Consider the following 53,383-nt stretch of genomic DNA (forward strand, 5'->3'; position numbering starts at 1 on the left):
CTCTCCCCGGGGTTGGGTGCGGTGCCTCCCAGACACCACCCCACCCCACCCGCGGGCGGGTCGGGGGGTCGGCCGTCCGGCGGGGGGGCCCCCGCCCCCCCCCCACGGCCGGCCGGGCCGCTAGACCCCGAAGGGTGCCGCGTAGCGGACGGTGCCGCTCGGCAGCGGGTGGGTGGCCTCGTCCAGGGTGAGGGCCATCATGGCCTCGTCCGGGACGTCGAGGGTCACGTCGATGCCGTGGGCCGAGGCGCGGGTGAAGCCGAACCGCGGGTAGTACGCCGGGTGTCCGAGGACGGTGACGTAGTACTCGCCCAGGCCCTTGGCCGCGCTGAGCGCGGCCCGGATGGCCGCGGAGCCGGCGCCGGTCTTCTGGTGCTTGGGCAGCACGGAGACCGGGGCCAGGCACAGGGCCGGGGTGTCGCCGATGTGGCAGCGCGTCAGCAGCGCGTGGCCGACGGGCTTGCCGTCCGCGTCGGCGCTGACGACGGACAGGCCCTCGATCCACGACGCGTCGGCGCGCAGGGCGTCGACGAGATCGGCCTCGTACGGGGTGTCGAAGGCGGCCAGAACGATGCCGCGGACGGCCGGGATGTCGGCCTCGGTCTCGGCGCGAGTGATCCACTGGTTGTGGGTACGCATGACGGGATGAAGATCCGTTTCATGGTGAGGTTCGTGTGGGACTGCCCCGCGAGCTCACGCTCCCAGCGAGGCGGGTGACTGGATCAGGCCGTCGCCAGGGACGTGAGGACGGTCCGGGCGCTGCGCGGCGCAGTGGCCTTCGGCGCGGCCATCAACTCGCCCTCCTTGTCATCCTCAACCTTGATCGACACGAACCGCCGAAACGTACCACACGCCTTGACGTGGTTGGACTTTCGGCAGTGTTGGGCGGCTACCGCCTTCCGTATCGTCGCGCTCGTGAGGCAATTGATCAACATGCGTGTCCTTGGATCAGGGGTTCCGCTGCTGGTGGCCGCGGCAGGCACCGCGGGGGTGAGCGTGTTGAGCCCGGGGTGGATCCCGGCGACGGTGCTCTTGTCGTGTGCGGCGGGGCGGTGGCCGGGCCGGGCGCGCGTGGCGGCTCTGGTGCTGTTGGCGGTGGTGGCGGCGGGCGTGGTCCCGTCGTGGCTCGTGCTGGGCGATCGGTTTGTGGTGGTGCTGGTGGGTGCCGCGGTACTGCCGTGGTTCGCGGGCCGGTTCTGGCGTCAGTACCGCGCACTGGTGCGGGCCGGGTGGGAGCGGGCCGAGCACCTGGAGCGCGAGCGGCAGCTGATCGCCGAGCAGGCCCGGCTGCGGGAGCGGTCCCGCATCGCCCAGGACATGCACGACCTGCTCGGCCACGACCTCAGCCTCATCGCCCTGTCGGCGGGCGCGCTGAAGCTCGCGCCCGGTCTGCCCGCCGAGCATCGGGAGACCGCCGGGGAGATCAGGGCCAGGTCCGCCGCCGCGGTGGAGCGCCTCGGTGAAGTGATCGGCCTCCTCCGGGAGGACGACGCGGCCACGCGCCCGGCCGGCATCGAGGGCATGGTCGAGGGGGCGTCCGCGGCCGGGCTCTCGGTCGCGCTGCACACCGAGGGCGAGCCCGGCGCGCTGTCCCCGGTGGTCGAGCGCGCGGTGCACCGGGTCGTGCAGGAGTCGCTGACCAACGTCGCCAAGCACGCGCCCGGCGCGGCGGTGACGGTGCGGATCCGGCACACCGCCGCCGAGACCGAGGTCCGGGTGGAGAACGGCCCCGCGCCCGCTGCCACCGATGCGGCACCGGGCGGCGGGCGTGGGCTGATCGGCCTGGATGAACGGGTCAGGCTCGCCGGGGGCTTGATCGAGTACGGCCCGCACGCGGGCGGTTTCGCGGTCACCGCCCGGATTCCCCACGCCGCCTCCGGGACCTCGCGGCCACCGGCCGACGCGACGTGCGAGGGGCAGGAGGTGGAGCGGGAGCGCAAGCGCGCGCGGCGGCGCGTGAGCCGCACTGCGCTCGCCGCCGTCTGGGTGCCCCTGACCGCCGTCGTCCTGCTCGGCGCGGGGCTGCGGGGGTGGGACCTGCTCCTGGCGCGCGCGTCGGTGCTGGCGCCCGACGCCTACGCAGGCATGCGCGTCGGACAGGACCGCGCCGAACTGGCCCCTGACCTCCCGGACCGGCAGATGCCCCACCACCCGGTGGACGACGACCCGCCCGCACCCGGAACCCGATGCGAGTATTACGCGATGACGGCGAACCTCTTCGACGACCACTCAGGCGACGCCTATCGCCTGTGCTTCCAGGCGAACCGGCTGGTGTCCAAGCAGGTGATCACCCAGTGATCCGGGTCCTGGTCGCCGACGACGAGCCCATGGTCCGCAAGGGCGTACGGGCCGTGCTGTCCACCGCGCCCGACATCGGCGTCGTCGCCGAGGCCGTCGACGGCCACCAGGCGGTGGAACTGGCCCAGCTCCACCGCCCCGACGTGGCGGTCCTGGACATTCGCATGCCGAGGGTCGACGGCCTGCGCGCCGCGGCGGAGATCCGCCGGACGGTGGCCACGACCGGTGTCGTCATGCTGACGACGTTCGGCGAGGACGAGTACATCCTGCGGGCCCTCGGCGACGGCGCCGCGGGCTTCCTGATCAAGTCCGGCGAACCCGAAGAACTGATCGCGGGCGTCCGCGCGGTGGCGGACGGCGCGGCCTACTTGTCACCCAAGGTCGCGGCCCGGGTGGTCGCACACCTGGCCGCCGGAGGTGCGGGCGCGCGGGCCGAGCGACGCGCCGCCGCCCGCCGCCGCGTCGAGGCGCTCACCCCCCGGGAACGCCAAGTGCTGGCCTTGCTCGGGGCCGGGCTGACCAACGGCCGGATCGCCCGGCGCCTGCACGTGGTGGAGGGAACGGTCAAGGCGCACGTCAGCTCGATCCTCACGCGCCTGGCCGTCGACAACCGAGCGGCCGCGGCCGTGGTGGCCCACGAGGCCGGAATCGTCCCGGCCGCCGAACCGTCCCCGCCGGTCGAGTAGTACCTCCACAACCCGGGCGGCGGGCGGGGTGGCCGACCACACCGCCGCGGTGACCACGGCGGCCCCGAGCGCCGCGCCGGCCAGCACGTCGTGGGGGTAGTGGACGCCCGCCGCCACGCGCGCCACCACCACCACGGCCCCCAGCGGCAACGCGACGGCGGCCAGGCGGGGGAGCACCACGGCCAGGCCGACGGCGAGCCCGGCCGCGAGGGTGGCGTGGTTGCTCGGGAAGGACCAGTCACCCGCCACCGGGCAGTCGGCCACCACCTCGACCCCGCGCACCGCGCGACACGGCCGCTCCTCGTCCACCACCAGCTTCAGCGCCTCGCTGACCGCGTACGCGACGACGGTCCCGACGCCGACCAGCACCACCCCGGCGACCCACCGGGCACTGCGGCGCCGCACGGCCGCCCACCCCACCCACGCCAGCAGCACCCCGAGGACGACCAAGAGCCCGTCAGCGACGAGGTCCATCGACGTCCCCGCCCACGAGGGCGCATCGGCCATCACACCGTTGACTGCCCGGTACACGGCCACCGAGGCGCCGCCGGTCACCTCCACCGGCCCGGCCTTCCCCAGCCCGCCCGGATAGAGCAGGGCGAGAGCCACCGCTCCCGCGCCCAGCGCTGCCGGTGAACCGAGCGCCCGGCGGCGCATGTCGTACAGAGATCTGGATTCCATGCACCCGACGCTAGGGACAACGGTCCACGGACACCCATCCCGAAGGACACCCCCGACCCCTGACGATCGTCGGGCTTGACGCGCCACGTCAGGCGCCGTCGTCGTACGCGAGCAGCCGCTCGCCCCTGCTCTCTGCGACCCGCAACACGTCCGTCAGCGCCTCGGTCAGCCGGTCGGCCAGAAAGCGGAGTTCGCGGTTGCTCGCCTTGTTGTCGGCAAGCAGTGCGGTGGCGTGGCTGAGCAGTTGGGTGCCCATGTCGAGTTGCAGTGCTTCGATCTCGTCCGCCCTCCGGCTCAACGGGCTGTCGCCGCTGTCGGCTGCCAGATAGCACGGTTTGCCGTCCGGGTCGGACCACGGCAGCAGGCGCAGGCCCTTCATGGCTTCACCTCTTCCTCATCCCGGCGCCCGGGTAGGTGTAGGCACCGTATGTAGTCAATTGGTCACCGAGGCAACGCGGTTTCCAATAGAATGAGGTGGCTTGAAGGGCAGCCTGCAAGTCGGCGACCTGCTGCGATGCGCGCTGCGATCACATGGCGAGAGGTCACGGCAGTGGACGAGACGACCCCATCCGCGCACTTGAACCCCCTCCAACGCTTCGGGCGCGACGTCAAGCAGGTCCGTCTCGCCCGCAAGCTCACACAGAAGAACCTGGGCAGGGCCGCTGGCTACTCGGAGGCGTACGTCAGCAGGGTCGAGGCCGGGAAGCTCCTGCCCAGGCCGAGTGACAAGTTCGCGAAGGGCTGCGACATCGCCTTCGGCACGGGTGAGTTGTTCTCGGACATGCTGCGGAGGATCGACGAGGGCGACCACCCTTCGTGGTTTGTGCCGTACCTCAACCTGGAGCGGAAGGCGTCGCGCGTACTGGACTATTCGACGAGCCTCGTGAGCGGCATTCTCCAGACGGAGGAGTACGCACGGGCCATCTTCCGCTCGTCGCATCCACGAGAAGAAGGCGAGGTGATCGAGGGCAAGGTCGCAGCGCGTCTGCGTCGGCGTGAGGTATTCGAGCTGGAGGCGCCGCCGCTCTTGTGGGTCATTCTGAATGAGGCCTGCCTGCGTACGGTCGTGGGCAGCGCTGATGTCATGGCCGGGCAGCTTGAGTACCTGCTGACAGCGGCCGCGTCACCGCACGTCAAGCTTCAGGTCATGCCGTTCTCGGCAGGCGCTCCGGCCGCACACGCGAAGCCCTTCACTGTGTTGCGCTTCACGGACTCCGCCACGGTGCTTTACACCGAGACCAGGGTAGGAGGCAGGATGCACGACTCCGCTCGGACGGTCGCCTCCGCCCTGGATGATTACGATCTGCTCAGGGCACACGCGCTGTCTCCGGACCGCTCACTGACCCTGATTAAGACTCTGGCGAAGGAGTACCGCCCATGATGAGTGCCGACTTGGATCTCACGGCCGCCGAATGGGTCAGGTCCTCTTACAGCGACGGCAGTGGCGGCCAATGTGTCGAGTTCTCCCGCACCTTCACCCAGACCCACGGCGCCGTCCCGGTCCGTGACTCCAAGAACCCCCACCGCCCGGCGCTGATCTTCTCGGCAGAGGGCTGGTCGTCGTTCGTCTCCGCCGTCATACGCGGCGAGTTCCCCGCCGCCTGACCCTGGCGGCCTTACCCGAACCAGTCCTCCGCCTCGTGGCGGGGCCTTGGTCGTGGTGGGCCGCTCAGCAAGCCACCTCCGGGCCGAACCGGCGCCGGTACGCCGACGGAGTGAGACCGATCTCGCGACGCATGAGCGCGCGCAGATTGGCGGCGGTGCCGAGCCCGCTGTGCCGTGCGACCACCTCGAAGCGCGACTCGCCCCGCTCGATCAGCCGGCACGCCAGGGTGAGCCGTTCCCCCGTGAGCCAGGCCAGCGGCGTCGTGCCCAGCTGTGCCCGGAAGCGCCGGTGCAACGTCGCCGGGCTGACCGCGGCGCACGCCGCGAGGTCGGACACCGTGAGCGGTGCGTCCAGCCGCTCCTGGGCCCAGGCCAGGACGGGCGCCAGGGACTCGTCCGGAACATCGGGCACCGGGCGCTCGATGAACTGCCGCTGTCCACCGTCCCGGTGCGCCGCGAAGACCAGCCGCCGACTGACCGAATTGGCCACTTCCGCACCATGGTCGCGGCGGACGATGTGCAGCCCGAGATCCAGCGCGGCCGCGCTCCCCGCAGCGGTGAGGATGTCGCCGTCGTCCACGAACAGCACGTCCTCCTCGAGCCGGACGGAAGGGAAGCGGGCCCGGAAGGAGTCCGCCCACTGCCAGTGCGCGGTGGCCCGGCGCCCGTCGAGAACTCCGGCCTCGGCGAGCGTGAAGGCGCCGCTGCAGAAACCGACCAGCCGCGCCCCGCGTCGGTGCGCCCGCCGCACGGTGGCCAGCACGGCCGGGCGGCGCGGCACGTCGACATCGGGCCGGTTGGGGACGATCAAGGTGTCAGCCGCGTCGGCCGCTTCCAGCCCGGCGACCCCCGTGAGCGTGAAGAAGGCGTCCCGCATCAGCGTGCGGGGCTCGGGCGAGCACAGGCGGAAGTCGTAGAGGTCACGGCCGATCTCGGGGCGATGCAGTCCGAAGACCTCGGTCGCGCAGCCGAGCTCAAAGGGGTTCGAGTTCTCGTCCACGATCACGACGACCCGGTGCAGGGCCGCTGCCCCACGAGCATCATGCGAGGATTCTTTCGGCATATGCGATTCCTAGCACTCACGTCGGCCGTGCTCAACGGACGAGGATTCCCCTCGTGAGCAACGAACCCATCGCCCTCAGTGCGGCCCTCGCGTCCTTCGACGCGCTCTGGAGCCCCCGTATCGTCACGCGCGTCAACGACTACGACGTACGCATCGCCAAGGTCGAAGGCGAGCACATCTGGCACGTCCACGACGACACCGACGAGTTCTTCCTGGTGCTCGACGGCGAGCTGTACATCTCCCTGCGCGAGGCCGCCGGGGAACGCACGGTCCGGCTTGCCCAGGGCGCGGTCTTCACCGTGCCGCGTGGCACAGAGCACAGGCCGTACGCCCCGACCGGCGCCGCGATCCTCCTCTTCGAGCCCACCGGAACACCGACGGTCGGCGACCGCCACGAGGAGATCCCCGACCATGTCGACGCGACGACGGGGCACGTGCTCGAGGTCTGAGGCATCCAGCCGGCCGCGTCGATGTCGTGGCTGGAGGCGCGGGTGAAACCGAAGCGCGATCAGACCTTGATGACTGCGGTTCGGGGGCGCCGCAGAGCGGCGAAACGTTTGTATTACGCATTCAGCAGCGCCAGCTCCGTCGCGAGATTCCGGCGCGCTGCCTCCTCCCAGCGGTCGCGGGCCTCTGGCGTACGGAACAGCCTTGGCATGGTGAGCAGTTCGCGCAGCACGCCCGCCCGGCCGTCGCGGAAGGCGTCGTCGGGGACGAAGCCGTACTCCTCGCGGACGGCGGCGGCGTACGCGGCGTAGTGCTCGGGGGAGCTGGCCAGGATCGACAGGTCGGCGTCGCACAGCACTTCGCCGTTGGTGTCGCCGGGGGCGGGGTCGTGGGTGCGGGTGAGGCGGACCAGGCGGGCGACTTCGGCCGTACGTTCCTGGGGGACGCCTGCCTCGGGGAGGGCGCGTTCGGCGAGGCGGGCGCTGCGCTCCTCGTTGGTGGAGCGGTCGGGCAGGTAGACGGCGTCGTGGAACCAGGCGGCGAGGCGGACGGCGGCGGGGTCGGTGGCGTGGGTGATCAGCTCGTCGACCCGGTCGAGGATGGCGAGGAGGTGGTCGGTGGTGTGGTAGCGGCGCTGGGGTTCGGCCCAGCGGGCGAGGAGGTCCTGGCCGTACGGGGCGGGGGAGGGGGCGCGTACGGGCTCGCGGGCGCTGTCGAGGTGGATCGCCCAGCGGGTGAGGAGCGCGTCGTGGGCTGGGTGGCGGGGCGCGGGGTCGACCATGGGCCAATTGTGCGGGGTGAGGGTGTGGGAGCGCGTGGGGTGTGGCAAGCTGTCCAACATGTCTAGACCAATTCTCGAGGTGATCGCCCTCGACGTGACGGACGCGGTCGCGGCGCAGGCCGGAGGGGCGGACCGGCTCGAGCTGGTCGCCGATATCGCCGCCGACGGGCTCAGTCCCTCCCGCGAGACCTTCGCCGAGATCCGCTCGGCCGTGGACCTCCCGCTGCGGGTGATGCTGCGCGCGTCCGACGGCTTCGCGTCCGGCGGCGCAGCCGCGCTCGACGCGCTGTGCGCGCGGGCGGAGGCGCTGCGGGCCGAGGGGGCGGACGAGTTCGTCCTCGGCTTCCTGGCCCCCGACGGGCTGGCCGACCTGGCCGCCATCGGTGCGCTCATGGACGTCATCAGCGCGGGTCCCGGGCTCGACGAGAGCCGGTGGACCTTCCACCGGGCCATCGACCACGCCGCCGACCGCGATGCGCTCCGTAAGCAGCTCGTGGGCCTTCCGGGGCTGGATACGTATCTCACCGCCGGGTCGGCCGCCGGGGTAGATGATGGGCTTTTGGTTTTGGCGGCCGAGGCGGCGCGCGGGGCGGCCGGGCCCCGGACCATGGTGGGCGGCGGGCTGGGGCTTGACCACCTGCCCGCGCTGCGCGCCGCGGGGATCGACGCCTTCCACATCGGCGGCGCGGCGCGGCTCTCGGGGTGGGACGGGCCCGTGGACACCGCCGCAGTCCACCAGTGGCGGGCCGCGCTGGACGAAGTGGTGCCGGTGGGCTGACCCGCCCGGGCCTGCGCCCGGCCCCGGCTCTGCGACAAGGCCGGGGCCGGGGCCGTTCGGTCGACGGCGGCGAGGTCGGTGGCGGAGGGACCGATGGGGGTCCAGGAGAAGGCCTCATCGCCGGACCGGCGGGATCATCTTGGCGCCGGACCGGTACTCACCCCAGATGGTCTTGCTGGTGCGGTAGCGCTCCGCAAGTTCCCGCACGGTCATTCCGGCGGTGAGCTCCCGCAGGAACCCCGCCAGGGCGTTCGCCTCTTCCGCGCTTCCCTTCGACGGTCCCTGCGGCCGCCCGGCTCTGCCCACACGCCCCCTTGTCCACGGACAACCACCGTTGTCCACCTCGTCCTACCCGCCTGCCCTGCGGCGATGCGATCCGCCGTGGCGGTCAACTCCCCGTGGTCCGCAGCGTGGTGTCACCACCCGATGAACACCACCCCGGGAGACCCCGGTGACACCCGGAACCACGAAACGCCCCGCGTTCCGCTTCGTGCGGGCTTTGGGGAAACGGGCACTGGTGGAGCTGTGGTAAGCGGCCCGGAAGCGCAACAAGTCCCGATCACCCCTCCATGGCCGTTAGGCGCTAAAAGTGTTCAGTGCCGGGAAAGTATCCGCGAATTGTCACACCTTCTCGTTAAGTTCGCCTTACAAGCGATCCGGCCGGTAAGGACCCCGCCGTCTGCTGTTAGCGTCATGCGGCTGTAACCGCAAAACCAGGGGAGGATGCATTGCGCATCAAGAAAATCGTTCAGGGCGGAATATCCGCACTGGCCATGGCGGCGTTCGCAGTGGCCATGGCGCCGGGCTCTGCTCAGGCGATTGACTGGAACCACGGGCCGATGTATGACGGCGCCAAGGCTGCGGCGGCCTACTTCGCGTATGACGGCGACCATGTGAAGGTCTGCGACACCAAGTCCGACGGCAAGAAGGCGCAGGTGAAAGTCTACAACCAGCGGACCAAGAATTTCTTGTACAGTCTCACCGATGCCACGAACGACGGGAAGTGCAGTTACCGGGACGCGTCGTACGGCGGCGTGTACAACCTTCCGGAAAACGAAGACATTGGCTTCGAGGTCCAGAGGGTGCCCGACTCCGCGACAGATCGCTCGTATTTTGTGTACCTCAACGGAACCCACTACTGATCGTTCAGTTGAGTGACACCGAGCGGGAACGGCGGCGGCCGTTCCCGCTCGGCCGTTCCGCTCCCTTCTCAAGCCATGCGGATGATGTTCCAGGAGAGAGGCTTCAGGGCGGTGCGGAGGGTGCCGGTGGAGTTGAGGGTGGTCTGCGTCGACGGGTGTGGAGTGACGGGGTCCGGGGTCGTGAGGAGGGAGCCGACGACCACGGCGTCGGTCGTGCGCTGGACATGTTGAAGGATGTTGACGGAGCCCGCGAGCGACGGCATGATGACCGACTGCGTGGCCTACGCCGAACCTCCCGCGACCGTCCCCAGCGCGGTCTCCCATCGGAGGCAAAGGGACCAGCGTCTCAGGTCGTTGTCGCAGCCCGATCGCCTCGGGCGAGGCTGCTGGGGAGCCGTCGCTCAAGGCGTGGAAGGCCGCGATGACAGCCCGTAGGAACTTCAAGCACCAGGTGCGTGCCCGCGCCGCCAAGACCGGTGAGTCCTACACGTCCGCCCTCCGGCACTTCCGTCCGACTCCATCAGGAGACGTCATGTCGGAAGCAAGGATTCCCAAGAACGTGCGGCTCGCCGTAGCGCAGACCCCCGTACGCGAGGACCCCCGAGACGTTGAAGCGCTGCGCGAAAGTGGGCGTGAGGTCCGTGCTCTGATGCGCGAGGCCAGTGCTCAGGGAGCGAGGATCGTGCATTTCCCGGAAGGCGCGATCTGCTTTCCCAGCAAGCTTGTCATGTCCGTCGACGGCCCGGACGCGGTCGGCCCGGCGGACTGGGATCGGTGCCAGTGGCCGGTGCTCCAATCGGAGTTGGCTGCGATCGCCGAGCTGGCCCGCGAGTTGCGGTTGTGGACAGCGATCCCATCGGTGCACCGCTTGACCGGCCCGAACCGTCCACACAACAGCCTCTACGTCATCTCCGATCGCGGCGAGGTCGTCACGCGTTATGACGAGCGCCTGCTGTCGAAGACGAAGGTCTCTTACATGTACTCGCCGGGCGTCTCACCGGTGACCTTCGAGGTCGACGGTGTGCGCTTCGGCTGCCTGCTCGGTATGGAGATCCACTACCCGGAGTTGTTCGCAGAGTACGAGAAGCTGGATGTCGACTGCGTCCTGTTCTCCACCAGCGGCACCCCGGGTAACACCGCCGCCCAAGCCCAGGTCCAAGGCCACGCCGCTTTCAACAGCTACTGGGTCAGCTTGTCAGGGCCGACGCAGGACAGCGTCACCGCACCGACCGGAATCGTCGCGCCCAACGGCGACTGGCTTGCGCGGTGCCCCGCGGACGGCTCGCCGTCGGTGGCCGTCGTGAACCTCGACGACAGTTCCGAGGCCGCCATAGGGGCACTGACCTATGCACGTCCCTGGCGTCGTGAGGCGCGCTCGGGTCTCTACACCGAGCACCAGGTGAGCGACCCGCGCAGCGAAGACCGGACAGCGGCCTTCTAGTTCAGAAGCGGAATCCGAGGTGTTCGCGGGTACGGGATGGCTCCCGGCGCCGCGAACACCTCGGATTCAGTCTGTCGCTCACCTTGGTGAAACGGCTGACGAGCGGAAGGCGCCCGGTGTACCGGCTTACACCTGGCCGCTACTGGGGGGGAAGGACGCTGCTCGCGCCCGCACCGATCCAGGCCGACAAGTGGTGGGTGGTCGAGCGTTCCCCCCCTCGTGGATGAACGGCTACGGCAAGCTGCGACGCTGAGGTCGAGGGCGGAGCCCGGGTCGCCACCTGTACCCGGCTCGGCGAGGCGTCACAGTTACCGGCCGCCCGCCTCTGTCGAGGTCTTCCCGCGGGCCGGGGCCGACGGCGCCGGGGTTCCGGGGCGCGGGGTGCGGGGTGTGCGCGTCGTGGTGAGGACCGTGGCCGTGGCGAGCAGGGCCAGCAGCGTCGCCGTCAGCGGGAACCACCGGTCGCCGAGGAGCGCGACGGACGCGCTGCCCGCGCCGCCGCCCGCCGCCATGCCCAGATAGAGGGCGCTGCTGTTGAGGGAGATCAGCAGGGGCGCGTTCGGCGGGTCGAGGGAGGCCAGCCGGTGGGGGAGCGCGACCGAGACGGACCAGCCGGCGACCGGGGTGACCAGGGCGTAGAGCAGCGCGCCCGGCATGGTCCGGCCGAGCCAGGGGAGGGCCAGGAACGCGAGGGCCGTGACCACGCTCCCGGTGAGCATGACGCTGCGTACGCCCCAGTGGTCCACCGCCCGGCCGCCCAGCCAGCTGCCCGCCACTGACGCGACGCCCATCACCAGCATCACCAGGCTCAGCCGTCCGGCCTCGCCGCCCGTGGCGGGGTGCACGGCCGTGGCGATGTAGACGTACACGGAGTTGAAGGCCAGGAAGAAGAGGAAGGTGGTGGCCGTGGCCGCGACGACCCGCCGGTCGCGCAGCGGCGTCAGCCGCTCCCGCAGCCCGGGCGGGGCGGGTGAGGTGAGCGCCTCGGCCGGGGCGGTCTGGGCGCCGGCCGAGCCACCGGCACCAGCCGCAACCCCGGCGCCAGCCGCGGCACCGGCACTCGGCGCGCCACCAGCCCCGGCGCCGGCACCGGCCGAGCCGCCGGCACCGGCGGGCTGGCCGGGCAGGCGGGACAGGCTCGCCGGGCCGGGCAGCTCGCGCAGCAGCAGCGCCTGGCCCGCCAGGGCCGCCGTGCCGAGGGCGACGACCAGCCACATCGTCAGGCGCCAGTCCGTACGCCCGATCCAGGTGCCCAGCGGTACGCCGAGCGCGGTCGCCACCGTCATACCGCCGAGCACGGTGGCCAGCGCCCGGCCGCGCCGTTCGGGTGGGACGAGCGAGGTGGCGACGGCGTTGGCGGTCGGGGTGTAGAGCGCGGCTCCGGCGGCGGCCAGTACGCGGGTGGCGAGCAGCAGGGGGTACGTGGGGGCGAGGGCGCTCAGCGCGTTGGCCGCGGTGAAGACGGTGAGCGCGGTGAGCAGCAGTTGGCGGCGTGGCCAGCGGGCGGTGAGGGTGGCGAGGACGGGCGCGAGCAGGGCGTACGCGAGCGCGAAGACGGTGACCATCTGCCCGGCGGCGGGGACCGATACGTCCAGGTCGCGGGAGATCAGGCCGAGGATTCCGGCCATCACCATGGAGTCGGTGCCCACCGCGAAGGTGCCGAGGGCGAGCAGGAGCAGGCGTAGCCGCACGGGTGTCCTCCCCGAAAGACGGTTGGATATGCGTCCAACAATAGGGATGGTTGGACGGGTGTCAAACTGTTTCGGGTTGATGAATGTCAAACTGTTCTGGGAGGACGGGACAGGACGGGGCGAGCGAGAGTGAGGAGGGAGGGCGAGGTGGACGAGCGGCTGCCCCAGCCCGATGCCGAGGACATCGAGCTGGTGAAGGTCATGCACGCCCTCGGTGATCCGGTGCGCCTGTGGCTGCTGTGCGTCTACGGCGACGGCGAGGAGCACAGCTGCGCGCCCGAGGCGGTGAGCCTCGACCACCTTCACAAGTCGACCGTCTCGCACCACATGCGGGTGATGCGCGAGGCCGGGCTCACCACCACGCGAGTCGCCGGGCGCAACCGCTATGTGCGGCTGCGCCGCGACGAGCTCGACGCCAGGTTCCCCGGCCTCCTCGACGCGCTGCTCACGTCCATGCCCTGGAGCAGGGACGCGTCGTAAACGGGCCCGCTCAGACCAACTGCTCCGGGAGCGGCGCCGCGTGGACCACCGTCAGCCCCGACACCGCCCGGGTCAGCGCCACATACAGGCGGCGCAGTCCGGTGCGCTCGTCCGGCTCGCCGTCGACCACCGCGGCCGGCTCGTCCAGCACCACGTAGTCGTACTCCAGACCCTTGGCCAGCGTCGCCGGGACGAGGGTGAGCCGGGCGGCGGCGCTGGTCTCCTCGCCGGGGGCGAGATACGCCAGGCCCGCCGCGTCGAGGGCGCCCGCCAGCACCGGGATCCGCGCGTCGGCGGCGATCAGGCCGATCGAGCCCTCGTGGCCCAGCGCCTCCTGGCAGGCGGCGATCACGGCGGAGTCGAGCGCGGCGGAGTCCACCGCCCGTACGGAGAAGTCGCCCGCCGCCTCGCGGATCGAGGTGGCCTCCGACAGCCCGGGGGCGATGGCGGGCAGCAGCCGCGAGGCGTACGCGATGACCTCGCGCGGCACGCGGAAGCCCTGGGTCAGCTCCTCCACCGCCGCCCCGGACTTGCCGAGGTGGACGAGGGCGTCCTCCCAGGTCGCCGTCGCCCAGGGGGTGGTGCCCTGCGCGATGTCGCCGAGGATGGTCGCCGAACCGGTGGTGCAGCGGCGGCCCACCGCCCGGTACTGCATGGGGGACAGGTCCTGCGCCTCGTCCAGGACCACATGGCCGAGCGAGTGCGTGCGCTCGACGAGGTCGGTGGCCTCGTCGATGAGCACCGCGTCCGCCGAGGACCACTGCGCGGACTTCACACCGCGCGGCGGCTTCGCCCACAGGATGGTCTTCTGCTCGTCGGCGTCGAGGATCCCGTCCGCCTGTTCGGCGAGGAAGTCGGGGTCGGAGAGCAGCCGCAGCACGAGCTTGGCCGGGTCGACGGGCGGCCAGATCTCCTTGACGGCCGCCTTCACGGCGGGGTTGCGGGCCACCGCGTTCTGCACCCGGTCGTCGGGCGCCTCGCCGGCCTGTTCCATCCGTACGAGCACGGCGTGCGCGATCCGCTGCGGCAGCGCCTCGCGGGCCGCGCCGTACCGGATGTCGCGGTCCAGCAACTCGCGGACCATCTCCTCCAGTTCGTACGCCGGGACCCGCCAGCGCCGTGAGCCGCGCACCACCACGCACGGCTCGGTCGGCAGCGTGACGTGCGAACGTACGGCGCGGCGCAGCACCTCGGCCATCCGCGCGTCGCCCTTGAGGCCCGCCGCGTCGGCGCCGTCCGTGCCCCGCACCTCCACATGCGCGACGAGGTCGTCCACCGTGGCCTGCCCGACCTGCAACTCGCCGAGCGCGGGCAGGACCTGCTCGATGTAGTGGAGGAAGGAGCGGTTCGGGCCGATGACGAGGGTGCCGGAGCGGGCGAGCCGGTCCCGGTGCGCGTACAGCAGATACGCCACCCGGTGCAGGCCGACCGCCGTCTTCCCGGTGCCCGGCGCCCCCTGGACGCAGACCGTGCCGCCGATTCCGGCGCGTACGATCTCGTCCTGCTCGGGCTGGATCGTGGCGACGATGTCCCGCATCGGGCCCACGCGAGGCCGCTCGATCTCGGCCTGGAGCAGCTTGCTCGCGTGTTCGGTCTCGGTCGGGTCGGTCAGGTGCTCGTCCTCGTACGCGGTCAGCTCGCCGCCGGTGTAGCCGAAGCGGCGGCGCAGCCCGATGTCCATCGGCGCCTTCTTCGACGCCTGGTAGAAGGGCTGGGAGACCGGCGCGCGCCAGTCGATGACCATCGGGTCGCCGTCGGCGTCGTGGACATGCCGCCGCCCGATATAGAACTGTTCCCCTTCCGCGCCCTCCGCCGACTCCGCGCCCGGCGCGTGCAGATAGTTCAGGCGGCCGAAGAACAGCGGGGTGTCGGCCAGGTCGGCGAGGGCCTTGATGCGCTCGTCGATCTGGCGCTGGAGGACTTCGGCGTTGACCCAGTTGGCGGTGACGTCCTTGATGTCGAGGGCTTCGACATCGGCGCGCATGGCGCGCAGGGCGGCACGGGACGCGGCGAGATGGGTGCGCTCCCGCTCGAGCGGGTCCGTGAGCGGGTCGGGGTGGTCAAGGGCGTGCGAGGGCACGGCGTAGCCTCCGGCGTGTACGCGAAGCAGACAGACAAAGTGCGGGGCGTGAATGGCTCACGTCAGAAGCCGGCCGGTTTCCGTCCGGGCGGCGGCTCTCCCCGGTAGTCGGGAGGCGGCAAGACGGGCGATTGTAGCCAGTGCTCCGCGGGGCCGCGAATGATTTTCCCCGCGGCTTTCCCTCGCGGCTTTCCCCCGGTGGTTTTCCCTTGTGGCTTTCCCTGTGGGCTTCCCCGCGGACCGGCCTGGTTGGATGGGCCAGGTGTTGAGGGAGACGAGGGAGAGGGAGGTGGCGCATGGCCCGTGCGGGTCTGACGCCTGAACGGGTGGCGGAGGCGGCGGCGGATATGGCGGACTCCGTCGGCCTGGAGAACGTCACGATCTCCGCGCTGGCGCGCAGCTTCGGAGTGGCCGACGCGAGCCTGTACTCGCACGTCAAGAACCTCAGGGACCTGCGCGTACGGGTCGCCTTCCGCGCCGCGAGCGACTTCGCCGACCGCCTCACCGCGGCCGTGGCCGGGCGCGCCGGGCGCGACGCGCTGATCGCCTTCGCCAACGCCTACCGGGCCTTCGCGCTGGAGCACCCCGGCCGGTACGCGGCGACGAACATCGAGATCGACCCCGAAGTTTCCGCCCGGTCCACGGGCGGCGCCCGCATCATCGAGGCCACGACCGCCGTGTTCCGCGCGTACGGGCTCGGTGACCCGGATCTGACCGACGCCATTCGGCTGGTGCGCAGCACCTTCCACGGCTACGCCAGCCTGGAGGCGATCGGCGCCTTCCGGGACCCGCGCGACGTCCAGGCGTCATGGGAGCGCGGCGTCAACGCCCTGGCCACGCTCCTGGAGAACTGGCCGTCGTACGCCGCCGACCAGCGGGCGTGACAGCCGGGCGTGACAGCCGGGCGTCACACGTCCTCGCCGGGCGTCATACGTCCTCGACGTCCTCGCCCGCCAGCAGCGCGTTCGAGTCCACGATCCGGTAGGCGTATCCCTGCTCGGCGAGGAACCGCTGGCGGTGGGCGGCGAAGTCCTGGTCGATGGTGTCGCGCGCGACGACCGAGTAGAAGACCGCCTGGTGGCCGTCCGCCTTCGGCCGCAGGACGCGGCCGAGGCGCTGGGCCTCCTCCTGGCGGGACCCGAACGTCCCCGACACCTGGATGGCGACCGTGGCCTCCGGGAGGTCGACCGAGAAGTTGGCGACCTTGGAGACGACGAGGACGGAGATCTCGCCCTGCCGGAAGGCGTCGAACAGCTTCTCGCGCTGCGCGTTGGTCGTCTCGCCCTTGATGACGGGCGCGTCCAGGTGCTCGCCCAGCTCGTCGAGCTGGTCGATGTACTGGCCGATGACCAGGGTCTGCTGCCCCTTGTGCCGCGCCACCAGCGCCTCGGTGACCTTGCGCTTGGAGTCGGTCGTCGCGCAGTAGCGGTACTTCTCGTCGGCCTCGGCCGTCGCGTACGCCAGGCGCTCGTGCTCCGTCAGATTGACCCGGACCTCGACGCAGTCCGCGGGCGCGATATAGCCCTGCGCCTCGATCTCCTTCCACGGCGCGTCGAAGCGCTTGGGGCCGATGAGGGAGAAGACATCGGACTCCCGGCCGTCCTCCCGCACCAGCGTCGCGGTCAGGCCGAGCCGGCGGCGCGCCTGCAGATCGGCCGTGAACTTGAAGACCGGCGCGGGCAGCAGATGCACCTCGTCGTAGACGATCAGGCCCCAGTCGCGGGAGTCGAAGAGCTCCAGGTGTGGGTAGATGCCCTTCCGCTTGGTCGTGAGGACCTGGTACGTGGCGATGGTGACCGGGCGGATCTCCTTGCGCGTCCCGCTGTACTCGCCGACCTCCTCCTCGGTGAGCGAGGTACGCCGCACCAGTTCGTGCTTCCACTGGCGGGCCGAGACGGTGTTGGTCACCAGGATCAGGGTGGTGGACTTGGCGGTGGCCATCGCTCCCGCGCCCACCAGCGTCTTCCCGGCGCCACAGGGCAGAACGACGACCCCGGACCCGCCGTGCCAGAACCCCTCGACGGCCTGCTTCTGGTACGGCCGCAGCGCCCAGCCGTCCTCGTCCAGCTCGATCGGGTGCGCCTCGCCGTCCACATACCCGGCCAGGTCCTCGGCGGGCCAGCCCAGCTTGAGCAGCACCTGCTTGATCTGCCCGCGCTCGGAGGGGTGGACCGCCACCGTGTCCGGGTCGATGCGCTGGCCGACCAGCGGCTGGATCTTCTTCGAGTGCAGCACCTCCTGGAGGACCGGGCGGTCGGAGGTCTCCAGGACCAGGCCATGGGTGGGGTGCTTGAGCAGCCGCAGCCGCCCGTAGCGCGCCATGGTCTCCGCGACGTCCACGAGGAGGGCGTGCGGGACGGGATAGCGGGAGTACTGGACGAGCGCGTCCACGACCTGCTCGGCGTCGTGCCCGGCCGCGCGGGCGTTCCACAGGCCGAGCGGGGTCACCCGGTAGGTGTGGATGTGCTCGGGAGCCCGCTCCAGCTCGGCGAAGGGGGCGATGGCGCGGCGGCAGGCGTCAGCCTGCTCGTGATCTACCTCGAGCAGGAGCGTCTTGTCGCTTTGGACGATCAGCGGTCCGTTCACGCGCCTGGGCCCTTCATGACGGGGTTGGGGGGCAAGCATCCAGTGTTACGCACTCGGGAGGGTGAACGGGAATGGTCACGTTCCCGCCGAGTCGTCCGCCAGCTCCGCGACCCCCGTGATCCGGTGCAGCGGGTACGTCCGCACCTCGTCGGCCGTGTGGTCGTACGCCGTGACGAAGCCGCCCTCGACGCGCACCGGGGCGATGACGCGCTGGCTGGCCGCGCCGTCCGCGTTGACGTAGCCGATCCAGACGGCCGAGCCGGTGAGGGCCGCGGCCTGCATGGTGGCGAGGGTGTCGGCGGAGGTGGTGCGGGGGAGCCGGCCGCTGTCGGTGGCGGACGCCGGGACGGGCTTGTGGGGGGCCGTCGCGGCGCGGTCACCCGCGCGGATGGCGCGCACCGCCGCGCCCAGAAGCGTGTCGTCGGGCACCGGCGGGCCCTCGGGCACGGGGGCGGGGGCCGAGCGGGGCGGGGTGCGGTGGGCCTCGGCGCGGGTGATCAGCACATCGCCCTCGGCGGACTCGGCCGCCGGCGCGTACCCCATCGCGCGCAGGCCCTCCAGCAGCGCGTCCGGCGCCGCCTGCGCGGCCAGCACGGTCGGCGCGAGGCGGCGCAGCCGCAGGCCGGCCGAGCGGCGGTCGGCGAGGATTTCGGTCAGCAGGGTGTCGTCGTCGCAGCGTACGTAGGCGGAGGCGGCGCCGACGCGGAGCCGGCCGTGCTTACGGGCCACGTCGTCGATGAGGTAGGCGAGCGGCTGGGGCACCGGGGTGCGGGAATGCTTCGCGAGGAACGCGTGCAGGTCGGACGCCGCCCGCCCGGCGTCCAGCGCGCGGCGTACGGAGGCGGGTGTGAAGCGGTAGACCGTGGCGCCGCCCTTGGACTCCACCTCGGCCAGGACGCCGAGCGTCGCCGCGAGCGGCCGCTCCAGCGGGCCGGGCGCGACGGCGGTGAGGTCGGCCTGGAGGAGGACGTGGTCCAGCGGCTGGGGCAGCAGCCGCGCCAGCAGCCGCGCGGCCGTCGCCGCGGCGGCGGCAGCCTCGGCCGCGGACAGCGGTCGACCGGGCACGGAGGGGACGTTGGCCTGGTCCGCGGCCTGGCCTCCGGCCTGGGCGGTCCGGCGTCCGGCCTCGGCGGCCGTCCGGCCGACGGTCCGGCCTTCCGCGGCCTCGTCTCCGGCAGCCTGCGGCGCGACGCCCCGGCCGCCGCCCGTGGCGCGGGGCTTCTTGGTGCCGCCTGACTCCCCGGCCGCGGGGCCCGCCGGGGGTGGGACCGCGGGTGGGCGGGGGCCGAGGAGGGCGGCGCCGTGGGTGGAGAGGGCGCCGCGGCCGGTGACGCCGAGCAGTTCGGCCTCGGTCAGCGTCCACTGGGCCAGCCGGGAGCGCAGGTCGTCGGCGGGTGCGCCGCGGTGGGTCGGGCGCTCCCAGCGCAGGCGGGCCAGGAGCGCTTCGGTGGTGGACGGGGCGCCGGGTGGGAGGGCGGCGAGGAGTTCGAGGACGCGGCGGCGCACCTCGGGGGCGGGGGAGCGGTCCAGCTCCGGGCCGAGGGCCGCGAGCGTACGGCCCTTCGCGTCGCGGCCGCCGACCAGGCCCGAGGTGCGGGTCGCGGTCAGCCAGGCGGCGGCGAGCCGCGCCCAGCGCTCCTCGGCGGGCAGCCCGAGCCAGTCGTCGTAGGCGGGGGTGGGCGCGTAGCGCTCGTCCGTCTCGCCGTCGGAGGCGAGCAGCCCTGCCGCGTACGCCAGCTCCACCCAGAACGCGGCCACCGGCTCGGACACATCGAGCGCCGCGGCGGTCCGCTTGAGGTCCCGTACGCTCACGCCGCCCGCGCGCAGGACGGGCGGTCCCGCGGTCCCCCACTGGCCCAGCAGCTCCTCGACCGTGGACAGCGCGGTGAACGCCTCGCCCGCCGCCGTCGCGTCCACAGCCTGTGGATCGTGCCGCGCCGCGGGCGGAAGGGGCGGCGGCAGTGGTTCGGGCGCGCGGTGCGCGCGGCCGCCGCGCAGATGCAGGGCCACCTCGCGGGGCAGCACCACATTGCGCGGCCCGGACGGCAGCAGCAGGCCGCGGGCCAGCAGCCATTCGACGGGCGGGCTGGGCGAGGCGACGGACGCCTCCCCGTACGGCGGGCCCCAGGTCAGCCTGGACAGGACCGCCGTCGCGCCGGCCGGGGCCTCCACCAGCAGCGCCGCCATACGGGGGCGGTCGCCGAAGAGCCCGGTCAGGGCGGCCACCGCGGTGACCGGGTCGTGGGTGGGCGGCAGCCCGGCCGCCACCAGGATCTCCTGCATCCGGCCGGGGGACATACCGGCAGTGGCCTCCTGGACGGTGGGGCCCAGACCGGTCGGGGAGGGGACCGTGGGCGAGGGTGCCAGCAGTTCGTGGGCGGTGCGGACCAGGCGCAGCCGGTCGTCGCCGCCCCAGGCGAGGGCCTGGGCGCGCAGGGTGGCCACGGCGCGGGGGAGTTCGGCGAGGATCTGGTCGCGGGTGGCCTCGCGGGGTGCTTCGGGCCCCGGGGCGTCGCCGGCCATCAGCGCGCTCAGCGTCTCGTACGAGCACGGGTCCGGCGCTACCGCCAGCGCCTCCGCGGTCTGCAGCGCGAACCGGTCCAGCCGCTCCACCGCCCGTACGACCGAGGCGCGGGTGCCGGCCCGGGTGGCGAGCTGGGTGAGGTCGTTCGGCACGGGGGACAGCAGGTCGGGGCGGGCGCGCAGAAGGGTGGCGAGGACGTCGTCGGGGCGGGTGCGCAGCTCTTCGGCGAGCGTGCGCGGCACTCCGCGGCCGCTGTCCCGTGGGCCGGTCTCTGCAGGCACGTATGCCTCCCGATTCCGCGAGCTGGTCATTCGATCCACGATACCGGGGGGCGAACAGGTGGCGATCGACGGCACTTGATCGTGTTCTGGCACGTATGAGGTGAGTCCCCGGGCAGTGGCAGGCACACGCTCCCGGACGCGAACGGGAGTTCTTGCATCGAATGCGTGACCTTCTCCGGTGGTGGTCGTTGGGTGTGGTGACGGATTTCTGCGACACCGGGTTGGGAGGGGGAAGGGGGTGGGCGGACTGCGGGAGTGGCGGCGCCGTTCGTGGTGCCCAGCCCCTCGGGGGTCGCGATCCGTGCCCGGCTCAAGGGCCTGACCGTCGGGGACGAGAAGGTTCTGAGGCTGGTCGGCGACCTGCTCGGTTCGCTCGCCTCCCGTGATCTGGGGGTGTGCGGTGTTCGGCCGGGCTGGATCACGACAGTGAGCAGTGGGCCGAGCGCAAACGCGTCCTGACCGCGGAGTCCTCCTCCCGCTGGGCCGGGTCGATCACGAAGGCCACCCACGATCAGTGGGCGCTGGCCAGGCGCGGCCAGCTCGCGCACATCCAGAGCCTTCAAGCCGGGATCGAGACGATCACCCACCGGCTGTCCCGGCCCGTGGGCGAGAAGGGCACCAAGCAGGCGCCGGGCGGCTACCGCAGCACACGGGAGTGGCACGCGAAAAGGCGCCGCTTGTGTGTGCTCGAAGACCGGCTTCAGGCAGTGCGGGCGGACCGTGAGGCCGCAGTCGTGCGCGTGGTGCGCGGCGGGAAACGGCTGCTGAACACCCGCCACCACCTTCAGGAAGCGCAGCTCACCGAAGAACAATGGCGCGCCCGGTGGCAGGCCGGGCGCCGGTTCCTCGCGGCGGACGGCGAGTCCGGCAAAAGGTTCGGCAACGAGACCATCCGCGTCACCCCCGACGGCGAGGTCTCGATCAAACTCCCCGCGCCGCTGGCGCACCTGGCGAACGCTTCGCACGGCCGGTACGTACTCACCGGCCGCGTGGCGTTCGCGCACCGGGGCGAGCAGTGGACCGATCGCGTGGCAGCGAACCGGGCGGTGGCCTACCGCATCCACGGAGACACAATCCGGGGGCGCTGGTATCTGAGGCGTCCTGGACGATCCCCCCTGTCCAGGCCGTCCCCCTGGCGGCGGCCCGCACCGGCGGCCTGATCGGGGTGGACACCAACGCCGACCACCTGGCCGCCTGGCGCCTCGACGCACACGGCAACCCGTGCGGCGAACCCCGCAGGTTCTTCTTCGACCTGTCCGGCCCTGCCTCCTACCGGGACGCCCAGGTGCGGCACGCCCTGATCCGTCTGCTGCACTGGGCTGCCCGGCACGGGCTGAACGCGGGCATCGGACCGCCCAGGCCGGACACGGCACCCGAGGGCGTGAGGAACGCCGCCCCCGTATCCCCGGACCACGGACACGATCCGATGGCGCTGGGTGCGGAACGAAAGCGGCCGACCAGTGTGCCCAACACCGTTCGGGGCACGCGGCTGAGCATGGGGTCTGGCAACAGGACTCACTCCCGCTCAGTCCTTAGGAACGGTGATGACGAGCCGGGGTGCGGCGGGCCGCCGGTCCGGCGCGGTACCGTCGGAACGATCTGATACGCCAGCGGTGCGCATTGTCAGGGGTCTTGGTGGGGATCGAGAGCGAACAGCTCGTCTACGACTATTTGAGCCGTGTCGGCGATCTGGCACAGCAGCGGGGGTTGTCATCCGGCGACCGGATGCGGCTGGTCTCCGAGTTGCGCGCCGATATCGACCAGCGGCGGGCGTCGTCCGCCGGCTCGGACAGCCCGGCGGGGGTGAAGCGGATCCTCGCGAAGCTGGGCACGCCCTCGGAGGTGGTGACCGCCGCGGGTGGCCGCCCGGGAGCGGGCGCCGCGACGAATGGCGGTGCGGCGGATGCCGGCCCGGCCGGTGGCGGTGCGGCGGGCGGCGGTGCGGCGGGCGGCGGTGCCGCGGGTGCGGGGAGCGCAGGGCGCGCGGGCGGGGCGTACGGGGGTGCGGAGCCGTCGCGCGGAGCGGGCGCGACCGGGATGGCGCGGGCGGCCCGCGACAAGCTGTCCGGGTTCGCCGAGCGCAGCGGGCTGATCGGCAAGGTGCCCTCCCCGCGCGACGGTGACTCCCCGGCCCGGCCCGAGTCCCCGTCCGGCGAAGCTCCGGCAACAGACCCCGGGCCGCCGCCCCGTCGGCGGTCGTCCACCGCCGCGTCGCCGCCTCATCTCGCGGGTGAGGACGAGCTCGGCCCCCGCGAGTCCAACCCCGACTGGTGGCATACCGAGCCGGGTCCGTTCCTTCAGCCCGAGCAGCGTGATTCGCCGTTCGGCCAGGTGGAAGGGTTCGTCGGCGGGGTGGAGATCCCCGAACTGCTCGGCCGGCCGACCGAGTCGGACCAGGAGAACGAGGGTGCCGCCGAAGGAGCCGCGGGCGCGGGTACGGGCACGGAACAGGGCGCCGAGGCGGGCGCGGCGGAGACGGAGGCCGCCACCGGCGGCGGCAAGGCGGCCCGTGAACCCGGGCTGCTGCGCCGGGCGCTGCGGCGGCGCGGCGCGAAGGGCGACGGCGGCGGAGACGGGGCCCAGAAGGCAGGCTCCCTCGGTCTGTTGCCCCTGCTGGCGGTCGTGCTGCTCGTGGCCGGTGCCGCGATGGGCGAACTCCTCGTGATGGCCTTCGGCTGGGTGATCATCTACGGCGCGCGCAAGTTGTCGCGTGCCGAGATGAGGTGGGCCGCGCTGGGCATGCCCGGTCTGGTCGTGGCCGCGACCATGGCCTGGCTGTGGGGCCGGGCCTCCGGCAGATGGGGTGAGCCGATCCCCGAGAACGGCATGGGGGACGCGGTGCGGGCAGCCTGGCCGGTCGTCGTGCGCGCCGCGGCGATCGCGTCGGCGCTCTTCCTCGTCTGGCGCACGAGGCGCCGCCGCTGACCCCGGCACTGACCGGCCCCGTGGTGAGCGCCACGTCGGCGGCACGGAGTCAGCGGTTCCGCGCGGGGGAGAATGTCGGGCATGTCTTCGTCTTCGCCCGCATCCGCCGCTACGCCCGCCGCATCCGCCACATCTGCTGCGCCCGCCGCATCCGCGCGCCCCGTGACCGTCGGTTTCGACCTCGACATGACCCTGATCGACTCCCGCCCCGGTATCAAGGCCGCCTACGAAGAGCTCTCCGCCGTCACCAGCACCTTCATCGACACCGACCTCGTCATCACCCGACTCGGCCCGCCGCTGGAGCAGGAGCTCGCGCACTGGTTCCCGAAGGAGCGGATCGACGAGGTGGGGGACCTGTACCGCGAGCTGTACCCGGAGTACGCGATAGCCCCCACGCCCGCCATGTCCGGCGCCCGCGAGGCAGTCGCCGCGGTGCGGGCGGCGGGTGGGCGCGCGGTCGTGGTGACGGCCAAGCACGAGCCGAACGCCAAGCTGCACCTGAGCCATCTCGGCATCGAGGCGGACGCGGTCGTCGGCTGGCTGTGGGCCGAGGCGAAGGCGGAGGCGCTGCGCGAGTACGGCGCATCGGTGTACGTCGGGGATCACACGGGCGACGTGCGCGGCGCACGCACGGCGGGCGCGCTGTCCGTGGCGGTCGCGACCGGGCCGTGCGATGCGGAGGAGCTGCGTACGGCGGGGGCCGATGTGGTGCTCGACGACCTGACCGCCTTCCCGGCATGGCTGGCCCGCCACCTGGACGGATGACCCGCTCAGGCGTCGTGAGGACCGGCCCTCCCCGGGTCGGCCGCGCGCCGCTGCGCCGCGATCGAGCGCAGCAGGCCCGCAGCGGAGAGCGCGAAGCCGACGCCCATCAGCATGCACACGAAGTACGCGGCCGATGGCAGTGGGTGCAGGCCCAGGAAGAGCGGGGCTACAGTGATCAGAGTGGCCACGGCGCCCACGCCGAAGACGATCACCCCCAAACGCACCATCCGGTCGCCGGGGGCCGTTCCGTCGTGTGGTGTTTCATTGCTCACCGCAACAGGGTAGGTCGGAGCAGAGCGCGCGTAGGAACCACCACCCGGAACCACCCGGGTACGTCTTGTCACCAGGCTCCGGACCATTAGCCTTGGTGGTGGCGGGTCTTACGACCCGCTGTAGTGCTATCCAGACCCGTTTTTACGTGTTTTCCGACGAGTGACGAGGACGAGGACAGACGTGCCTACCGGCAAGGTCAAGTGGTTCAACAGTGAGAAGGGCTTCGGCTTTCTCTCCCGTGACGACGGCGGCGACGTCTTCGTCCACTCGTCAGTGCTCCCGGAAGGCGTTGACTCGCTGAAGCCAGGACAGCGGGTCGAGTTCGGCGTCGTCGCCGGTAACCGCGGTGACCAGGCACTTTCGGTGACGGTACTGGACCCGACCCCCTCTGTCGCGGCAGCCCAGCGGCGCAAGCCCGATGAGCTGGCGTCCATCGTCCAGGACCTGACCACCCTGTTGGAGAACGTGACGCAGCAGTTGGAGCGCGGGCGTTACCCCGACAAGGCACATGGCCACAAGATCGCGGGCATGCTGCGGGCGGTGGCCGACCAGCTCGACGTCTGAAGTCCGGTCGGACTCGGCGTCTGGAGTCCAGCCAGAGAAACCCCGCCGGACCGGGAGCGGTCCGGCTAGACGAACTCCATCGCGTTGTGGCCGAGGGGCGGCACCAGCCCCTCGGCCGCCGCACGTGTGAGCAGCCCGCGCACCGCGGCGTAGCCGTCCTCGCCCAGGTCGGCGGTGAATTCGTTCACGTAGAGCCCGATGTGCTGATCGGCGACCGCCGGGTCCATCTCCTGTGCGTGCTCCAGGACGTATCCGCGCGAAGCCGTCGGGTCGTCCCAGGCCGCCCGTACGGACGTACGCGTGGCCTCGGCGATGGCCCGCAGCCGCTCGGCGCCCAGCGACCGCTTCGCGACGATCGCGCCGAGGGGGATCGGCAGGCCCGTGGTGAGCTCCCAGTGCTCGCCCATGTCGGCCAGGCAGTGCAGACCGTAGTTCTGATAGGTGAATCGGGCTTCGTGGATGACCAGCCCGGCGTCGACCCGGCCGTCCCGTACGGCGGGCATGATCTGGTCGAACGGCAGCACGATGACCCGGCCCACCCCGCCCGGCACCTCACCGGCCGCCCACAGCCGGAAGAGCAGATACGCCGTCGAGCGTTCGCTCGGCACGGCGACCGTCTTGCCCGCCAGGTCCTTGGCCCGCCCCGGCTCCTTGGTGAGCACCAGCGGACCGCAGCCGCGCCCGAGCGCGCCGCCGCAGGGCACCAGCGCGTAGTCGCGCAGGATCCACGGCAGAACGGCGTACGACACCTTCAGCACATCGCGCTCGCCGCGCTCCGCCATGCCGTTGGTGATGTCGATATCGGCGAAGGTGACGTCGATCGCGGGCGCGCCCGGGACGCGGCCGTGTGCCCAGGCGTGGAAGACGAACGTGTCGTTCGGGCAGGGTGAGTACGCGATGCTCAGCGGCTGCGGCGTCGACCGCGGACTCTGCCGCGGGGGCGTGGGGGCGGTCATCTGCTGGGTCCCTTCCAGGTGGCGAGGGCGGGCGGGAGGTGACGGAAGGCGCCCGCCAGGGCGTCGAGCGCTTCGCCGATCCGCCAGCCGGCCCGGTCGCGTGGGCCGACGGCGTTGGAGATCGCCCGTAGCTCCAGAACGGGCACGCCGTGCGCGGCGGCGGCCTCGGCCACCCCGAAGCCCTCCATCGCCTCGGCGGCGGCGCCCGGGTGCCGCCGGCGCAGCTCCGCGGCGCGCTCGGCGCTGCCGGTCGCGGTCGAGACGGTGAGCACCGCGCCGCGCACCGCCCCCGTCGCCTCGGCCACGGCCCGTACGAGCGCGGGCGGCGGAAGGTGTTCGACGGTCCCGAAGCCGAGTTCGGTGACGGCGGCGAAGCCGTCGGGGGTCTCGGCACCCAGGTCAGCGGCCACGATCGGCTCGCCGACGACGACGGAGCCGAGGGGCGCGGGGGCGAAGCCGCCGCCGATGCCGGCCGAGACGACCAGCCCGTACGGCGCGTGTCCGAGCTCGGCGGCGGTGAGGGCCGAGGCGGTCGCCGCCGCCGCGGCGGCGGGGCCGACCCCGGCGTCCAGCGCGTCCACGGTGAGCGGGGGGCGTACGACCCGGCGCAGCGTCCGCCCGCCGGGTACGGACACCCTGGCTTCAGCAGTTTCGGCGGCTTCGGCCTCGGCCCCGGTCGCTGTCTCTGGCGCGCTGACGACGCCACGTACCGCCGCGTCCCGCTCGGCGGGCACGGCGGTGACGACGAGTACGCGCATCAGCGGCTCCCGGAACTCCTGGATCTCGCGGATCTCCCGGTCAGACGTCGGCTGTCAGACCTCGCGCTTGAGCTTGATCGGCCAGGCGCCCTTGATCCCGCTGTTCTTGCCGGTCTCCACCACCACGATCGTCACGCTGTCGAGCGTGGTGGTCTGGCCGGTCTGCGGGTTCGTCTGCTCGAACAGCTTGTCGCTGTCGAGGCTGCGGTAGGTCTTCTTGGACTGGCCGTTGATGACGCCGTGGGCCTCGCTTATCACGAGCCATCCCGACTCGGCGATCTTCGGGTCCACGCCGACCCGCACCTTCTCACCGGGGCTGACCGACAGCGACTGCTCCGGCTTCGCGGTCAGGCACGCCGTGACCTTCTTCTCGGACTTGGCGACGACCTTGTCGTCCTTGTAGCAGCCCTTGGCGGCCTCGGTCGTCACGGTCTTCGAACCGACCGTGACCGTCGCCAGCGGGGTCGGCTTGTCGCAGGCGGAGAGGGCGACGATCCCAAGGGACACGGCACAGGCGGCGGTGGCGGCCCGGCGGCCCTTGCCCCTGGTAAACAGCGCAGCGGTCATGCGGGCAGGCTACCGGGCTGGATTGATCAAGCCACGCGGGGGTGTGTCGCTCCCTGCCGGGCGGCCGCCAGCAGCCCCCGTACGCTCGCCGCCGCGCCCAGCGCGATCATCGCCCCGGCGACCGCCATGCCGAGCGCGCCGCTGAGCGGGAGAACGATGCCCACGGCCCCGCCGATGACCCATGCCAGCTGGAGCGTGGTCTCCGAGCGGGAGAAGGCGGAGGTACGGACCCGCTCGGGCACATCGCGCTGGATCAGCGCGTCCAGCGACTGCTTGGCCAGCGCCAGCGCGAACCCGGCGGTCGCGGCCACGACGGCGACCATGACCGCGCTGTAGAGGGCGGCCGACACGATGAGCACCCCCAGGGCCGAGGTCAGCACCACCGCGATGATCCGCTCCGGCCCGCGCGCCCGCAGCCAGGCGCCGATCGCCGTACCCAGCGCGTTGCCGCCGCCCGCCGCGACCGCGGCCACGCCGAGCGAGATCTCGGGGGACAGCCCGCCCAGTGGGTGCTCGCGGAGCAGGAAGGCGAGGAAGAAGGTGAGAAAGCCGGACAGCGCCTTGAGGGAGGAGCATGCCTCCAGGGCGTGCAGCACGGAGGGGCTGACGTTGCGCAGGCCGACGCGGCGCGGGGCCTTGTCGCCCACCTTGTCTGTCTTGTTGGACCTATCGCCGGAATCGCCTGTACCGCTCGTATCACCTGCCTTGCCGCTTGTGCCGCTCGCCGAGTGTGTCGGCTTCGGCAGATGCAGATGGTGCTCACCGGAGGTGAGCTGCACCTTGCCCTCGCCCTTCGCCGAGTCGACCTTGTGCGGCAGCGTGAAGGAGAGGAAGCCGCCCCCGACGAACACCGCGCACGCCCCGTACAGCGGCCAGCTCGGCCCTATCTGGTGCAGCCCGGCCCCGATGGGCGCCGCCAGGCCGGTCGCGAGCAGCCCGGCGAGCGTGACCCGTGAGTTCGCCTTGACCAGTGAGAAGCGGGGTGGGAGCAGGCGTGGCACGACGGCGGACCGTACGACGCCGTACGACTTGGAGGCCACCAGCACGCCCAGCGCCTCCGGATACAGCTCGAGCCCGCCGCCCGCCACCGCGCCCGCGATCATGAGCGCGAGCACGGCCCGCGTGAGCATGGCGCTGGCCATCGCGGCGCGCCGGCCGTGCGGGAGGCGGTCGAGCAGCGGGCCGACGACGGGGGCGAGCAGGGTGAAGGGGGCCATGGTGATGGCCAGGTAGAGGGCGACGCGCCCGCGCGCCTCGGCGGTCGGTACGGAGAAGAAGACTGTGGAGGCGAGGGCGACGGTGATCAGCATGTCGCCCGCGGAGTTCACGGCGTGCAGCTCGATCAGCTTGCCGAGGCCGGATTCGCCGGCGCCGTGGGCGTGGGTGGCCCGGCGGATGCCTCTGCCGGTCGCGGTGAACGGGAGGTGCAAGGCTCGGCCGATCCGACGGCCATGCCGTCGGATCGGGCCGTCGCCGATGAACCTCGTGACTTCCACCCGACCATGGTGCAGCCAACAGGGCCGGTATGTGAGGCCCCCGACCGCCATCCGGAACTATGCGTTCCCCTTTGGTGGCTCCTGGGCGACTTCTTCCACCGCGTTGGGACGGCTTCCGGACGGCTTCCGGACCGCTTCCGGACGGACGGGGGTGGGGCGGGGAGGGCCGGACAGGGTAGCGTGCGTTACGCGCCACCGACGGTCGTTCTTGGCCACGCGCCGAGTCGTCATCCCGCAGAATGGATGAGACATACAAGGTGCGCCCGAGGCCGGATCGGGTGCGGACGTCGACGCGGTCCCATGGTCCGCTCCGTCCGTGCTCCCGCGTCCCGGCCGTGTGGCTGGCGCACTCGTCAAACGGCTGCGACGGCGTGGAAGAGAGAATCGATCCTGTGAGTGCTGCGATGCGAAGCCGTACCCCCGACCGCCTGTGCGCCGAGGCGGTCGAGCTCGCGCGTGAGGCGGCGGCGGAAGCCGCCCATCCAGGCACGGTCGGCGCGCATGTGCGCGCGGTCGCCGACGCGGACCGCGTCGTCACCCACCTCTTCGAGTGCCAGGAACTGGGCTACCGGGGCTGGCGCTGGGCGGTGACCGTCACCCGTGCCTCCCGCGCGAAGGTCGTCACCGTCGACGAGACGGTGCTGCTGCCAGGACCGGACGCGCTGCTGGCGCCGGAGTGGGTGCCCTGGAGCGAGCGGCTGCGCCCCGGCGACCTGGGCCCGGGCGATCTGCTCCCCAGCGAGGCCGAGGACCTGCGTCTTGAGCCCGGCTACTCGGGCGAGGACATCCCGCCGCCGAACTCCATCGTCTCGGAGGAGATGCAGCAGCTCGCGGCGGTCGAGGACGCCGATGTGACGGCGGGCGCGCCCGCCGCACAGGAGGCGCCGCCCGCGGTCGGGAGCATCGCGGCGGTCGCCGAAGAGCTGGGCATGCGCCGCGCCCGCGTACTGTCCCGTTACGGGCTGTATGACGCCGCGGACCGCTGGGACGACGCGTTCGGCGCCAAGACGCCGATGGCGCAGGCCGCCCCCGCGTCCTGCGCGACCTGCGGCTTCCTGATGCCGCTCGCGGGGTCGCTGCGGCAGGCGTTCGGGGTGTGCGCGAATGAGTTCAGCCCGGCGGACGGGCGCGTGGTGTCCCTGTCGTACGGCTGCGGGGCGCACTCCGAGGCCGCCGTCATGCCGAAGCCGCCGCGTCCGGCGGCGCCCGTGATCGACGAGACGATCGTCGAGCCGCTGGTGCTGCGGGGGCCCGCGGAGCGGACCGGGGGGTCGGTGGAGGCGGATGCGCCGGCGGAAGAGCTCGGCCACTCCTGATCGGTTCCCGGAGGCCGTTCCTGATCAGCCGTTCCCGATCGGCCGTTGTGATCAGCCGTTCCCGATCGGCCGTTCCTGATCGGCCGTTCCTGATCGGCCATTTCCGGACGGCCCCGGGCCTCGCCTCTTGGCGCCCGCTCTCCCGTCTCCTGTGGAAGGAGGGCGCCGCGAGATCGAGGGCGAGGTGGCGGTACGTTCGGCGACAGCAGTGGGGAAGGCGGGCCGCGGGGGAACCCGGTGACGCGGGACGCATCCCCAGGGCTGACCCAGACGGACCCAAACGGTCCCCGACCAGGACCCCGGAGGCGACACGTGAGCAGCACGGCGATGGTGCGAGGCGCGACGGAGGACGCGGATCCGTTCGGGACCGCGCGGCTGCGGCGCGGCGTACTGGACGCCTGGGCCGCTTCGCCCGCGAGGTTCCGTGAGGACGCCAACGCCGAGGAGGACCTGGCGTTGGGCGGCCACCGGGATCGCCTCGTGGTCGAGTTGGCGCAGAACGCCTCGGACGCCGCCGCCCGGGCCGGGGTGCCCGGCCGGCTGCGGCTGACCCTGCACCCGGCGCGGGACGGTGAGCCCGCCGTGCTGGCGGCGGCCAACACCGGGGCGCCGTTGGACGCGGCCGGCGTGGAGTCGCTGTCCACGCTGCGGGCGTCCGCGAAGCGGGACACCGCCGCGTGGGACGAGCCCGGCGCGGCGGTCGGCCGGTTCGGGGTGGGCTTCGCGGCGGTGCTCGCGGTCAGCGACGAGCCCGCGGTCGTGGGCCGCTCGGGCGGTGTGCGCTGGTCGCTGGTGGAGGCGCGCGAGCTGGCGTACGGCGCGGCGGCGGCGAGCCCCGGCCTCGGGGACGAGCTGCGCCGCCGCGACGGGCACGTACCGCTGCTGCGGCTGCCGCTGCCCGCCGAGGGCACCGCGCCCGAGGGGTACGACACGGTGGTCGTGCTGCCGCTGCGCGACGGCGCCGCCCAGGACGTGGTGGAGCGGCTGCTGACCGGCATCGACGACGCGCTGCTGATCACCCTGCCGGGCCTGGCCGAGGTCGTGGTCGAGACGTCCGAGGGCGTACGGACACTGTGTCGCCGCAAGGAGGGCCCGTACACGGTCGTCGAGGACACCGGCGCCACGGGCGGGGCCCGCCGGTGGCGGACCGAGACCGCGGGCGGCCCGCTGGACGCCGCGCTGCTCGCCGACCGCCCGGTGGAGGAGCGGCTGCGGCCGGTGTGGTCGCTGACCTGGGCGGTACCGGTGGACGCGGAGGGCGCCCCGGCGAGGCCGGACACGGCCCCGGTGGTGCACGCCCCGACGCCGACGGACGAGCCGCTGGGCGTGCCCGCGCTGCTCATCGCCTCCTTCCCGCTGGAGCCGACCCGCCGCCACACCGCTCCCGGGCCGCTGACGGACTTCCTGGTGGAGCGGGCGGCCGAGGCGTACGCGGCGCTGCTGCGCGACTGGCACCCGGTGGGGGTCGGCACGATCGGCCTGGTCCCCGGCCCGCTGGGCAAGGGGGAGCTGGACGGCGAGCTGCGGCGGCGGATTCTGGAGCTGCTGCCGCGCGTGCCGTTCCTGCCCAGCGCCGCCGCCCCAGTGGGTGGCGAGACGGATGGTGGGACCGAGACGGGCTGGCTGGGCTCGCCGGACGCGCTGGGCCCGGACGCCGCGCAGGGCGGTCCGGGGAACCCGGGCGGCGGTGCGCCGGCCGAGCGGTGGGACGACGAGATCCTGGGCGACGTCCTCGTCGGCGGCTCGGACAGCGAGCCGTACGCGCTGCGGCCCCGGGACGCCGAGATCCTGGAGGGCGTGGGCGCCGAGACCGTCCAGGTGCTGGCCGAGCTGTTCCCGACGCTGCTGCCCGCCGGTCTCGAACGGCGGCAGGAGCTGCGGGTGCTGGGCGTGGCACGGGTGCCGCTCGGCGAGGTGATCGACCGGCTCGCGGGCGTCGAGCGCGCCCCCGCCTGGTGGCGGCGGCTGTACGACTCGCTGGGCGGCACCGACCCGGACCGGCTCACCGGGCTGCCGGTGCCGCTGGCGGACGGGCGTACGACGATCGGGCCCCGGCAGGTGCTGCTGCCGCTGCCGGGCGAGACGGGCGGCGAGGAGGCCGAGGGCGAGGCGTGGGGCGACGACCGGCACCGCACCCTGGCGCGTCTCGGCCTGAAGGTCGCGCACCCGGACGCGGCCCACCCGCTGCTGGAGAAGCTGGGCGCGACCCCCGCGACCCCGCGGGCCGTGCTGACCACGCCCCAGGTGCGGGCCGCGGTCGCGCACTCGCTCGAGGCGGAGGACGAGTACGACCCGTTCACGGACGACGAGGGCGCGCCCGCCGCCGCGCTCGACCCCGACACGCTGGCCGAGACGGTCCTCGGCCTCGTCCAGCAGGCCCGGCTCGCGCCCGGCGACGAGCCGTGGCTGGGCGCGCTGGCGCTGACCGACGAGGAGGGGGAGCTCGCCCCCGCCGGGGAACTGGTCTTTCCCGGGAGCGCCTTCGAGAAGGTGATGCGGGAGGGCGAGCTGGCCGCCTGCGACGCCGAGCTCGCCGAGCGGTGGGGCGAGGAGACGCTGGCCGCGGCCGGCGTGCTGGCGGGCTTCACACTGGTGCGCGCCACCGATGTGGTCCTGGACCCGGACGAGCTCGAACCGCGCGAAGGGGACTTCGCCGAGCCCGACGACGTGGGGCTGCTGGACGCGGTCGACGTGTGGTGTGAGGACGTCCTGGACCGGCTGCCCGAGACCCCGGTGCCGCCGGTGGCCACCGAGATCGTCGCCGTACGGGACCTGGACCTGGTCGACGACGACGCCTGGCCCAAGGCGCTGGCGATGCTCGCCCAGCCGCCGCTGCGCGATGCGCTCACCGCGCCGGTGCGGGTGCTGCTGCCGGACGGTACGACGGAGGTCGTGCGCTCGTACACCGCCTGGTGGCTGCGCGGCCACCCGGTGCTCGACGGACGCCGGCCGGCCGGGCTGCGCGCGGCCGGGGGCGACCCACTGCTGGCCGGCCTGTACGAGGCGGTGGACGCGGCCGGGTTTGAGGACGAGCAGGTGCTGCGCGCGCTGGGCGTACGCACTTCGGTCGCCGCGCTGCTCGACGAGCCGGGCGGGGCGGCGGAGCTGCTGGCCCGGCTGGCCGACGAGGACCGCCCGGTGACCCCCGCCCAGCTGCACGCCGTCTACGGGCTGCTGGCCGATCTGGACCCCGACCAGGTGACCCTGCCGGACGAGCTGCGTGCCGTGGTGGACGGCGAGCCGCGCGTCGTCGACGCGGGGGACGCGCTGGTCGCGGACGCGCCGGACCTGATGCCGCTGGCCGAGGCGGAGGCCCGGGCGCTGCTGCCGGTGCGGCCGACGCGGGCGGCGGAGGTGGCCGAGCTGTTCCAGGTGCGGCGGCTGAGCGAGGCGTACCCGGCCCCGGTCGTCTCCCAGGGCGAGCCGCACGAGGTCCCGGCGGCGGTGCGCGAACTGCTGCCGGGCGCCCCGCTGTCGTACGTCGAGCACGAGGAGCTGCTGGTCGAGGGCGGCGCCGAGTTGGATTGGCGGTACGTGGACGGCACGCTGCACGCCTCGACGCTGGAGGGCGTGGCGGCGGGCCTGGCCTGGGCGGCGGGCCAGTGGGCGCGCCGCTTCGAGGTGGTGGCCCTCCTGGAAGACCTGACCCGCACCGACGAACTGGCCCGCGCCCGCTGGTTCGACTGACCGGCCCGCGCCTGCTGGTTCGACTGACCGGCCCGCGCCTGCTGGTTCTACTGACCGGCCCGCGCCTGCTGGTTCTACTGACCGGGCCGTGCTCGCCGCTACCCGAAGCCTCGGGTAGCGGCGAGCACGTACGCCGTTACCCCTTGCGTCCCACCCCCGCGTAGATCCACAGATCCCGCGCGTCCGCCTCCGCCCGCTCCCGCTCGGTCCCCGGCTTCCAGCGGTGCGGCATCACCACGCCCGGTTCGACGAGCTCAAGACCGTCGAAGAAGGCCGTGATCTCCTCGTGGGTGCGCCCCTGCACATGGATGCCGCTCGCGCGGTAGAGGTTGGTGACCGCGTCGGAGAGGCCGGGGCGGGGGTCGATCGCGCCGTGGGAGAGGACGAGGTAGCTGCCCGGCGCCAGGGGGGCCAGCAGCCGCTGGACGATGTCGTACGGCTTCCGGTCGTCGCCGATGAAGTGCATCAGCGCGTTGAGGGACAGCGCGACCGGCTCGCTCAGATCCAGCGTGGCGTGCAGCTCATCGGCGGCCAGGATGGCCTCGGGGTCCTCGACGTCGGCGTGGAGGTAGGCGGTGCGCCCCTCGGGGGCGGAGAGCATCAGCGCCTGCGCGTGGGCCAGGACGATGGGGTCGTTGTCGGCGTAGACGACCCGGGAGGACGGGGCCGCCTGCTGGGCCACCTGGTGCAGATTGGGTTCGGTGGGGATGCCGGTGCCGATGTCGAGGAACTGCCGGATGCCCGCCTCGGCGGCCAGCCAGCGGGTGGCGCGGTGCATGAAGGCCCGGTTGGCGCGGGTCCACGGGATGACGTCGGGCCAGACGGCCTCGACCTGTTCCGCGGCCCGGGTATCGACGGAGTAGTGCGTCTTCCCGCCGAGGAAGTAGTCGTACATGCGAGCCGAGTGCGGCTTGCTGGTGTCGATTTGATCCGCGCGAAAACCATGGCCGGTCATGAAGCCCACATTACTGGTCAGTTGGCGTGAGAAGTGAGCAACTTTCTTACCCGGAAAGATTCGTGGGGTCACTGAAGCGCTTGTAAATGATCGGTGAAAATCGTACGGCGCTACGCGGGCCGGCCTTGGGTCGAGGGCGCTCAGGACTGGGCGGAGCGGCGGATGGCCGCCTCGCGGGCGCGGACGTACCAGATGCCGAGCAGCCCCAGGCCGCCGCCGGCCAGGCAGGTCCACAGCCACCACAGATGGCCGTGGTCGTCGTACCAGCCGTAGAAGGGCAGCTGGACCAGGAAGAGGACGAACCACACGATCGTGCCACCGGTGATCGTGGCGACGACATTGCCCTCCAGGGGCGCCGGGGCCTCGTGCTTGGGGGTCCACTTCGTCATGCGCACAGCTTACGGGCCGGGTGTGGGGGGCGGTGCCCCTCCGCCCGGCCCGTCACTTGGCGTCACCGACCGTCATCAAACGTCCGGGATTGGCGTTTTTACACTTCATGTATTCATACTGAATCGGTCCGGGTCTGGCTGGATTGTCTTGTCTGATCATCCAAAATGGCCCGTTGGTTATGTTCACGTGGTTATGTTCACGCACCTCTGAGGTACTTCATGTCCCCCTCGGCCACCGCGCCGGCCGACGCCAAGCAGCAGGCTCCGGCACCCCCCAGAAACGGCCTGGACAGGTTCTTCCGGATCAGCGAGCGGGGGTCCTCCATCTCCCGGGAGGTCCGCGGCGGTCTGGCGACCTTCTTCGCGATGGCCTACATCATCGTGCTCAACCCGATCATCCTCGGGAGCGGCGAGGACAAGTTCCACCATCACCTCGACAACGCCCAGCTCGTCACCGCCACCGCCCTGATGGCCGGCCTGACCACCCTGCTCATGGGGGTCATCGGCAACGTCCCGATCGCGCTCGCGGCCGGGCTCGGCATCAACGCCGTGGTCTCGCTGCAGCTCGCGCCCAAGATGAGCTGGCCGGACGCCATGGGCATGGTGGTCCTCGCGGGCCTGGTGCTGATGCTCCTGGTGGCCTCCGGGCTGCGGCAGCGGGTGATGGACGCGATCCCGGGAGGGCTGCGCCGTGCGATCGCGATCGGCATCGGACTGTTCATCGCCCTGATCGGCCTGGTCGACTCGGGCTTCGTCACCCGTAACCCGGACAAGGCCCACACCACCGTGCCGATGGGCCTGGGCATCGAGGGCAAGCTGCAGGGCTGGCCGGTGCTGATCTTCGTGGCCGGGCTCGCGCTCACCTTCGTCCTGGTCGTCCGCAAGACGCGCGGCGCGATCCTCCTCGGCATGGTGACCATGACGGTGGTCGCGGTGGTGATCAACGCCGTGGCCGATATCCCGGGCGGGAGCTGGGGGCTGACCGCCCCCGAGCTGCCGGACAAGGTGGTCGCCACCCCGGACTTCGGCCTGATCGGTCAGGTCAGCCTGTTCGGCGGGTTCCATGAGGTCGGCATCCTCACCGGCTGTCTGTTCGTCTTCACCGTGCTGCTGTCCGGCTTCTTCGACGCCATGGGCACGATCATCGGCGTCGGCGAGGAGGCGGGGCTCACGGACAAGCGGGGCCAGCTGCCGGGGATGGGCCGGATCCTGATGGTGGACGGCGTCGCGGTCGCGGGCGGCGGCTTCGGCTCGGCCTCGGCCAACACCTGCTTCGTGGAGTCCACGGCGGGTGTCGGGGAGGGCGCCCGTACGGGCTTGGCGAACGTGGTGACCGGTGGGCTCTTCCTGCTCGCGCTGGTCTTCACCCCGCTGGCCGAGGTCGTCCCGTCGCAGGCGGCGACCCCCGCGCTGGTGGTCGTGGGCTTCCTGATCATGGCCGCGAACGTCAAGGAGATCGACTGGAGCGACTTCACGATCGCGGTCCCGGCCTTCCTGGCCATGATCTCGATGCCGTTCACGTACAGCATCACCAATGGGATCGGCCTCGGCGTGCTGTCGTATCTGCTGCTGCGGATCGCGACCCGGCGGACGCGGGAGGTGCCCTGGCTGCTGAGCGCGGTCGGGCTGTGTTTCCTCGTCTACTTCCTGCTGCACCCGATCCAGCAGGCGCTCGGGTCCGGCTGACCCACTCGGGTCCGGCTGACCCCGGCACACAGACATACGGGCGCGCTGGTGGGGCCTTAAGGGGCCCGGCCGTAGAAGCGCTCCGTCTCGTCGACGGACGTTTTGAAGCGTTCGTCGAAGTCCTCGCGAATGAGCGTCCGGATGACATAGTCCTGGACGCTCATTCCGCGTTTTGCGGCATGCTCCCGGACCCGGTCCAGCAGCTCGCCATCGATCCGTAGGCTGAGCACTTTCGATCCCGTGGGCGATCCCATGCGGCCAGGGTCCCCGTGACATGCGTCTCGCTGCGTCACTTTCCGGAACGGACTCACTCGTATGGGTGAATGTGTTACCGGGTCGTCATTCAGGTTTCATTAGACGAGGTAATGAGTTATGCTAAGGACCATGTCGGATCTGTCCCATGGTGGCACCGAAGACACAGCCGCCGTGAACGCACTGCGATCCGCCGTGATGCGTCTGTCGCGACGGCTCAAGCATCAGCGCGTCGACGAGTCGCTCAGCCCCACCGAGATGTCCGTACTGGGCACCCTGGCCCTGTGCGGCTCGGCCACCCCGGGCGAGCTCGCCCGTAAGGAGCATGTCCAGCCGCCCTCGATGACCCGCATCGTGGCGCTGCTCGAGGCCAAGGGACTGGTCAGGCTGGAGCCGCATCCGGAGGACCGGCGGCAGAAAGTCGTCTCGCCGACGGAGCGGGCAGAGGCCATGCTCGAAGAGAGCCGGCGCAGGCGGAACGCCTGGCTGGCCGAGCTGGTCGGCGGGCTGACCGAGGAGGAGTGGGCCGCGCTTCGCGCCGCCGCGCCGGTCTTGGAGAAGCTCGCGCAGATGTAAGAGGAAACGAGCCGCTTGGAGGCGAACGCAATTTGAGTACGGGACCCGGAGCAGATTCCGCACCCGCACCCCATACCGACCCCGTGACCGACCCCACTGGTGACGCCGCAGCCGGGCGCACCAGGGGCGGGACCTTCAGCTCCCTGAAGATCCGCAACTACCGGCTGTTCGCCACGGGTGCGGTGATATCGAACACCGGCACCTGGATGTCGCGTATCGCCCAGGACTGGCTCGTCCTCAGCCTCACCGGCTCCGCCACCGCGGTCGGTATCACCACCGCGCTGCAGTTTCTCCCCATGCTGCTCTTCGGCCTGTACGGCGGTGTCATCGCCGACCGCTACCCCAAGCGGCGGCTGCTCGTGCTCACCCAGGCCGCGCTCGGGCTGTGCGGGCTCGCGCTCGCCGCGCTCACCCTCAGCGGTCTGGTGCAGGTCTGGCATGTCTATCTGATCGCCTTCCTGCTCGGCATGGTCACCGTCGTCGACAACCCCACACGGCAGGCGTTCGTCGTCGAGATGGTCGGCCCCAAGGACCTGCGCAACGCCGTCAGCCTGAACTCCGCGAACTTCCAGTCCGCCCGGCTGGTGGGCCCGGCGGTCGCCGGTGTGCTGATCACCGCCGTCGGCAGCGGCTGGGCCTTCCTGCTCAACGGGCTGTCGTTCGCCGCCCCGCTCGTCGGCCTGCTGATGATGCGCCCCGCCGAGCTGCACAAGGTCGAGCGCGCGCCCCGCGGCAAGGGGCAGCTGCGCGAGGGGCTGCGCTATGTCGCCGGGCGCCCGGACCTGATCTGGCCCATCGTGCTGGTCGGCTTCATCGGCACCTTCGGCTTCAACTTCCCGATCTGGCTCAGCGCCTTCGCCGACGGCGTCTTCGACGCCGGACCGGGCACCTACGGCCTGCTCAACTCGCTGATAGCGGTCGGCTCGGTGACCGGCGCGCTGCTGGCCGCCCGGCGGACCACGACGAGACAGCGGGTGCTGGTCGGCGCGGCGCTGATGTTCGGCCTGCTGGAGGTCGCGGCGGCGCTGGCCCCGGCCTTCTGGCTGTTCGCCGCGCTCATGGTGCCGATCGGGATCTTCTCGCTGACCTTCAACGTGACGGCGAACTCCAGCGTCCAGCTGGCGACCGACCCCGCGATGCGCGGGCGGGTGATGAGCCTGTTCATGATGGTCTTCGTGGGCGGCACCCCGCTCGGCGGCCCCCTGGTGGGCTGGCTGACCGACACCTACGGCGCGCGGGTCGGCTTCGCCGCCGGCGGTCTGGTGTCCGCGGCGGCCGCGGTGGCGGTGGGCCTGATCCTCGTACGGGCGGGTGGCCTGCGGATGAAGGTGAACCTGCGGCCGGGGCGCCCGCACCTCACCTTCGTACCGCGAACCCCTGAGAACGCGGAGAACGCGCAGGAGGAGCCGGTGCCCGCGGCGGTCTGACGCGGTTGTGGCAGGCGGGGCGGGCGGTGCCGGGCTTGTGGCAGGCGGGGCGGGCGGTCGCTGCGGGAGACTGGGCGGATGAGACTCTTCGCCGCTGTGCTGCCCCCCGAGGAGGTCGTCGCCGAGCTCGCCGCCCGGGTGGCGGCGCTGCGCGGGCTGCCGGGCGCGGACGGGCTGCGCTGGACCGAGCGCGCGGGCTGGCACTTCACGCTCGCCTTCTTCGGCCAGGTCGACGAGAGCGTGCTGCCCGCGCTGCATGAGCGGCTGGCGCGGGCGGCCCACCGCCATCCGCCCCACGAGGTCCGGCTCGCGGGCGGCGGCCGCTTCTCCGACAAGGTGCTGTGGGTGGGCGTCGGGGGCGACCGGACGACCCTGGGGCATCTGGCCGACTCCGCGGAGGCCGGGGCCCGGCGGGCCGGTCTCCCCATGGACCGGCACCGCCCCTACCACCCGCATCTCACGCTCGCGCGCTGCCGCGGCGGCGCGGATCTGCGCCCGTATGTGACGGGGCTCGAAGACTTCGAGAGCGGCGCCTGGACGGTGCCCGAGCTCAGCCTGGTGCGCAGCCATCCGCCGACGCCCGGGGTCGCCGGCGCGCAGCCACGGTACGAGGTGGTGGCCGCCTGGGCGCTGGGCCACTGAGCGGTCCCGTTACCCTCGAGGCGTGGATCCCAAGACCAGGAACCTGATCATGAGCGGTGCGCTCGTGCTGATGCTCGTCGTCGTCGCCGTGGCGGCAGCGTTCGGCTGAACCTGAGGGTCGGCCGTACGCCGCCGCCACGGCGGCGTGTGACTGCGAGCCCTACCAGGCGAACGCCTCGGGCGACGGGCCCGTGCCGGGGAAGATCTCGTCCAGCGCGGTCAGCAGCTCCTCGCTCAGGGTCAGCTCGCTCGCGCGGATCGCGGAGTTCAGCTGCTCGGCGACGCGCGGGCCGACGATCGGGCCGGTCACCCCGGGCCGGGTCAGCAGCCAGGCCAGCGCCACCTCGCCGGGCTCAAGGCCGTGCTTGTCCAGCAGGTCCTCGTAACGCTGGACCTGGTCGCGGACCGCGCTGTTCTTCAGCACGTCGGCGCTGCGCCCGGACGTGCTGCGCGCACCGCCGCCCTCGCGCTCCTTGCGCAGCGCCCCGCCCAGCAGCCCGCCGTGCAGCGGGGACCAGGGGATCACCCCGAGGCCGTACTCCTGCGCGGCCGGGATGACCTCCATCTCGGCGCGCCGCTCGAACAGGTTGTACAGGCACTGCTCGCTGACAAGACCCAGCGAGCCACGGCGGCGCGCGGCCTCGTTGGCCTGGGCGATATGCCAGCCGGCGTGGTTGGAGGAGCCGGCGTAGAGGATCTTGCCCTGCTGCACCAGGACGTCGATGGCCTGCCAGACCTCGTCCCACGGGGTGGAGCGGTCGACGTGGTGGAACTGGTACAGATCGATGTGGTCGGTGCCCAGCCGCTTCAGGCTGGCGTCGACCGCGCGGCGGATGTTGAGTGCGGAGAGCTTGTCCTCATTGGGCCAGGGCTCGCCGTCGACGCCCATGTTGCCGTAGACCTTGGTCGCCAGCACGGTCTTCTCGCGTCGGCCGCCGCCCTGCGCGAACCAGCTCCCGATGATCTCCTCGGTACGGCCCTTGTTCTCGCCCCAGCCGTAGACGTTGGCGGTGTCGAAGAAGTTGATGCCCGCGTCGAGCGCGGCGTCCATGATCGCGTGGCTGTCGGCCTCGTCGGTCTGCGGGCCGAAGTTCATGGTGCCGAGGACCACTCGGCTGACCTTGAGTCCCGTACGTCCGAGCTGCGTGTACTCCATGAGCACCTAGCCAAGCCCTTGGAGTGCGCTCTAATCAAGGGTCCGCCGGGTCAGCTCAGGGCCAGTTCACTTCACCTTCGGTGACGGACACCCGAGCGAAGGTGTCCTCCTCGTAGAAGCGCACATGGCACTGGAAGGCGAGTGAGTCGACGGCCCGGTCATGCAGCCAGAGCAGGAGTTCGTCCACCCGGTCGAGCTCATCGGGGTGGAACTCCTGGCGGGACGTCAGGGCCCAGCCGCCGCGGGTCTCGGGCTCCAGGGCCGAGAGGAGTACGCCGCCGGCGCGGTGGGCGGGGCCCGTGGCGGCGAGGACGGGATACGGCTCGTAACTCATCAGCCAGTTGCCCTGCTCGTCCTCTTCCGGCCGGCCGTCGTCGCCGATCAGCGGTTCGGCGTAGTCGGTGACGAGGGACAGGGGGGTGGCGGGCTGGGGGGCGAGGCCCAGGTGCCAGCGGAGCTCGGATATCTCGGCGTCGGAGAGGGTGTCGGGGAGGTTCACCGACAGGATCAGGTCATGGATATCGGCCACGCGGTGATCATAGCGCCGGGTGGCCGGGGAAAATCGTCGGATGGTCCGGGGGAATACCGAGCGGTCTCGGAAGAACTCTGGACGGCCCCGGAAAATCCGAATGCCCGCATTCTCGGCCGGGATGCGGCCGAAAAGCGGGCTCTCGGATACTGCCTGCCGAATGAATTGTTTCTTATCGGCTGTTGCGGGACTTCATGAAGCCGAGGACGCCGAAGACCACGGTCAGCAGGGCGCCGATCAGCACCATGTAGAGGCCGGGGCCGGCGGAGATGTCGAGCTGCTTCACGGCCTCGTCCGCGAACTTTTCGGCCTGCTCCGCGGACGCCCCTTCATCCTCGGCCTTCGCGGCGACCAGACGCGCCGGGTCCGCCATGTTGAGCACGGCGAAGACCACGGTGACCAGCGACAGGACCGCGCCGCCCACGTAGAGCGCAGCCTTCTTGGTGACCAGCGCGCCGACCAGGGCCAGCGCGGCGACGATGGAGACGATCAGCGTGATCACGCCATCGCCGTCCATGCCCTTGATACCGCCGTCGGCGCCATCGGCACCGGAGACCACCCAGTTCACCAGGGAGCCGACCAGGGCGATGACCGCGCCGACGACCCCGATGATCGCGAACTTCTTGCTCTGTCCGGCGTCCGCCGGAGCGCCCCCGGGCGCAGGCGCGGTTTGCGGGTAAGAACCACCGTAATTGCTCATGGGGCAGACCGTAGGGCGGCCTTATTCTTCGATGCAACGCCGTGGTCCGCTTTGACGCCGATTGACCGATAAATTTCCAAAAATTAATCTCCAGATCAGCACAACTAATCCAGAGATTATGAATTTGTGTGTCGAGTCGGTGTCGAGTGCTCGCGCATTCGTTATCTGCCCGTTCTCGACGAAGTCAATCAGACAGGTGTAGCGCCCCTGGAGTCGCCCCTGGCCGACTGCCGCCCCCTCAGCTCCGGGCCAGGATGGCAGGCTTGGCCCCATGCGTTCGCTTCCGTCCGTCCTCGGCGCCGCCGCGCTGGTGGTTCTGCCCGCCGCCGCCCCGGCCGCCGCCGACGATCACACGTCGTCGTCCTCGCCGTCCTCGTTCACGATCGAGGACTCCAGGATCACCGAGTCCAGCGGCCTGGCGGCCAGCCGCGCCCACCCGGGCGTCTACTGGACGCACAACGACAGCGACGACGGCCCGTACATCTACGCCGTCGACAGCAAGACCGGGCGTACGGTCGCGACCGTCACCATGCGCGGCGTCGGCAGCCCGCGCGACGTGGAGGCCATCTCGATCGGACCGGACGGCGACATCTACGTCGGCGATATCGGCGACAACCTGGACGGGACCTGGTCGCATGTGTGGATCTACCGTTTCCCCGAGCCGAAGACGCTGAAGAACACCACGGTCAGGGCGGTGCAGTACACCGTGAAATACGCGGACGGCCCGCGCAACGCCGAGGCGTTGATGATCGACCCCAAGACCGGCCGAGCCTATATCGCCAGCAAGAGCCAGAAGGACGGCGGGCTGTACGCCGGGCCGAAAACGCTGTCCCCTTCCGGGACGAACATCTTCCGCCGGGTCGACGACATCGGCATGGAGGTGACGGACGGGGCCTTCGCCCCGGACGCCAGCAGACTCGTGCTCCGTGGCTATTTCAACGTCGCGGAGTTCAGATGGCGCGGCGGCAAGCTCGAGGATCTGAAGGAGGAGCCGGATCTGCCGCTCCAGCGGCAGGGCGAGTCGGTCACCTTCACGACCGACGGCGGCACGCTGATGTACGGCACGGAGGGCCCGAGCAGCAAGGTGACCGCGGTGAAGCTGGACGGGGAACTGCTGCCGGACGCGACGGCGAAGGAGCAGAAGAAGAACGGGGGCGGGGACTCCACGGGGGCCGGCGCGGTCTCGGAGAAGGAGAAGAACGGCAATCTCCTCAAGGGCGCGCTGACATTCGCCGTCGCCGCGGTCCTGTTCTTCGGCGTGCGCTCGCTCTTCCGCCGCCGGTGACCGCCGCTGTCCGCTGCTGATCTTCCGCTGATCCGCCGCTGAATTCCAGGGGGCGGGGGGCCTACTTCTCGGCGGTGTCGCGGGCGCGGGCGGCGATGAACGCCCCGATGCCGTCGAGCAGGCTCTCCAGGCCGAACTCGAAGATGTCCTCACCCCGCCCCGTGAAGGCGTCCTCGCCGAGCGCCGCCTGCATCGGAAACCTGCCGCTGGCGAGCGCCTGCTCCATCGCGGGCGCGTGCGCCTTCCAGAACTCCGCGTCGCTGACGCCCGTACGTTTCTCGGCCGTGGCCGAGTTCAGATGCGTACGGGCGACGCCGGTGGCGAACCCCTCGACGGTCACGATGACATGGACCCGCTCGCGGTCGGTGAGGCCGAGGCCGTCGAGGCCGCGCAGCGCGAACTCCAGCCCGGCCATGGCGTTCGGCCCGAGGATGGGGCGCGACTGGTCCACCTGGAGCAGCCAGGGGTGCCGTTCGTACAACTGCCAGGCGCCGCGCGCCACCATCTCCAGCGTCTCCCGCCAGCCCAGATCCGGGGCGTGGGCGTCGGGGTCGAAGGACTGCACCTGATCCAGCATCAGATCCAGCAGCTCGGCCTTGCCGGGGACGTAGCGGTACAGCGACATGGTGCCGGTGCCCAGTTCGGCCGACAGCCGCCGCATGGAGACCGCGGCGAGCCCTTCCGCGTCGGCGACGGTGATGGCGGCCGTCACGATCCGCCGCAGGGTCAGCCCGGGCTTGGGGCCGCGGCTGGGCCGCTCACCGGTGCCCCAGAGCAGTTCCAGGCTGCGGGAGATGTCTCCGCTGCCGCTGTGTTCGGTGGTCGTCATCGCGCGCTCATCCTAACGTCGCGGCCACAGAACCGAGTACACCGTACCCATAACTGGGTACGGTGTACTCGCAATTGGGTACGGTGTACCCAGTGAGTGGCGGCACGGGTTCCTGTGGGGGTTTCTTTGGAGACGGCTTCTTTGACTGCGACTTTTTCGGACGTGGCGCAATGGGCGGTCCTCACCGAAGGGCTGCGGAAGCGATACGGAGACAAGCACGCGCTCGACGGCTTCGACCTGGCCGTCGGCCGCGGCACCGTCCAGGGGCTGCTCGGCCCCAACGGTGCGGGCAAGACGACGGCCGTACGGATCCTGGCCACCCTGGCCCGGCCGAGCGGCGGCCGGGCCTTCGTCGGCGGGTTCGACGTCACGCGGCAGGCCCGTCAGGTGCGCCGCCGGATCGGGCTGACCGGCCAGTACGCGGCGGTGGCCGAGATGCTGAGCGGGCGGCAGAACCTGGTGATGTTCGGCCGCCTCTTCCATCTGGACAAGGCACGGGCCGCGCGGCGGGCCGACGAACTGCTGAGCACATTCGGGCTGACCGAGGCCGCCGACACGGTGGCCAAGGAGTACAGCGGCGGCATGCGGCGCCGGCTCGACCTGGCCGCGAGCATGATCCTCGCCCCTCAGGTGCTGTTCCTCGACGAGCCGACGACCGGGCTCGACCCGCGCGGCCGCAACGAGGTGTGGGAGGCGGTCCGCTCGCTGGTCGCGGGCGGTACGACGGTGCTGCTGACCACGCAGTACCTGGACGAGGCCGATCAGCTGGCGGACCGGGTCGCCGTGATCGACCGGGGGCGGAAGATCGCCGATGATACGCCGGCCGAGCTCAAGCGGGCGATCGGCGGGGACCGGATCGAGGTGGTGGTGCGGGAGATCGCCGACCTGCCCGCCGCCGTCGAGGCGGTGGCGCGGGTGATGGACCGGGGTGCGGGCGCGGCCGAGCCAGAGACTGACCGGGAGGACCGGCGGGTGACGGCCCCGGTGCGCGACCGGGTCGCGGCGCTGACCGAGGCCGCGCGGACGCTCCAGGAGCGGGGCGTGGCCGTCGAAGACATCGGGCTGCGCCGCCCGACCCTGGACGAGGTCTTCCTACGGCTGACCGGACACCGTACGGACGAACAGAACGGCGGCCAGAAGGTGGACGAGCGGACGGAGGTGCCCACATGAGCGTGTCTTGGCGCGCCGCGCGGGCTGGACTGAGGAGCCGCGCAGCGACGAAGGAAGCTCGCGCGTTGGAGCGCGCCGAGACTGAGCGGGAGGGAGGGGCATGAGCACCGCGACAGGGGCGGCAGAGATACCGACGGTCCTGGACGGGCCGGAGCGGCGGGCGTACTGGGCGGTGGCGGACTGCGTGACCATCGTCAGGACCGAGCTGATCACCATCCTCCGCTACCCCGCCGCCATCGCCTGGCAGCTCGGCACCCCGGTGATGTTCGTGCTGCTCTTCGTCTATGTCTTCGGCAGCGCGATGGAGGTGGGCGGCGGGGCGGACTATCAGGACTACGCGCTGCCCGGGATGTTCGCGATGACGATGGCGAACGGGTTCATGGGCACCGCCGTCGCGGTCGCCGTCGTGAAGGAGAAGGGCGTCATGGACCGCTATCGCTCCATGCCCATGGCCCCCTCGGCGGTGGTCAGCGGGCGCGGCGTCGCCGATGTCATCAGCGCCGCGGTGGACCTGGCGGTGCTCGCGGCGATCGCCCTGGCCGTCGGGTGGCGGCCCGACGGCAGTCTGCCGGAGACCCTGAGCGCCTTCGCGCTGCTGATCCTGCTGCGGTCCTCGCTGATCTGGGTCGGGATGTATCTGGGGCTGCTGGTGCCCAACCAGCAGGCGGCGGGGAACCTCTTCGCGGTCGCCTTCCCCCTCGGGATGATCTCCAGCGTCTTCACTCCGCCCGCGATGATGCCCGACTGGCTGGGCGCGATCGCGCTGTGGAACCCCGTCTCGTCGACCGCGAACGCGATCCGGGACCTGTTCGGCAACCCGGTCCCCGGCGGGGGCGGTTGGGTGGAGCAGCACGCGACGCTGATGGCGGTGGTCTGGCCGGTGGCCCTCACGGCGGTGTTCCTGCCGCTGGCCGTACGCCGCTTCCAGCGGCTGAGCAGCTGAGAGCGTACATACGCGTAGGGGCCCGCGGCCGTCGATTCGGCCGCGGGCCCCTACCGGGCTCTTCAGGTCAGTCAGTCGGTCACAGGTGCTCGATGACGTAGTCGACGCAGGCGGTCAGCGCCTTCACGTCCGACGGCTCGACGGCCGGGAACATGGCGATCCGCAGCTGGTTGCGGCCCAGCTTGCGGTACGGCTCGGTGTCCACGATGCCGTTGGCCCGCAGCGTCTTGGCGACCGCGGCGGCGTCGATCTCGTCGTTGAAGTCGATCGTGCCGACGACCTGCGACCGCTTGGCCGGGTCGGTGACGAACGGCGTGGCGAACTTCGACTCCTCCGCCCAGCCGTACAGCGCGCCCGAGGAGGCCGCGGTGCGGCGTACGGCCCAGTCCAGGCCGCCCTGGCCGTTGATCCACTCCAGCTGGTCGTTGAGCAGGAAGAGCGTCGCGAGCGCCGGGGTGTTGTAGGTCTGGTTCTTCAGGGAGTTGTCGATCGCCGTCGGCAGCGAGAAGAACTCCGGGATGTGCCGGCCCGAGGCGTGCACCCGCGCGGCGCGCTCCAGCGCGGCGGGGGAGAAGGCCGCGATCCACAGCCCGCCGTCGGCGGCGAAGGACTTCTGCGGCGCGAAGTAGTAGACGTCCGTCTGGGCGATGTCGACGGGCAGACCGCCCGCGCCCGACGTCGCGTCCACCAGCACCAGCGCGCCCGCGTCGGCGCCCGCCACCCGCTCGAGCGGCATGGCGACACCGGTCGAGGTCTCGTTGTGGGTGAGGGCGTAGACGTCCACGCCGTCCTCCGCTCGCGGCAGCGGATGCGTGCCCGGGTCGGCGGAGATCACGGTCGGCTCGTCGAGCCAGGGCGCGAGCTTGGCGGCCTTGGCGAACTTGGACGAGAACTCGCCGAACGACAGGTGCTGGGACTTGCCCTCGATCAGGCCGTGGGTCGCGATGTCCCAGAAGGCGGTGGACCCGCCGTTGCCGAGGATCACCTCGTATCCCTCGGGAAGCTGGAACAGCTCGCGCACACCCTCGCGCACCTTGCCGACCAGGTTCTTGACCGGGGCCTGGCGGTGGGAGGTGCCGAGCAGAGAGCTTCCGGTGGCGGCCAGCGCACTCAGCGCCTCGGTGCGTACCTTGGAGGGGCCCGAGCCGAAGCGACCGTCGGCGGGCTTGATGTCAGCGGGAATCCGGATCTCAGCCACGGACGAAAGCCTAATCCGTCGGTATGCGCAGCCTGCCCTGGTGTCCACCCGATGAGACGCGGTGTCTCTTCTCCGGGATGGCCCATGAGGCGCCGAGCGCGCCGCAGGCCACCAGCGCGAAGACGGCGAAAGCGCTGGTGTAGCCGGATTCGGCGGGAAAACCGGGGGCCGTGGCGGCCTTGGCGGGGCCCGCGGCGTCGAGGACCGCGACCGCGATCTGGGCGCCCACGGCCCCCCCCGACCGTGCGTGCGATCGTGTTGACGCCACCGGCCACCCCGATGTCCGCGGGCCCCGCCGTGTCCACGACCAGGTTCCCGAGCGCGGCGAACGACAGCCCGTACCCGGCGCCGATCAGCACCCCGGCAGCGTGGAACTGCCACATGTGGGCGTGGGCCACGGCCAGCAGCGCGAACGACAGCACGCCGCACGCCACGCCCAGCCGCAGCGGCGCCCGGACCCCGAACCGGTCCCGCAGCCGGGTGGTGAGCGGGCTGACCGCCAGCATCACGACCGCGACCGGCACCAGCGCCAGTCCCGCCTCGCCCGCCGAGGCCCCGAAGCCGTACCCGGCCGGGGGCGGCGTCTGGACGAACCGGGGTACGAGCGTGATCACCCCGAACATGGCCGCGCCCACGACGAACGTCACCACGTTGGTGGCCGCCGCGGGCCTGCGGCGCAGCACGCGGAGGTCGACCAGCGGCGCGCCGACCCGCAGTTCGACGGCGGCGAACGCGGCGAGCGCGACGGCCGCGCCGAGCAGCAGCCCGACGACCCGGGCCGAGCCCCAGCCCCATGCGGCGCCCTGCCCGATGCCCAGCAGCAGACACACCAGTGCGCTCCCCAGCAGCGCCGCGCCGGCCAGATCCACCCGCCCGCCGGGGGCCACCGGACCGGCCGGCAGCCGCCGGGCCAGCGTCAGCGCGGCGCCGGCCAGCGCGAGCAGCGGCCAGAACAGCCAGGCCGTGCCGAACGCGTCGGCCAGCGGACCCGCCAGCACCATCCCCGCCGAGCCGCCGACCCCGAACATCGCCGACAGCACGGCGATCACGCCCCGGGCGCGGGGCGGTTCCACGGCCGTACGGACGATGCCGAACGCGAGCGGGAACACCCCGCCCGAGATGCCCGAGACCGCGCGCCCGGCCAGCAGCAGCGGCAGCGAGCCGGCCTCGGCGCCGAGCGCGCACAGCAGGGTGCCGACGGTGAAAGAGCCGAGGCACGCCAGCAGCACCCGGCGGTGGCCGAACAGGTCGCCGAGTCGGCCCGCGATCGGCGTGGTAACGGCACTGGCCAGCATGAAGGCGGTCAGCAGCCAGGCGGTGGCGGCGCCGGAGACATGCAGGGAGCGGCCGAACGCCGGAAGGGCCGAGATCACGATCGTCTGCGCCATGCTCGCCGCGAGCGCCGCTGTCAGCACGGCGGGGACGACGAGGTTCGGCCCAGTGCCCCCGTCGGAGCCTTCCTCGGCCGTGCCGCGGCGGCCACGTAGTAATCCGAGCACCAGCATCTGCCCCACCTCCTCAGGTAGTTAGGTGAGGCATACCTTAGGAACTTGCGGACAGCGTCCGCAACCTGTCGTGCCCGGTGAGCGCCGGTACCCGCCCGGTACGGTTCGGCACGTGAACACCGAAGGCTCGAAAGATGGTTCAGGCGCGGGGGAGCGGCGCGCCTGGGGCAGCCTGGACCGGGCGCACATCGTCAAGACGGCGGTCGTCCTGGCCCGCGGGGAGGGCATGGCCGCGCTGACCATCCGCCGGCTGGCGGCCGAGGTGGGCGCGTCCCGGATGTCGCTGTACCGGCACATCCCCGACAAGGACGCGCTGCTCGACCTGGTCGCCGACGCCGTGGCCGAGTCCGAGGTGATCCCCGAGGAGGCACTGAGCGGCCCCTGGCAGCAGCGGCTGCGCCATCTCGCGCACGGAATGCGCAGACGGCTCACCGCCTACCCCGGACTCGCCGAGCTGATCGTGACCCGCGGCAACCACGGCCCCGGCGGGCTGCGCCTCGCCGAGACGATCGTCGACATCCTCTCCGAGGCGGGCCACGACGAGCCGACCACCGCCCGCTACTACCTCGTCTTCATCGACCTCGTCCTCGGCCGCGCCCACCGCGAGGCCGCCCACCGCGAGGCCGCCCAAGGCGACCCGACCACGCCCCAGCGAAACGCCCCCCTCCTCGACGCGGCCGCCGAGCGGCGCGCCGACGCGCCTCGGCTCGCCGCGCTGGCGCCGCATCTGCGGGCGGTGACACACGACCAGGTCTTTGAAACGGAACTCGACATTCTCATCCAGTCGCTGTCCGTGGACCATGGGAAGCATGGTTGATCACGAGGCAGACGGAGTAGGCAAGGCAGAAGACGCACACGACCTGGAGCGGGCGCTGCGCCGGGCCGTCCGCGGCGAGGTCTCGTTCGATACGGCGAGCCGCGCGCTGATGACGATGGACGCGTCGAACTACCGGCGGGTGCCCGCCGGGGTCGTCGCCCCGTACGACGCCGACGACGTCGCGGCCGCGCTCGCCGTATGCCGCGAGCGTGCGGTGCCCGTGGTGGCGCGCGGAGGCGGCACGTCGATCGCCGGGCAGGCCACCGGGGTCGGCGTCGTCCTCGACTTCACCCGCCATATGCGCTCCATCGTCTCCCTCGACCCGGACGCGCGTACCGCCGTCGTCCAGCCCGGTGTGATCCTCGACGACCTGCGGGCGGCGGCCGGCGCGTACGGGCTGACCTTCGGCCCCGACCCGTCCACCCACAGCCGCTGCACCCTCGGCGGCATGATCGGCAACAACTCGTGCGGCTCCCACTCGGTCGCCTGGGGCACGACGGCCGACAACGTACGGGAGCTGGACGTCGTGACGTACGGCGGCGAACGGCTGCGCGCCGGGCGTGGCCTGGACGGGCTGCCGCCGCGGCTGCGGGACGGGCTGCGCGCCCTGGTCGACGCCAACCTCGCCCCGCTGCGCACCGGCTTCCCCGAACTGCCGCGCCGTATCTCCGGCTACGCGCTCGACGCGCTGCTGCCCGAGAAGGGCGCCGACGTGGCCCGCGCGCTCACCGGCAGCGAGGGCACCCTCGGCGTGCTGACCGAGGCGACGGTACGCCTCGTCGACGCGCCCGCCGCCCGCGCCCTCGCCGTCCTCGGCTACCCGGACGAGAGCGCCGCCGCCGAGGCCGCCCACACCCTGCTGCCCCACGGCCCGCTCACGGTCGAGGGCATGGCCGCCGACCTGGTCGCGGGGGCGACCGGGCTGCCCAAGGGCGGCGCCTGGCTGTTCGTCGAGGTCGGCGGCGAGACCCCGGACGAGGCCCGGGCCCGCGCCGAAGCCCTGGCCCGCGCGGCCGGCGACGCCACTACCGACCACACCGTCGTCGCCGACCCGGCCGGCCAACGCGTCCTGTGGCGGATCCGCGAGGACGCCTCCGGCACCGCGACCCGCATGCCTGACGGCAGCGAGGCCTGGCCCGGCTGGGAGGACTGCGCCGTACCGCCCGCCCGCCTCGGCGCGTATCTGCGCGACTTCCGCGCGCTGATGGCCCAGCACGGGCTGCGCGGCACGCCGTACGGGCACTTCGGCGACGGTTGCATCCACGTACGCATCGACTTCGACCTGCTGACCGATGCCGGGATCCGCGTCTTCCGCGGCTTCTCCACCGACCTCGCCGAACTCGTCGTCGCCCACGGCGGCTCCCTCTCCGGTGAACACGGCGACGGCCTGGCGCGCGCCGAACTGCTGCCCAAGATGTACGGCGACGACATGGTCCGGCTCTTCTCCCGCTTCAAGGACCTGTGGGATCCGGCGGGCGGCCTCAACCCCGGCGCCCTCGCCCGCCCGCAGCGCATGGAGGAGAACCTGCGCTTCGCCGTGCTGCCCCGGGGCCCGGTGGACGTCGAGTTCGGTTATCCGCACGACAACGGCGACTTCTCGGCGGCGGTGCGGCGCTGTGTGGGCGTCGCCAAGTGCCGCAACGAGTCCGTCTCCGGCGCGTCCGTGATGTGCCCCTCCTACCGCGCCACCGGCGAAGAACAGCACTCCACGCGCGGCCGGGCCCGCCTCCTCCACGAAATGCTCGCGGGCGAGGTCGTACGCGACGGCTGGCGCTCGGAGGAGGTACGCGGGGCGCTCGACCTGTGCCTGTCGTGCAAGGGGTGCCGCAGCGACTGCCCGGTCGGGGTGGACATGGCGACGTACAAGGCGGAGTTCCTGCACCACCACTACGAGGGCCGGGTGCGCCCTGCCGCGCACTACTCAATGGGCCGGCTGCCGCTGTGGCTACGGGCCGGCGCCGTCCTCCGGGCGGCTCCGGTGCTCAACGCGCTGGCGGGGGTGGCACCGCTGGCCGCGCTCGCGAAGCGAGCCGGCGGCATCGCACCGGAACGCGACATCCCGGAGCTGGCCCCGGAGCCGTTCACCCGGTGGTGGCGCAGGCGGGTGCGGGCCGCTGCGCGGGGCGGCGGCGAACGGGGCGGTCCGGCCACCGCTGGCCCGGGCGTTGCCCCCGTTGGTGGTGGCGCGTCTGCCGCTGGGGGTTCCGCCGCGCGTGCCGCGAGCTCGCGTGGCGAGGGCCCAGCCGCCACCGGCTCGGCTACCGGACCGGGCGACGGTGCGGCGGGGCCAGGCGGTGGCGCGCCCGGCACGAGGCCGCCCGCCGCAGGGGCCTCCGGCCCGCGTTCGGGCGAGGCGGCGCAGTTGGGCGAGGGAGCGCGGGCCGCTGCGCGGGCCGGCGGCCGTGCGCGGGCCGCCACCGTCGTGCTGTGGCCCGACACCTTCACCAACTACCTCTCCCCGTCCGTCGGCAGGTCGGCCGTCGCCGTGCTGGAGGCGGCCGGGCTGCGGGTGGTCGTGCCGCCCAAGCCGGTGTGTTGCGGGCTGACATGGGTGTCGACGGGGCAGCTCGACCGGGCCCGGTCCGTCATGCGGCGGACGCTGGGCGTCATGGCCCCGGCCCTGGACGCCGGGCTCCCCGTGGTCGGCCTGGAGCCCAGCTGCACCGCCGCCCTCCGCACCGATCTGCCCGAACTCCTCGGCCCCGCCGACCCGCAGGCCGCCCGTGCCGCCCGCCTCGCCGACGCCGTCACCACCTTCGCCCAGGCCCTGGAGGACCACGCCCCCGACTGGCAACCCCCCAAGGCCGACCGCCCCGTCGTCGGCCAGACCCACTGCCACCAGCACGCCGTCCTCGGTGACGCGGCGGAACGCCGCCTGCGCGCCAGCGCGGGCCTGACGGGCGAGCTGAGCGGCGGCTGCTGCGGGCTGGCGGGCAACTTCGGCTTCGAGCGGGGGCATTACGACGTATCCCTCGCCTGCGCGGAGGAGCAGCTGCTGCCGTCCGTACGGGCCGCCGACCCCGCCGCCGAAGTCCTCGCGGACGGCTTCTCCTGCCGTACGCAACTGGAGCAGCTGGCCGGCCGCCGCGCCCGCCACCTCGCGGAGGTCCTGGCCGAACGGCTGCGCTGACCTGGCCCGGCTGTCGCTCCTCCCGCTGCCGATCCTTTACGGACCTTCCTCCGGCTGGTCTCAGCCCAGACCGAGGCGCAGGAGCATGGCCGAGTGATCCGTCAGGCCCTCTTCGCGTGGCTTGTGCAGGTACTCGCAGGCCCGTACGTGCTCGCGGTGGAGGGCGACGCCCACGGGCGGACACTCACGGTGGGCACGGCTTGACTCGTCGTTGGCTTCGCGGGTGCAGGTGCGCTGTGCGGGTGGGTGCGCTTCGCTTCGAGCAGCCTGTGCGCCGTCTCGCGACATTCGGCTCACGCGGGTCCGAGACGAAGCCCGCACCC

The 53,383-nt window shown here is 72.1% G+C and carries 51 protein-coding genes and 1 pseudogene; 27 read left to right on the forward strand and 25 right to left on the reverse strand.

All coding sequences use genetic code 11. The annotated features are described in order from the left end of the window. Window positions 1-120: 120 nt before the first annotated feature. Window positions 121-639: a GNAT family N-acetyltransferase gene (locus ACFV2X_RS19515; protein ID WP_385617798.1), complete on the reverse strand. Its 519-nt coding sequence runs from the start codon at window positions 637-639 to the stop codon at window positions 121-123. Between the two features lie 276 nt (window positions 640-915). Here ACFV2X_RS19515 and ACFV2X_RS19520 point away from each other — a divergent pair, with 276 nt between their 5' ends. Next, entirely contained in the window at window positions 916-2,298 is a 1,383-nt protein-coding gene (locus ACFV2X_RS19520; RefSeq protein WP_385617801.1) for a sensor histidine kinase, read from the forward strand. Beyond that, a complete protein-coding gene (locus ACFV2X_RS19525; RefSeq protein WP_385617802.1) occupies window positions 2,295-2,984 on the forward strand; it encodes a response regulator in 690 nt (229 codons plus the stop codon). The genes ACFV2X_RS19520 and ACFV2X_RS19525 overlap by 4 nt, the downstream gene beginning before the upstream one ends. A 93-nt stretch (window positions 2,985-3,077) precedes the next feature. Here ACFV2X_RS19525 and ACFV2X_RS19530 read toward each other — a convergent pair. After that, window positions 3,078-3,296: pseudogene (locus ACFV2X_RS19530) on the reverse strand (phosphatase PAP2 family protein); the annotation flags it as partial. On the opposite strand from ACFV2X_RS19530, the gene ACFV2X_RS19535 reads away from it, so the two are divergent. Then, entirely contained in the window at window positions 3,205-3,576 is a 372-nt protein-coding gene (locus tag ACFV2X_RS19535; protein ID WP_385617916.1) for a hypothetical protein, read from the forward strand. The pseudogene ACFV2X_RS19530 and the gene ACFV2X_RS19535 overlap by 92 nt on opposite strands. Before the next feature lie 177 nt (window positions 3,577-3,753). Here the strand turns inward: ACFV2X_RS19535 and ACFV2X_RS19540 are convergent, their stop codons facing one another. After that, a complete protein-coding gene (locus tag ACFV2X_RS19540; RefSeq protein WP_385617803.1) occupies window positions 3,754-4,044 on the reverse strand; it encodes a hypothetical protein in 291 nt (96 codons plus the stop codon). Window positions 4,045-4,215: 171 nt separating this feature from the next. Here ACFV2X_RS19540 and ACFV2X_RS19545 point away from each other — a divergent pair, with 171 nt between their 5' ends. After that, window positions 4,216-5,046 carry a Scr1 family TA system antitoxin-like transcriptional regulator gene (locus tag ACFV2X_RS19545; RefSeq protein WP_385617805.1) on the forward strand — a complete coding sequence of 277 codons (831 nt, stop codon included), beginning with the start codon at window positions 4,216-4,218 and terminating at the stop codon, window positions 5,044-5,046. After that, window positions 5,046-5,270 carry a DUF397 domain-containing protein gene (locus tag ACFV2X_RS19550; RefSeq protein ID WP_385617912.1) on the forward strand — a complete coding sequence of 75 codons (225 nt, stop codon included), beginning with the start codon at window positions 5,046-5,048 and terminating at the stop codon, window positions 5,268-5,270. Before ACFV2X_RS19545 ends, ACFV2X_RS19550 begins: the two co-directional genes overlap by 1 nt. A gap of 64 nt (window positions 5,271-5,334) precedes the next feature. Here ACFV2X_RS19550 and ACFV2X_RS19555 read toward each other — a convergent pair whose 3' ends face one another. Then, complete coding sequence (locus ACFV2X_RS19555) at window positions 5,335-6,333, reverse strand: GlxA family transcriptional regulator (protein WP_385617807.1); 999 nt, start codon at window positions 6,331-6,333, stop codon at window positions 5,335-5,337. 53 nt (window positions 6,334-6,386) lie between these two features. Here ACFV2X_RS19555 and ACFV2X_RS19560 point away from each other — a divergent pair, with 53 nt between their 5' ends. Next, window positions 6,387-6,782, forward strand: coding sequence for a cupin domain-containing protein (locus ACFV2X_RS19560; RefSeq protein WP_385617809.1), 396 nt, complete (start codon window positions 6,387-6,389; stop codon window positions 6,780-6,782). A gap of 113 nt (window positions 6,783-6,895) precedes the next feature. Here the strand turns inward: ACFV2X_RS19560 and ACFV2X_RS19565 are convergent, their stop codons facing one another. Beyond that, window positions 6,896-7,561: a hypothetical protein gene (locus ACFV2X_RS19565; protein WP_385617811.1), complete on the reverse strand. Its 666-nt coding sequence runs from the start codon at window positions 7,559-7,561 to the stop codon at window positions 6,896-6,898. 58 nt (window positions 7,562-7,619) lie between these two features. On the opposite strand from ACFV2X_RS19565, the gene ACFV2X_RS19570 reads away from it, so the two are divergent. Continuing rightward, window positions 7,620-8,339 (forward strand): copper homeostasis protein CutC, encoded by a 720-nt coding sequence (locus ACFV2X_RS19570; RefSeq protein WP_385617813.1) that lies wholly within the window; start codon window positions 7,620-7,622, stop codon window positions 8,337-8,339. Between the two features lie 114 nt (window positions 8,340-8,453). Here ACFV2X_RS19570 and ACFV2X_RS19575 read toward each other — a convergent pair whose 3' ends face one another. Next, complete coding sequence (locus ACFV2X_RS19575) at window positions 8,454-8,645, reverse strand: hypothetical protein (RefSeq protein WP_385617815.1); 192 nt, start codon at window positions 8,643-8,645, stop codon at window positions 8,454-8,456. Between the two features lie 422 nt (window positions 8,646-9,067). Between ACFV2X_RS19575 and ACFV2X_RS19580 the strand changes: the two genes are divergently transcribed. Next, window positions 9,068-9,481 (forward strand): hypothetical protein, encoded by a 414-nt coding sequence (locus tag ACFV2X_RS19580; RefSeq protein WP_385617817.1) that lies wholly within the window; start codon window positions 9,068-9,070, stop codon window positions 9,479-9,481. Between the two features lie 68 nt (window positions 9,482-9,549). Here ACFV2X_RS19580 and ACFV2X_RS19585 read toward each other — a convergent pair whose 3' ends face one another. Further along, on the reverse strand, window positions 9,550-9,744 hold the full coding sequence (locus ACFV2X_RS19585) for a hypothetical protein (RefSeq protein ID WP_385617819.1): 195 nt from the start codon (window positions 9,742-9,744) through the stop codon (window positions 9,550-9,552). A gap of 269 nt (window positions 9,745-10,013) precedes the next feature. Between ACFV2X_RS19585 and ACFV2X_RS19590 the strand changes: the two genes are divergently transcribed. Continuing rightward, on the forward strand, window positions 10,014-10,922 hold the full coding sequence (locus tag ACFV2X_RS19590) for a carbon-nitrogen hydrolase family protein (protein WP_385617821.1): 909 nt from the start codon (window positions 10,014-10,016) through the stop codon (window positions 10,920-10,922). 308 nt (window positions 10,923-11,230) lie between these two features. Here ACFV2X_RS19590 and ACFV2X_RS19595 read toward each other — a convergent pair whose 3' ends face one another. Continuing rightward, window positions 11,231-12,613, reverse strand: a complete 1,383-nt coding sequence (locus ACFV2X_RS19595) for an MFS transporter (RefSeq protein WP_385617824.1) — start codon at window positions 12,611-12,613, stop codon at window positions 11,231-11,233. Window positions 12,614-12,760: 147 nt separating this feature from the next. Between ACFV2X_RS19595 and ACFV2X_RS19600 the strand changes: the two genes are divergently transcribed. Then, window positions 12,761-13,093: an ArsR/SmtB family transcription factor gene (locus ACFV2X_RS19600; RefSeq protein WP_385617827.1), complete on the forward strand. Its 333-nt coding sequence runs from the start codon at window positions 12,761-12,763 to the stop codon at window positions 13,091-13,093. 10 nt (window positions 13,094-13,103) lie between these two features. Here ACFV2X_RS19600 and ACFV2X_RS19605 read toward each other — a convergent pair whose 3' ends face one another. After that, window positions 13,104-15,173 carry a HelD family protein gene (locus ACFV2X_RS19605; protein WP_385617830.1) on the reverse strand — a complete coding sequence of 690 codons (2,070 nt, stop codon included), beginning with the start codon at window positions 15,171-15,173 and terminating at the stop codon, window positions 13,104-13,106. 296 nt (window positions 15,174-15,469) lie between these two features. Here ACFV2X_RS19605 and ACFV2X_RS19610 point away from each other — a divergent pair, with 296 nt between their 5' ends. After that, window positions 15,470-16,057, forward strand: coding sequence for a TetR/AcrR family transcriptional regulator (locus ACFV2X_RS19610; protein WP_385617833.1), 588 nt, complete (start codon window positions 15,470-15,472; stop codon window positions 16,055-16,057). A 43-nt stretch (window positions 16,058-16,100) separates the two neighbouring features. On the opposite strand, the gene ACFV2X_RS19615 is transcribed toward ACFV2X_RS19610, so the two are convergent. Further along, a complete protein-coding gene (locus ACFV2X_RS19615; RefSeq protein WP_385617835.1) occupies window positions 16,101-17,759 on the reverse strand; it encodes a DNA repair helicase XPB in 1,659 nt (552 codons plus the stop codon). A 75-nt stretch (window positions 17,760-17,834) separates the two neighbouring features. Beyond that, window positions 17,835-20,594: a helicase-associated domain-containing protein gene (locus tag ACFV2X_RS19620; RefSeq protein WP_385617838.1), complete on the reverse strand. Its 2,760-nt coding sequence runs from the start codon at window positions 20,592-20,594 to the stop codon at window positions 17,835-17,837. Between the two features lie 365 nt (window positions 20,595-20,959). On the opposite strand from ACFV2X_RS19620, the gene ACFV2X_RS19625 reads away from it, so the two are divergent. The 4 genes from ACFV2X_RS19625 (at window position 20,960) to ACFV2X_RS19640 (ending at window position 24,254) form a co-directional block, all read left to right on the forward strand. Continuing rightward, window positions 20,960-21,724, forward strand: coding sequence for a hypothetical protein (locus ACFV2X_RS19625; RefSeq protein ID WP_385617840.1), 765 nt, complete (start codon window positions 20,960-20,962; stop codon window positions 21,722-21,724). 5 nt (window positions 21,725-21,729) lie between these two features. Next, window positions 21,730-22,167, forward strand: coding sequence for a hypothetical protein (locus tag ACFV2X_RS19630; RefSeq protein ID WP_385617841.1), 438 nt, complete (start codon window positions 21,730-21,732; stop codon window positions 22,165-22,167). A 32-nt stretch (window positions 22,168-22,199) separates the two neighbouring features. Further along, a complete protein-coding gene (locus ACFV2X_RS19635) occupies window positions 22,200-23,489 on the forward strand; it encodes a hypothetical protein (protein WP_385617844.1) in 1,290 nt (429 codons plus the stop codon). Window positions 23,490-23,561: 72 nt separating this feature from the next. Further along, complete coding sequence (locus ACFV2X_RS19640) at window positions 23,562-24,254, forward strand: HAD family hydrolase (RefSeq protein ID WP_385617846.1); 693 nt, start codon at window positions 23,562-23,564, stop codon at window positions 24,252-24,254. A 5-nt stretch (window positions 24,255-24,259) separates the two neighbouring features. Here ACFV2X_RS19640 and ACFV2X_RS19645 read toward each other — a convergent pair whose 3' ends face one another. Continuing rightward, window positions 24,260-24,526, reverse strand: a complete 267-nt coding sequence (locus tag ACFV2X_RS19645) for a hypothetical protein (protein ID WP_179285191.1) — start codon at window positions 24,524-24,526, stop codon at window positions 24,260-24,262. Window positions 24,527-24,707: 181 nt separating this feature from the next. On the opposite strand from ACFV2X_RS19645, the gene ACFV2X_RS19650 reads away from it, so the two are divergent. Then, window positions 24,708-25,091 (forward strand): cold-shock protein, encoded by a 384-nt coding sequence (locus ACFV2X_RS19650; protein ID WP_014177506.1) that lies wholly within the window; start codon window positions 24,708-24,710, stop codon window positions 25,089-25,091. A gap of 65 nt (window positions 25,092-25,156) precedes the next feature. Here ACFV2X_RS19650 and ACFV2X_RS19655 read toward each other — a convergent pair whose 3' ends face one another. From ACFV2X_RS19655 to ACFV2X_RS19670, 4 genes are read right to left on the reverse strand one after another with little or no spacing between them, the layout of a single operon-like run. Further along, window positions 25,157-26,047, reverse strand: coding sequence for a 1,4-dihydroxy-6-naphthoate synthase (locus tag ACFV2X_RS19655; RefSeq protein WP_385617850.1), 891 nt, complete (start codon window positions 26,045-26,047; stop codon window positions 25,157-25,159). After that, window positions 26,044-26,805 carry a futalosine hydrolase gene (locus tag ACFV2X_RS19660; protein WP_385617853.1) on the reverse strand — a complete coding sequence of 254 codons (762 nt, stop codon included), beginning with the start codon at window positions 26,803-26,805 and terminating at the stop codon, window positions 26,044-26,046. Before ACFV2X_RS19660 ends, ACFV2X_RS19655 begins: the two co-directional genes overlap by 4 nt. 54 nt (window positions 26,806-26,859) lie before the next feature. Beyond that, the gene (locus tag ACFV2X_RS19665) at window positions 26,860-27,372 is read right to left on the reverse strand and encodes a hypothetical protein (RefSeq protein WP_385617856.1); all 513 of its coding nucleotides are present in this window, start codon (window positions 27,370-27,372) and stop codon (window positions 26,860-26,862) included. A 26-nt stretch (window positions 27,373-27,398) separates the two neighbouring features. Next, the gene (locus ACFV2X_RS19670; protein WP_385617858.1) at window positions 27,399-28,868 is read right to left on the reverse strand and encodes an MFS transporter; all 1,470 of its coding nucleotides are present in this window, start codon (window positions 28,866-28,868) and stop codon (window positions 27,399-27,401) included. Window positions 28,869-29,272: 404 nt separating this feature from the next. On the opposite strand from ACFV2X_RS19670, the gene ACFV2X_RS19675 reads away from it, so the two are divergent. After that, entirely contained in the window at window positions 29,273-30,184 is a 912-nt protein-coding gene (locus ACFV2X_RS19675; protein ID WP_385617860.1) for a DUF3027 domain-containing protein, read from the forward strand. 327 nt (window positions 30,185-30,511) lie between these two features. Then, window positions 30,512-33,871, forward strand: coding sequence for a sacsin N-terminal ATP-binding-like domain-containing protein (locus ACFV2X_RS19680; RefSeq protein ID WP_385617914.1), 3,360 nt, complete (start codon window positions 30,512-30,514; stop codon window positions 33,869-33,871). 136 nt (window positions 33,872-34,007) lie between these two features. Here ACFV2X_RS19680 and ACFV2X_RS19685 read toward each other — a convergent pair whose 3' ends face one another. Continuing rightward, complete coding sequence (locus ACFV2X_RS19685; RefSeq protein WP_385617862.1) at window positions 34,008-34,826, reverse strand: SAM-dependent methyltransferase; 819 nt, start codon at window positions 34,824-34,826, stop codon at window positions 34,008-34,010. A 140-nt stretch (window positions 34,827-34,966) separates the two neighbouring features. Next, entirely contained in the window at window positions 34,967-35,215 is a 249-nt protein-coding gene (locus tag ACFV2X_RS19690; RefSeq protein WP_385617864.1) for a DUF2530 domain-containing protein, read from the reverse strand. A 219-nt stretch (window positions 35,216-35,434) separates the two neighbouring features. Here ACFV2X_RS19690 and ACFV2X_RS19695 point away from each other — a divergent pair, with 219 nt between their 5' ends. Further along, complete coding sequence (locus ACFV2X_RS19695) at window positions 35,435-36,901, forward strand: NCS2 family permease (RefSeq protein ID WP_385617867.1); 1,467 nt, start codon at window positions 35,435-35,437, stop codon at window positions 36,899-36,901. 56 nt (window positions 36,902-36,957) lie between these two features. Here the strand turns inward: ACFV2X_RS19695 and ACFV2X_RS19700 are convergent, their stop codons facing one another. After that, entirely contained in the window at window positions 36,958-37,155 is a 198-nt protein-coding gene (locus ACFV2X_RS19700; RefSeq protein WP_014177490.1) for a ribbon-helix-helix protein, CopG family, read from the reverse strand. A gap of 130 nt (window positions 37,156-37,285) precedes the next feature. On the opposite strand from ACFV2X_RS19700, the gene ACFV2X_RS19705 reads away from it, so the two are divergent. The 3 genes from ACFV2X_RS19705 to thpR all read left to right on the forward strand — a co-directional run bounded on the left by ACFV2X_RS19705 (window position 37,286) and on the right by thpR (window position 39,798). Then, window positions 37,286-37,729 (forward strand): MarR family winged helix-turn-helix transcriptional regulator, encoded by a 444-nt coding sequence (locus ACFV2X_RS19705; RefSeq protein ID WP_089508363.1) that lies wholly within the window; start codon window positions 37,286-37,288, stop codon window positions 37,727-37,729. Window positions 37,730-37,761: 32 nt separating this feature from the next. Beyond that, window positions 37,762-39,156: an MFS transporter gene (locus tag ACFV2X_RS19710; protein ID WP_385617871.1), complete on the forward strand. Its 1,395-nt coding sequence runs from the start codon at window positions 37,762-37,764 to the stop codon at window positions 39,154-39,156. A gap of 78 nt (window positions 39,157-39,234) precedes the next feature. Then, complete coding sequence (gene thpR, locus ACFV2X_RS19715; RefSeq protein WP_385617874.1) at window positions 39,235-39,798, forward strand: RNA 2',3'-cyclic phosphodiesterase; 564 nt, start codon at window positions 39,235-39,237, stop codon at window positions 39,796-39,798. 160 nt (window positions 39,799-39,958) lie between these two features. On the opposite strand, the gene ACFV2X_RS19720 is transcribed toward thpR, so the two are convergent. The 3 genes from ACFV2X_RS19720 to ACFV2X_RS19730 all read right to left on the reverse strand — a co-directional run bounded on the left by ACFV2X_RS19720 (window position 39,959) and on the right by ACFV2X_RS19730 (window position 42,183). Then, window positions 39,959-40,954 carry an aldo/keto reductase gene (locus ACFV2X_RS19720; RefSeq protein ID WP_385617876.1) on the reverse strand — a complete coding sequence of 332 codons (996 nt, stop codon included), beginning with the start codon at window positions 40,952-40,954 and terminating at the stop codon, window positions 39,959-39,961. Between the two features lie 55 nt (window positions 40,955-41,009). Then, window positions 41,010-41,483: a hypothetical protein gene (locus tag ACFV2X_RS19725; protein WP_385617879.1), complete on the reverse strand. Its 474-nt coding sequence runs from the start codon at window positions 41,481-41,483 to the stop codon at window positions 41,010-41,012. A gap of 172 nt (window positions 41,484-41,655) precedes the next feature. Then, on the reverse strand, window positions 41,656-42,183 hold the full coding sequence (locus tag ACFV2X_RS19730; RefSeq protein ID WP_385617882.1) for a hypothetical protein: 528 nt from the start codon (window positions 42,181-42,183) through the stop codon (window positions 41,656-41,658). Window positions 42,184-42,454: 271 nt separating this feature from the next. Between ACFV2X_RS19730 and ACFV2X_RS19735 the strand changes: the two genes are divergently transcribed. Next, entirely contained in the window at window positions 42,455-43,468 is a 1,014-nt protein-coding gene (locus ACFV2X_RS19735; protein WP_385617886.1) for a hypothetical protein, read from the forward strand. A 61-nt stretch (window positions 43,469-43,529) separates the two neighbouring features. Here ACFV2X_RS19735 and ACFV2X_RS19740 read toward each other — a convergent pair whose 3' ends face one another. Beyond that, window positions 43,530-44,297: a TetR/AcrR family transcriptional regulator gene (locus ACFV2X_RS19740; RefSeq protein ID WP_385617888.1), complete on the reverse strand. Its 768-nt coding sequence runs from the start codon at window positions 44,295-44,297 to the stop codon at window positions 43,530-43,532. A 162-nt stretch (window positions 44,298-44,459) separates the two neighbouring features. Here ACFV2X_RS19740 and ACFV2X_RS19745 point away from each other — a divergent pair, with 162 nt between their 5' ends. Then, window positions 44,460-45,467: an ATP-binding cassette domain-containing protein gene (locus ACFV2X_RS19745; protein WP_385617890.1), complete on the forward strand. Its 1,008-nt coding sequence runs from the start codon at window positions 44,460-44,462 to the stop codon at window positions 45,465-45,467. A 100-nt stretch (window positions 45,468-45,567) separates the two neighbouring features. Beyond that, window positions 45,568-46,410 carry an ABC transporter permease gene (locus ACFV2X_RS19750; protein WP_385617891.1) on the forward strand — a complete coding sequence of 281 codons (843 nt, stop codon included), beginning with the start codon at window positions 45,568-45,570 and terminating at the stop codon, window positions 46,408-46,410. A gap of 79 nt (window positions 46,411-46,489) precedes the next feature. Here the strand turns inward: ACFV2X_RS19750 and serC are convergent, their stop codons facing one another. Further along, on the reverse strand, window positions 46,490-47,608 hold the full coding sequence (gene serC / locus ACFV2X_RS19755) for a phosphoserine transaminase (protein WP_385617893.1): 1,119 nt from the start codon (window positions 47,606-47,608) through the stop codon (window positions 46,490-46,492). Beyond that, complete coding sequence (locus tag ACFV2X_RS19760) at window positions 47,521-49,113, reverse strand: MFS transporter (protein WP_385617895.1); 1,593 nt, start codon at window positions 49,111-49,113, stop codon at window positions 47,521-47,523. Before ACFV2X_RS19760 ends, serC begins: the two co-directional genes overlap by 88 nt. A gap of 112 nt (window positions 49,114-49,225) precedes the next feature. On the opposite strand from ACFV2X_RS19760, the gene ACFV2X_RS19765 reads away from it, so the two are divergent. Both ACFV2X_RS19765 and ACFV2X_RS19770 read left to right on the forward strand, forming a co-directional pair. After that, window positions 49,226-49,930, forward strand: coding sequence for a TetR/AcrR family transcriptional regulator (locus ACFV2X_RS19765; protein WP_385617897.1), 705 nt, complete (start codon window positions 49,226-49,228; stop codon window positions 49,928-49,930). Beyond that, window positions 49,923-53,060, forward strand: coding sequence for an FAD-binding and (Fe-S)-binding domain-containing protein (locus tag ACFV2X_RS19770; protein WP_385617899.1), 3,138 nt, complete (start codon window positions 49,923-49,925; stop codon window positions 53,058-53,060). Before ACFV2X_RS19765 ends, ACFV2X_RS19770 begins: the two co-directional genes overlap by 8 nt. Window positions 53,061-53,383 lie beyond the last annotated feature (323 nt).

The organism is Streptomyces sp. NPDC059679 (assembly GCF_042734105.1).
In the GTDB taxonomy this organism is placed as follows: Bacteria; Actinomycetota; Actinomycetes; order Streptomycetales; family Streptomycetaceae; genus Streptomyces.

What these genes read in the sequence shown, in the direction of transcription:
- ACFV2X_RS19665 (WP_385617856.1), bottom strand. Translation starts at nt 27,372, where the DNA reads ATGACCGCTGCGCTGTTTACCAGGGGCAAGGGCCGCCGGGCCGCCACC.
- ACFV2X_RS19695 (WP_385617867.1), top strand. Translation starts at nt 35,435, where the DNA reads ATGTCCCCCTCGGCCACCGCGCCGGCCGACGCCAAGCAGCAGGCTCCG.
- ACFV2X_RS19735 (WP_385617886.1), top strand. Translation starts at nt 42,455, where the DNA reads ATGCGTTCGCTTCCGTCCGTCCTCGGCGCCGCCGCGCTGGTGGTTCTG.
- ACFV2X_RS19770 (WP_385617899.1), top strand. Translation starts at nt 49,923, where the DNA reads ATGGTTGATCACGAGGCAGACGGAGTAGGCAAGGCAGAAGACGCACAC.
- ACFV2X_RS19585 (WP_385617819.1), bottom strand. Translation starts at nt 9,744, where the DNA reads ATGCCGTCGCTCGCGGGCTCCGTCAACATCCTTCAACATGTCCAGCGC.
- ACFV2X_RS19680 (WP_385617914.1), top strand. Translation starts at nt 30,512, where the DNA reads ATGGTGCGAGGCGCGACGGAGGACGCGGATCCGTTCGGGACCGCGCGG.
- ACFV2X_RS19685 (WP_385617862.1), bottom strand. Translation starts at nt 34,826, where the DNA reads ATGACCGGCCATGGTTTTCGCGCGGATCAAATCGACACCAGCAAGCCG.
- thpR (WP_385617874.1), top strand. Translation starts at nt 39,235, where the DNA reads ATGAGACTCTTCGCCGCTGTGCTGCCCCCCGAGGAGGTCGTCGCCGAG.
- ACFV2X_RS19655 (WP_385617850.1), bottom strand. Translation starts at nt 26,047, where the DNA reads ATGACCGCCCCCACGCCCCCGCGGCAGAGTCCGCGGTCGACGCCGCAG.
- ACFV2X_RS19740 (WP_385617888.1), bottom strand. Translation starts at nt 44,297, where the DNA reads ATGACGACCACCGAACACAGCGGCAGCGGAGACATCTCCCGCAGCCTG.
- ACFV2X_RS19720 (WP_385617876.1), bottom strand. Translation starts at nt 40,954, where the DNA reads ATGGAGTACACGCAGCTCGGACGTACGGGACTCAAGGTCAGCCGAGTG.
- ACFV2X_RS19620 (WP_385617838.1), bottom strand. Translation starts at nt 20,594, where the DNA reads ATGACCAGCTCGCGGAATCGGGAGGCATACGTGCCTGCAGAGACCGGC.
- ACFV2X_RS19640 (WP_385617846.1), top strand. Translation starts at nt 23,562, where the DNA reads ATGTCGGGCATGTCTTCGTCTTCGCCCGCATCCGCCGCTACGCCCGCC.
- ACFV2X_RS19540 (WP_385617803.1), bottom strand. Translation starts at nt 4,044, where the DNA reads ATGAAGGGCCTGCGCCTGCTGCCGTGGTCCGACCCGGACGGCAAACCG.
- ACFV2X_RS19700 (WP_014177490.1), bottom strand. Translation starts at nt 37,155, where the DNA reads ATGGGATCGCCCACGGGATCGAAAGTGCTCAGCCTACGGATCGATGGC.
- ACFV2X_RS19515 (WP_385617798.1), bottom strand. Translation starts at nt 639, where the DNA reads ATGCGTACCCACAACCAGTGGATCACTCGCGCCGAGACCGAGGCCGAC.
- ACFV2X_RS19675 (WP_385617860.1), top strand. Translation starts at nt 29,273, where the DNA reads ATGCGAAGCCGTACCCCCGACCGCCTGTGCGCCGAGGCGGTCGAGCTC.
- ACFV2X_RS19705 (WP_089508363.1), top strand. Translation starts at nt 37,286, where the DNA reads ATGTCGGATCTGTCCCATGGTGGCACCGAAGACACAGCCGCCGTGAAC.
- ACFV2X_RS19550 (WP_385617912.1), top strand. Translation starts at nt 5,046, where the DNA reads ATGAGTGCCGACTTGGATCTCACGGCCGCCGAATGGGTCAGGTCCTCT.
- ACFV2X_RS19570 (WP_385617813.1), top strand. Translation starts at nt 7,620, where the DNA reads ATGTCTAGACCAATTCTCGAGGTGATCGCCCTCGACGTGACGGACGCG.
- ACFV2X_RS19690 (WP_385617864.1), bottom strand. Translation starts at nt 35,215, where the DNA reads ATGACGAAGTGGACCCCCAAGCACGAGGCCCCGGCGCCCCTGGAGGGC.
- ACFV2X_RS19750 (WP_385617891.1), top strand. Translation starts at nt 45,568, where the DNA reads ATGAGCACCGCGACAGGGGCGGCAGAGATACCGACGGTCCTGGACGGG.
- ACFV2X_RS19555 (WP_385617807.1), bottom strand. Translation starts at nt 6,333, where the DNA reads ATGCCGAAAGAATCCTCGCATGATGCTCGTGGGGCAGCGGCCCTGCAC.
- ACFV2X_RS19590 (WP_385617821.1), top strand. Translation starts at nt 10,014, where the DNA reads ATGTCGGAAGCAAGGATTCCCAAGAACGTGCGGCTCGCCGTAGCGCAG.
- ACFV2X_RS19610 (WP_385617833.1), top strand. Translation starts at nt 15,470, where the DNA reads ATGGCCCGTGCGGGTCTGACGCCTGAACGGGTGGCGGAGGCGGCGGCG.
- ACFV2X_RS19730 (WP_385617882.1), bottom strand. Translation starts at nt 42,183, where the DNA reads ATGAGCAATTACGGTGGTTCTTACCCGCAAACCGCGCCTGCGCCCGGG.
- ACFV2X_RS19760 (WP_385617895.1), bottom strand. Translation starts at nt 49,113, where the DNA reads ATGCTGGTGCTCGGATTACTACGTGGCCGCCGCGGCACGGCCGAGGAA.
- ACFV2X_RS19565 (WP_385617811.1), bottom strand. Translation starts at nt 7,561, where the DNA reads ATGGTCGACCCCGCGCCCCGCCACCCAGCCCACGACGCGCTCCTCACC.
- ACFV2X_RS19660 (WP_385617853.1), bottom strand. Translation starts at nt 26,805, where the DNA reads ATGCGCGTACTCGTCGTCACCGCCGTGCCCGCCGAGCGGGACGCGGCG.